Genomic DNA, 57,519 nt, shown 5'->3' on the forward strand with positions numbered 1-57,519 from the left:
TCCTGAAACAGCTGGTCGGGGCTGCCATCCGCGCCGGGGCATTCAGCGAACACCTGCGGGTGGCGGTCAGCGCTGAACAGCAGCGCCACCCAGCTATCGAACGGCACGTACTGGTCGAGCAGGCGCACCAGTTGCGCCCAGAAATTCGGCTTGTCGAGGGCGTCGATCAACTGCCCGACGGCGCGGTGCCAGGTGATGTCGTCAAACGAAAGAGTCATGCCTCTACCCCTATCGGGTTACCCCGGCCGCGTAATTCCCTGGCCGGTCGAATGCGAAGCATACTGGCCCACAGACAGCCGCCGGGCAATCTTTCGGCGCCCGGCGCTCATAACAAGGACTACCCATGAAAGTCGAACTCGCCCAGCTGGCGGGCCGTGACAATGGCACGGCTTACAACCTCGAACGCGCCCTCGCGGCGATTGCGGCCTGCGCCGCCGACACGCAATTGATCGTGTTCCCCGAGACCCACCTGATGGGCTTCCCGACCGCCGACACCGTGGCGCAGATCGCCGAGCCGCTGGACGGCCCGACCGTCAGCGCCGTGCAGGCCGCCGCCCGCGAGCGCAACCTCGCCGTGGTAATCGGCATGGCCGAGAACGACAACGGCCGCTTCTACAACACCACGCTGCTGATTACCCCCGAAGGCATCGCCCTGAAATACCGCAAGACCCACCTCTGGGCCTCGGATCGCGGTGTGTTCGAGGCCGGTGACCGTTACGCCACCTGCCTGTGGAACGGCGTATGGGTCGGTCTGCTGATCTGCTACGACATCGAGTTCCCGGAATCGGCCCGTGCCCTGGCGCAACTGGGCGCCGAATTGTTGATCGTGACCAACGGCAACATGGATCCGTACGGGCCGACTCACCGCACCGCCATCATGGCCCGGGCCCAGGAAAACCAGGCATTTGCGCTGATGGTCAATCGGGTGGAAGCCGGGGATGACGGGTTGATGTTTGCCGGCGGCAGCGCGCTGGTGGATCCGCTGGGCACGGTGCTGTTCGAGGCCGGGCGAGAGGAAGGGCGGTTCAGTGTCGAGCTGGATTTCGGTCAGCTGGAGCTGGCGCGCAAGGATTATCGGTATCTGGATGATCAGCGGTTGAGGTTGCCGGGGGAGGTGGTGGAGCGGGATGGCGGTGTTCGGGAGCTTTTGATTCCTGCCCGTTGAACTGCTGCCCTCACCCTAACCCTCTCCCGGATGGAGAGGGGACTGACCGAGTTGTTCATTCGAAGTACATCGACCTGAGGGATCGAGTCGAACTCAGGATCTGAAAAGCATGGAGATCTGCTCCCTTTCCCCCTCTCCCCCTTGGGGAGAGGGCTGGGGTGAGGGGTGGATTTTGACGTTGACGCACCTTTAAGCCTTACCAAAAAACAACAACGCAACACCCGAAACATTCGCCGAACTCGGCCTCTGCCATAAATCCAATAAAATCCGGAGTAAGTCGCCCATGGCTCGTTTGCAACGCACCCTTTCGCTAGGGTCGGTGGTGCTGTTCGGCATCGCCTACATGACGCCGATCATTGTCCTCGGCACGTTCGGCATCCTCGCCCAATCCACCGCCGGCATGGTGCCGGCCGCTTATCTGGCGGCGCTGGTGGCGATGTTTTTCACCGCCATGAGTTACGGGCGCATGGCCGCCGCGTTCCCGGTGGCCGGCTCGGCCTACAGCTACGTGCGCAAGGCCATCAGCCCGAAGCTCGGTTTCATCGCCGGTTGGGCGGTGCTGCTCGATTATCTGTTTCTGCCGATGGCGATCTGGCTGATCGGCGCCGCGTATCTGGCTTCGGCCTTCCCGTCGATCCCGCAGTGGATCTGGGTGCTGGCGTTCATCGGCATCACCAGCGCGATCAACATCATCGGCCTGAAACTGGCCAACGGCATCAACGCCTTGCTGATGCTGGTGCAATTCCTGGTGCTGATCGCCTTCGTCGCGCTGTGCGTGCACTACGTCGGTGGCGATGCCAGCACGCCGTTGTGGTCGATCAAACCGTTCTTCAACGGCGACATGCAGATGCCGCTGATCATGAGTGGCGCGGCCATCGCCTGTTACTCATTCCTCGGTTTCGACGCGGTCAGCACGCTCTCCGAAGAAACCCGCGATCCACGTCGCACCATCCCCCGGGCAATCATGTTGATCACCCTGATCGGCGGGCTGATTTTTGTCGGCGTTTCGTACTTCGTGCAGATCGCCCATCCGTCGTTCCAGTTCGACAGCGTCGACTCGGCGGCCTACGAAATTGCACGCAACATCGGCGGTGATCTGTTCGTGTCGATTTTCCTGATCGGCCTGATCGTCGGTCAGTTCGCCTCGGGTCTGTCGGCGCAGGCCAGTGGTTCGCGTTTGTTGTTCGCGATGGGCCGTGACGGTGTGCTGCCGAAATCGTTTTTCGGCACCTTGCACGAGCGCTTCGGTACGCCGGTCAACAGCATTCTGCTGTGTGCGGTAGTGGCTTTGCTGGCGTTGAAACTCGACGTGACCACCTCGACTTCGTTCATCAACTTCGGCGCGTTTCTGGCGTTCAGCCTGGTCAATCTGTCGGTGATTTTTCACTACTGGATCGGTGGTGAGAAAAAAGGTCTGCGCGAGTTGGTCCTGTTCCTGATCTTCCCGTTCATCGGCCTGGCGGCTGACTTGTGGCTGATGGTCAGCCTCGATCACCTGGCGGTGTATCTGGGCCTGAGCTGGCTGGCGATTGGCGTGGTGTACCTGGCGGTGCTCACGGGTGGTTTCCGCCGGCAGCCGCCGGAGATGGATTTCCAGGAAACCGCCTGACCTTACATCAGGCTGCCGGGCGGTTCTGGCGCAACGGCAACTGCACACGAAACGTCGTGCCGGCGCCCAACGTGCTGCGCACGGAAATATCGCCGCCGTGTTTCTTCACGATGCCATACGAGAGGGACAGGCCCAGGCCTGTCCCTTGGCCCACCGGTTTGGTGGTGAAGAACGGGTCGAAGATTTTCTGCAGGGTCTCGGGTGCGATGCCCGAGCCGGTGTCGGCCACTTCGATGATCGCCGTTTCACCCTGCACGCCGGTGCGCAGGGTGATGGTGCCGCGCTCCGGGCCCATGGCCTGCGCCGCGTTGACCACCAGGTTCATGATCACCTGATTGATTTGCGAGGGCAGGCATTCGATCTCCGGCAGGTCCTGATATTCCTTGACCACATCGGCCTTGTACTTGAGCTCGCCGGCGACGATGTTCAGGGTCGATTCGATGCCCTGTTGCAGATTGGCCCACTGCCATTCCTGATGGCTGTCGACCCGCGAGAAATCCTTGAGATCGCGGACGATCTGCCCGACCCGGCCGATGCCTTCCTTGGACTCGCGGATCAGCGTCGGGATGTCTTCCAGCAGATAGTCCAGTTCCAGGTGCTCGCGCAATTGCTGCAACTGCGCGGCGGCTTCGGCGGGCAAGTTCTGCCCGGCGGTGTGATAGGCGCCGAGCATGGCCAGCAGCTGCTGGAAGTAGCCGTCGAGCGTGCCGAGGTTGGAGGAAATGAAACCGATCGGGTTGTTGATTTCATGGGCGACGCCGGCGGCCAGTTGACCCAGCGAGGCGAGTTTTTCCGACTGCACCAGTTGGCCTTCCAGTTGTTTGCGTTCGTCGATTTCCCGCTGCAAGGCTTCGCTGGCCTGCCGGAACTGGGTGGTGCGCTGATCCACCAGGTGTTCCAGATGATGCATTTGCAGCGACGCGCGTTCGGTCATCTGCCATTTGGTCAGCAGGGTGTTGGCCATTTGCTGGACTTCGATGTTGTCGAAGGGTTTTTTCAGGATCAGCAGCCGGTCGTGGGCGTGCAGGCGATCCAGCAGTTCGTCCCAGGAATAGTCGGAATAGGCGGTACAGACCACCACCTGCAATTGCGGATCCTGCAGCCAGAGCTCTTCGATGGTCCGCGCCCCGTCCCAACCGTCGGGCATGCGCATGTCGACAAAGGCCAGCGCATACGGGCATTGCTCCTGGAGGGCCAGGTTGAGTTTGGCCAGGCCTTCTTCGCCACCGTAGGCCGAATCCAGTTCGAAGGGCGCTCGCCGGGGTTTGGCCTGCACGCCGAACAGGGCGGCTTCCATCTCGTCCAGTTTTGCCGAGTGCGCCGGAGCCGGGGCGAGAATCTTGCGAAAGTCCTCGTGGATCGACGGCATGTCATCGATCAGCAGAATGCGGCGGTTCGACAGCTCGCTCATGCGTTCTCCGTAACGGTGATCAGCGGAATCTGCAGGGTGAACAAGGCGCCCAGTCCCGGCCCGTCGCTGTGGGCGGTGAGGTGGCCGTTCATCTCGATGGCCGCCAGCGCGCAGCTGTGCAGACCGAAGCCGTGGCCTTCCTTGCGGGTGGTGAAACCGTGGGCAAAGATCCGCGTCATGTTTTCCGGTGCGATGCCTTCGCCATCGTCCCTGACGCTGATCTCGAGGAAATGGTCATCGACGATTTTCACCCCCAGCGTCATGGTGCGCGGGCGGTTGCTCAGGTCGGACATCGCGTATTTGGCGTTGCTGATCAGGTTGATGAGTATCAGCAGCAAGCGGTGTTTGTCCCCCATCACCTGGGGTACTTCGGCGTATTCCTTGACCACCGTGACGTGGTGCCGGGTGAGGGCGCCGGCGTTCATGCGCAAGGCGTCTTCGAGCAGCTCGTTGATGTACAGCGGCTCGGTCAGGCTGTTGGCCCCGGCATAGGATTGCTGGGTGGCGACGATGTCCTTGATGTGATCGACGCTTTTGTTCATCTGGTTCAGTTCGTCGACCATCTCCTGCTGTTCCTGAGCGATGGCGCCGACCAGTTGGTTGAGGTAGCCGGGCAGCAGCTTGCCCTTGTCATCCGCGCTGAGGAAATGGCCGAGGTCGTCCGGGTGCTCGTTGATCAGTTGCATGGCCTTGCCCAGTCCCAGGGCCTTGCTGCTGCGCAGTTTGCGAGAGATCAGGTCGGAGGAGATGTTCACGCTGTTGAGCACATTGCCGACGTTGTGCAGCACGTTGGTCGCGATCTCGGCCATGCCGGCCTGGCGCGCGGCGTCGAGCAGTTCGCTCTGGGCGTTCCTGAGCTCCCGGGTGCGTTCCTCGACCCGTTGCTCCAGCACGTCGTTGGCGGTTTGCAGAGCGGCGTTGACCCGGTTGATTTCGGCAAAGCTGCGGATCAGGCGGATGGCGAGCCACAACAGTGACAGCATCAGCAGAACGGAAAACAGCAGCAGGTAGAAGTGGTATTTGCGGTCGATTTTTTCGACCCGCTGCTGATCCCGGTTGAGCATGTTGGTGATGTTGTCCAGGCGCTCGGCCACGGGAATCGCCTCTATCTCTTCGAGCAACCGGTTGACGATTGGCTGCTCGCGCAGAATCAGGCTGATGTGATTGCTCAGGATCCGGATCGGGGCCTGGAAGTCCTGGGGCAGGCGTTGCGCATTCACCGCCAGTTTGTTCAAGCCCAGTACGATGTCGGCGGCCTTGTCGTCGGAGGTGACCTGGGAAAACTCCAGGGCGCTGAGCAGCAGGTCATAGGTGTCGGTGGCGATGTTCTGCAACTGAATCTTGTCGAGGTCGGGCAGATCGGCCAGTTGCGCCTGAATGTCATCCTCGGCGGTCGGCAGGAAGGCCAGGGAATTACGCAACAGAGCGTTGTGCGATTTGAACTGCTCCACCAGCCGGGTCTTTTCCTGCATCGCTTTCAGAAAGCTTTCGTGGGCTTCGTCCCATTGCGTCGAATCATTGCGCCCATGGCCGGACTCCATGGTGTCGAAGCGCTCCCACAGGCGGTTCATCTCGTTCATCGGCGAAATCAACGGATCGTAATTATGGGAAAGCGCCACCCGGGCCTTGAGGATTTCGTTTTCCCAGAGTGAGTCCTGTTGCTTGATCTGGCGAATCAGATCCCGGGATTCGGTATAGGCCGTCGTCTGTTCTGAACTGGACTTGAGGTACAGAAACACCAGGATCGAGGCCAGCAGTAAGGTGACGAGACCGAGCAACAGCAGACTGACACGACGTGAAACCTTCATCATGGCTTGCCCTCCCATCGGCCGGTCAGGGTCTTGAGAAACAGGATGATCAGGGTCTTGTCTTCTTCGCTGGGCATGCGGCCCAACTGATACTGGAACATCACGTCAACGGCCCGTTCGAGGGTGGGCGCCGAGCCGTCATGGAAGTACGGTGCAGTCAGCGCGACATTGCGCAGGCTCGGCACCTTGAACACGGCGCGATCGGCTTCGTCACCGGTGATGTTGAAGCGGCCCTGGTCGGCCACCGTCGGGTTGCCGCGGTCGGCGATGTAGTCACCGAACACGCCGAATTTCTGAAACATGTTGCCGCCGATGTTCACCCCTTGGTGGCAGGCAATGCAGCCGTAGTCCTTGAAACGCTGGTAGCCGTACTTTTCTTCGAGGGTCAGGATGTCGGTGTTGCCGAGCAGGTACTGGTCGAAGCGCGAATCGGGCGTGAGCAACGTGCGCTCGAAAGCGGACAGGGCACTCTGGATATTGGCCCGGGTCACGGCGTCGGGGTAGGCGGCGCTGAAGGCCTGGCGATAGCCAGCATCGTCGACGATCCGTTGCACCACGGTGTTCCAGTCGCTGCCCATTTCGTGGGGACTAGTGATGACGACGTTGCTCTGTTCTTCCAGGGTTTCGACGCGACCGTCCCAGAACTGGCGGAAATTGAGGCTGGCGTTGAACACGGTCGGTGTGTTGACAGCCACCGGTTGTCCATCGAAACCATTGGAGAAGGTGCGGGTGTCGGCGCCGCCTTTATCCAGTTGATGGCAACTGGCGCAAGACAGTGTGTTATTGATCGACAATCTCGGTTCATGGAACAGCTGACGTCCCAGCTCGACGCGTTTTGGGTCCAGTTGCGGTATGGCCGGCAAAGGTTTCAGTGGCTCGTCCAGCGGTGCGGCGATGGCGTTTGCGCATAGAGCGAACAGTAGAAACAACGCCGGGCGATTCATGAACCACCCCACGGACCAGGTTGAGCGGACGCCAGCAATCGAGCGAAGGCGTCCACCGGCAAGGCTTTGCTGAAGTAGTATCCCTGGCCTTCCTCACAGTGGTGGTCCTTGAGGAACGCCAACTGTTGCGCGGTCTCCACCCCTTCGGCGATGACGTTCAGGTTCAGGCTCTTGCCCAGGCTGATGATCGCGCCGACCAGCGCCGCATCGCTGCTGTCATGGCTCAGACCGCGAATGAACGATTGATCGATCTTCAGCACATCGATGGGAAACCGCCGCAGATAGCTCAGGCTGGAATAGCCGGTGCCGAAGTCGTCGATGGCCAGCCGGACGCCCAGCGCCTTCAGCCGGTTCAGCGCGCTCATCGTCGCGTCGACATTCTGCATCAGCACGCCTTCGGTGATCTCCAGTTCCAGCAGACGGGGATCCAGCCCGGTCTGTGCCAGCACCTGTTCGATGCCCTCGACGAAGTGACGCTGGCGAAAATCGATGGCCGACGTGTTGACCGACATGCGGATCGGCGGCAATCCCGCCTGTTGCCATTCCCGGGTCTGACGACAGGCCTCGGCCAGCACCCATTTGCTCAGCGGCACGATCAGGCCGCTGTCTTCGGCCACCGGAATGAACTCCGAGGGATACACCCAGCCATGTCCCGGTTTCTGCCAGCGCACCAGTGCCTCGGCACCGACCACCCGGCCGCTGGCCAGCTCGATTTTCGGCTGGTAGTGCAGGACGAATTCCTGTCGTTGCAGAGCCTGGCGAATGCCCGACTCGATGCTTTGCTGTTCCCGGGCGCGCTGGTTCATGGCTTCGATGAAGAAGCCGATCTCGTTCGGCCCGCTCTCCTTGGCGTTGCGCATCGCCGTTTCAGCTTTTTTGATCAGATCGATGGCCTCGAGTCCGTCATCGGGATAGAGGCTGATGCCCAGCCCGGCGGTGACACTGACGTCATGCCCGACAATCGTCTGCGGAGTACGGACGGCCAGCAGCAGTTTTTCAGCGATGCTGCGGGTCTGCTGCGGGTGGTTGATGTCGCTGAGCATTACCACGAACTCGTCGGAGCCATAGCGAAAGACCGAGTCCGATTCGCGCACGCAGGCCAGCAATTGCTGGCCGACCCGTTTGAGCATCTCGTCGCCCGCCGGATGGCCCAGGGCATTGTTGATGCGCTTGAAACGATCCAGCCCGAGAAACATCACCACCAGTTGTTTGTCATGGCGCCGGCAAGCGGCCAGCGATTGAGTCAGGCGGTCACCGAGCAAAGTGCTGTTGGGCAGGCCCGTGAGGCTGTCGTACTGCAACAGACGCGAGACCTTGAGCAATTCATGCACACGGGCCTCGATGGTCTGTTCAAGGTTGAGCATCTTCAGGGCCGCGTCCTGGGCCAACTGCCATTTCCAGGTCAAGGCATTGGCCATCTGGCGGATTTCCAGGGTGTCGAACGGCTTTTTCAGGATCAGCAACTGATCGCCGAACTCCAGGCGTTCTGCCATGGCCTCCCAGCTGTAGTCGGAATAGGCGGTGCACAGCGCAATTTGCAGATTGGGGTCGACCGCCCAGAGTCTTTCGATGGTTTCCAGGCCGTCCCAACCGGGCGGCATGCGCATGTCGGTGAAGGCGAGGGCGTAGGGCCGGCCTTCGTCCAGGGCGTTTTGCACCAGTTTCAGCGCTTCCTGCCCCTGGTAGGCGGAATCGAGCTGGAACGTCAGATGCGGTGATTGGCGGCTGCCGAACAGCGTTTGTTCAAGCGTGTTCAGATCCGCTTCACCGTGGGTGTCCGGGGTGAGGATCTTGCGAAAGTCGGCATGGATCGCCGGGGTATCATCGACGATCAGAATGCGCCGGTTGGTCTGGGGGAACGGTATTTTCATCCTTCATCCTCCCTGGGCAGCGGGGCGGCCACACGCGCATCCTTCAGCAGTCGGGCGGCCTGCTCCGGGCTGACGGCCTCGCGTGGGCAAAGGCCTTGCACGTTTTTCAACGTCGGGCCGGATGCCAGCGCCGTGTCCTGATCCGACGGCAGGGTCCCTTCGGCGCTGATGTCGATCGCCAAATCCCGCGCGAAATTGACGATCGCTCGCAGGGTGTTGGCGCCGCTTTCATCCTGGGCTGCATTGTCGATCAGGGATTGGGCGAGTTTGAGGTGGTTGACCCGGTAAGTTTTCAGGTAATCGAACGATGAGTATTCGGTGCCGAAATCGTCGATGGCGATCTTTACCCCCAATTCGCTCAGGCGTGGCAGCACATCGTTGTGGGTCCATTTGGTCTGGGCCAGGGTCGCTTCGGTGACATCGAAACGCAGGTCCCACGGCGCAAGCTCCCAGCGGGCCGTGGTGCGCAGCACGTCGTAGATAAGTTCGGGACCGCTCTTGAGTTGAGCCAGGGAAATCCTGATCGCCATCACCGGCGGCGCCACCCCTTCGTTCTGCCATTGGCGCATCTGCCAGCAGGCGTGATCCAGAATCCAGCGTCCGAGGGGAATGATTGCACCGGTCTTTTCCGCCGCCGGTACGAAGGCCGACGCCGGCAGCAGGCCAAGCCTGGGATGTTGCCAGCTGACCTGCGCGGCCATGCCAAGAATCCTGCCGCTGTGCATGTCCGTTTCCGGCATGTAATTGAGCTTCAATCCTCCCTTCGTGAGGGCTGTTACCAACTCCTCGGCAAGGGCCAGGCGCTCGGCGACTTCCCGAGTGATTTCCTCCGAGTAGAACTGATACTGATTGCGCCCCGTTTCCTTGGCTCGATACAGCGCCATGTCGGCCTGTGCCAGCAGACTGTCGGCGTCCAGGCTGGTCGGCCGGTAAAGACAGATACCGATGCTGACGGAGATGTGCAGGGCATTGCCTGTGAGGTGATAAGGCGCCAGTAGCGCATCACGGATCTTGGCGGCCATGGCGGCGCAATGGGTGGGTTCACTGACGTCCAGTTGCAGGATCGCAAACTCGTCTCCACCCAGACGTGCGACCACGTCGTTTTCCCGCACATTCGATTTGATGCGTTTCGCCACTTCCTGCAAAAGCAGATCGCCGACCGGATGGCCGAGGGTGTCGTTGATCCGCTTGAAATGGTCCAGATCCAGATAAAACACGGCGAAGGGTGCCGCCCCCCGGCGTGCGGCGGCAAAGGCCTGGTGCAGGCGCTCGATCAGAGTGGCGCGATTGGCCAGCCCGGTGAGGCCGTCGGTGCGGGCCAGCAGGTTCATCTTTTCCTCGGCCACCCGGCGTTCGGTAATATCGAGAATGATCCCTTCTACTTCCAGCAATCGGCCGTCGTGATCGCGTACCGGGATGTAGCGGTTTTCCACCCAGCGCCAGCCACCCTCGCCGGTTCGCAGGCGAAACTCGATGGAGGCGCCCTCTGCATGGCGATCGAGCACCCGGCCCATGGCGGTATCCACACCCGCCTGGTCGTCGGGATGGATCAGTGTCTGGGCCCAGGTGTCCGAACCCACCAGATCGGCCGCGACATGTCCGTAGCGGGTGATGTTGTGGGAGATATACATCAGCGGAAACGAGGGCTCGCCGCGCAACCGATAGAGGATGGTCGGACTGTTCTGCACGATGATGTTGGCGTCGGACAGTTCGCGGGTTCGTTCCTCGACGGCCTGCTCCAGCAGGTTCATTTTCAATGCTGCGTTTTCGGTCATCTGCCACTTGACCGTCAGGGCACTGGCCATCTGCCGGATCTCGATCGCGTCGAAGGGTTTTTTCAGGATCAGCAGGCGATCGGTCAGGGCCAGCCGTTGGTCGATGTCTTCCCAGGAGTAATCGGAATAAGCGGTACACAGGGCCACTTGCAGCTTGGGGTCGACTTGCCACAGCCGTTCGATGGTTTCCAGGCCATCCCAGCCCGGCGGCATGCGCATGTCGATGAAGGCCATGGCGTAGGGGCGTTCGACAGCCAGGGCGGCTTCGACCTTGTCCAGCGCTTCGCGGCCCTGATAGGCCGAGTCCAGTTCGAAAGGGTCCCTGGGGGCGGCGGGAGCGGAGGTCGGGTCGCCGAACAGCAGGTTTTCCGTTTCGTCCAGACTATCGTCTGCAACCGTGGCCGGCTTGAGGATTTTCGCGAAATCGTCATGGATCGACGCGGTATCGTCGACGATCAGCACACGACGGTTGATGGGGCCGGGTTGCGCACTCATGACGCAATACCCGTCTGTTCACGCACATTCGTCATCGGGAGCATCCCTTTCCCCTCATCAAATGCCTGCGCGCAGGCTGATGGTGTCGCCCAGCGACTTGAGCATAGTTGCAGGGGCGCAACTTCGCCTGTCGCGGTGTAACAGAGGATTTACACGGCCCCGGCGAAAATCATCTAGCCTTTGATTCAGGCGCGGGCAAGCGGGGAGGTCTGTCGGCGCGCCAGCCACGTCTACCGTTTCCCGTGAGGCATCGCCATGGAAGAGCAATCCGCACCGACTTCGCCGCCCCGGCCCAGGGTATTGCTGGTCGATGACGAAGAATCGATCCTCAACAGCCTGCGCCGTCTGCTGCGCGGCCAGCCATATGAGGTGTTGCTGGCGACCAGCGGCGCCCAGGCCCTGGAAATACTCGACCAGCAACCGGTGAATCTGGTGATGAGCGATGCGCGCATGCCCAACATGGATGGGGCCACGCTGCTGGCTCGTGTTCATGAACTGTACCCGGCGACTGCGCGGATCATGCTCACCGGCTACGCCGATCCTTCGGCGATCATCAAGGCCATCAACGAGGGCCAGATCGAGCGCTACATCAGCAAACCCTGGAACGACGAGGAAATGCTCCTGACCTTGCGCCAGGCCCTGGAGCATCAGCATCTGGCGCGCGAGCGCGAGCGTCTGGAACAACTGACTCGGGTGCAGAACGAACAATTGAAGTTGCTCAACAGCACCCTGGAAAAACATGTCAGCGCCCGCACCGCCGAGCTGCAGCAGACTGCCGATATGCTCGATCTGGCGTATGAAGAGCTCAAACGCAGCTTCCTCACGGGCACCGAAATGTTCTCGTTGCTGGCCAACCTGCGCCTTCCGCCGGCCAAACAGACCAACCGGCAGATCATCGAGCTGGTACGCGGCTACTGCAAGATGCACCGTCTGGATGAAGCCGCCAGCCGCGACCTGACCATGGCCGCCGCGCTCTACAACATCGGCAAGCTGAGCTGGACCGACAGCATGATGACCACGCCGTCGGACCTGCTGCACAGCACCGAGCGCGACCGCTACCGGGCGTATCCGAAACAGAGCGAATCGCTGTTGATGACCCTGGACCCGATGAAGGATGCCGCGCGGCTGATCCTGCATCACCAGGAGCACTGGGACGGCAGCGGGTTTCCCGACCGGCTCAAGGGCGAGGCCATTCCATTGGGCTCGCGGCTGTTGAAACTGGCGGTGGATTTCGTCGAGTTGCAGCGCGGGCTGATTCTCGAGCGGCAGATGAACAGCGACGAAGCATTGCTGTACCTGCGCCAGTACGCCGGCAAACTTTACGATCCCGAACTGATCGAGGATTTCATCAAGGTCTGCGCAATGGTCAGCGACATCACCCTGACCGATCCGAACGTCAAGGTCATGGGCACCCGGGAGCTGGCAGCGGGGATGATCCTGGCGCGCAACCTCAATGCCGACAATGGCATGTTGCTGCTTAATGCCGGCAAGGTGCTGAGCGCTTTGCTGGTGGACAAACTGATCAGTTTCGAAGCCATGGAGGGCGCTAAATACAAGGTGTTCGTGAAAGTGCCGGAGGAACTTGAGGCGACCCTCACGGCTCAGGGTTGATGACGCTGGCGGGGGCGGCATGGGATCCTTGCGGTTTTTCCCAAGGCCGATGGCTGACCCATGACCTCCGTTTCCGCAGTTTCCCCCCGCATCATTCGAATCGCCGCGGCGCTGTTGCTTAACCCCGACGGCCAGACCCTGCTGGTGCGCAAGCGCGGCACCACGGCGTTCATGCAACCGGGCGGCAAGATCGAAGCCCATGAACGGCCGGTGCATGCGCTGGCCCGTGAGCTGGAAGAAGAACTGGGACTGGTGATCGATCCGGCGCAGGCGAGCTTTCTCGGCCAGTTCTCGGCACCCGCTGCCAACGAGCCGGGATTCGTCGTACAGGCCGAGATCTTTCAGCTGACCATCGACACCGAAGTATCCCCGGCTGCCGAGATCGAAGAGGTGATCTGGATCGATCCTGCCACCGACGGCGATGTGGTTCTCGCCCCATTGACACGTGACCTGATCCTGCCGTTTTATCGAGCCTCGCTGACTGCGATCGCCTGATCATTCGTGCAAAGGACTTTGTCATGATCCCGCTTCAAGACCTGCTGATTTTTGCCGCCGCCGCACTGCTGATGGTACTGACGCCGGGGCCGAACATGATCTACCTGATCTCGCGTTCGATCTGTCAGGGGCGCCGCGCCGGGGTGACCTCGCTGCTCGGCGTGGTGGCGGGGTTCTTCGTGCATCTGTTCGCGGCAGCCGCCGGTTTGACCGCGGTGTTTCTTGCGGTACCGATGGCCTATGAAGTGTTGAAGTGGGCCGGTGCGCTGTACCTGTTGTGGCTGGCCTGGCAAGCGGTGAAGCCCGGCGCCCGTTCGCCGTTCGAAGCGCAACAGTTACCGGCGGATTCTTCGCGCAAACTGGTCACCATGGGCTTTCTTACCAGCGCGTTGAACCCGAAAATCGCGGTGTTCTACCTCTCGGTATTTCCGCAGTTCATTTCGCCAGAGCACGGCTCGGTGTTCACCCAAAGCATCATCCTCGGCCTGACCCAGATCAGCGTCAGCTTCTGCGTCAACCTGTTGATCGCGCTGTTCGCGGCGGGCATCGCCTCGTGGTTCGTCAACAACCCGACCTGGCTGGCGGCGCAGCGTTATTTCATGGGCTTCGTGCTGGGCGGTCTGGCGGTGCGGCTGATGCTTGAACAGCGCAAGGCTGCCTGAGCATGTGGATCGAACGGCTGGACGCCAGTCATGCGCTGGCCTATCGCGAATTGATGCTGGAAGCCTATGACCGGCATCCGCAGGCATTCACCTCCAGCGTGCGCGAGCGCGCAGTGATGCCGTTGAGCTGGTGGGAATCACGCCTGACCAGCAAGCTCGACGCGGTGTTCGGCGCGTTCGAAGACGGCCGGCTGGCGGGCATCGTCGGCCTGGCGTTCGAGCCTCGGGAAAAGGCCCGGCACAAGGCAACGGTCTTCGGCATGTATGTGTCGGCTGAATTTCGCCAGCGCGGGCTGGGGCTGAAATTGATGGAGGCGGTGCTGGGTGAAGCGCAGCAGCATCCGGCGCTGAAAGTCATTCAATTGACCGTCACCGCCGGCAATGACGCGGCGTTCAAGTTGTATCAGCGCTGCGGCTTTATCCAGTTCGGCCTTGAGCCGATGGCGGTGCGGGTCGGCGAGGACTACTTCGACAAGATCCATATGTGGTGCGCGCCTTTCGTACCAACCGCCAGCCTCAACGAACCGCGCTGACCCCATCCAGCGTCGAGAACGAAGTGTCCTTGGCCGTCAGCAGGAAATCGCGCATGTACGGCGCGTCCAGCATGTCGGCGCGGATCGCCGCGTACAGCGTCGCGAACAGACCTTTCTCGCCCAGCCGCTTGCCCTTCACGTAACCGCGCGAGCTGTATTCATGCAGCGCCCAGTGCGGCATGCCGCACACGCCACGACCGCTGGCCACCAGTTGCATCATCATCACCGTCAGCTCTGAGGTGCGTACCTGCGCCGGTTCGATGTCGGCCGGTTCGAGGAAGCGGGTGAAGATGTCCAGTCGATCGCGTTCGACCGGGTAGGTGATCAGGGTTTCGGTCAGCAGGTCTTCGGGGACGATGTACGGTTTGCTTGCCAGTGCGTGCTGGTTGGCGACCGCCAACATCGCCTCGTAGGTGAACAGCGGCACGTAGGTGATGCCGGCGATTTCCAGCGGGTCGGATGTCACCACCAGATCCAGATCGCCCCGGGCCAGCGCCGGCAGCGGGGCAAACGAGAAACCCGAAGCGAGGTCGAGTTCGACTTCCGGCCACGCGTCGCGGAACTGGTCGATGGTCGGCATGAGCCACTGGAAGCAGCTGTGGCATTCGATCGCCATGTGCAGACGCCCGGCGGTGCCTCCGGCCAGACGCCCGATATCACGCTCGGCGGCGCGCAGCAGCGGCAGGGTCGCGTCGGCCAGTTGCAGCAGGCGCAGGCCGGCGCTGGTGAAGCGCACCGGTTTGGTCTTGCGCACGAACAACGGCATGCCCATGCGCTCCTCCAGCTCTTTGAACTGGTGGGACAGCGCCGACTGGGTCAGGTGCAGGCGGTCGGCTGCATCGACCAGGCTGTCGGCTTCGCGCAGGGCATGCAGGGTTTTCAGGTGACGGATTTCAAGCACCGCAGGCTCCATGAGGAAAATTTGTGATCAACACGAAAAGGTTGAGTTTGTCTCATGTTGCCCTGGCTGTCGACAATGGCGCCATCTTTTACGCAATGGAGAACACTCGACATGGCCGTGGCACACACCCTGGGTTTCCCGCGCATCGGCGCCGACCGCGAACTGAAAAAAGCCCTCGAAGCCTGTTGGAAAGGCGATCTCGATCAGGCCGCTCTGAATCAGGTCGGCCGCGAACTGCGCGCCAAGCACTGGCAACTGCAGAAGGACGCCGGCATCGACCTGCTGCCGGTCGGCGACTTCGCCTGGTACGACCAGGTGCTGACCCACTCGCTGACCTTCGGTGTGATCCCCGAGCGTTTCGACGGTGTGCGTGACGAGCGCGGCCTGCCGACCCTCGACACGCTGTTTGCCATGGCCCGTGGCGCCACCTCGTCCTGCTGCGGCGGCGAGCACGGCAAGACTCAATACGCCCAAGAGCTGACCAAGTGGTTCGACACCAACTACCACTACCTGGTCCCGGAATTCAGCGCAGACCAGCAATTCAAGCTGAGCTGGGAACAGCTGTTCGATGAAGTCGAAGAAGCCAAAGCGCTCGGTCACAACGTCAAACCGGTGATCATCGGTCCGCTGACTTATCTGTGGCTGGGCAAGGCGAAAGGCAACGACTTCGACAAGCTTGATCTGCTTGAGCGCCTGCTGCCGGTGTACAACGAAATCCTTGGTCGCCTCGCCGAACAGGGCGTGGAGTGGGTGCAGATCGACGAACCGATCCTCACCCTCGACCTGCCGCAAGCCTGGAAAAGCGCCTTCGAGCGCGCCTATCACATCCTTCAGTACTCGCCGCTGAAGAAACTGGTGGCGACCTATTTCAGTGGTCTGCAAGACAACCTCGGTCTGGCCGTCGGCCTGCCGGTGCAAGGCCTGCACATCGACGCGGTGCGTGCGCCGGAACAGCTCGGTCAGGTGCTGGATCGCCTGCCGACCTACAAGATTCTTTCGGTCGGTCTGGTCAACGGTCGCAACGTCTGGCGCTGCGAACTGGAGCAGGCGCTGGCACAACTGCAACCGGCCCAGGAGCGTTTTGGCGACAACCTGTGGGTCAGCAGTTCCTGCTCGCTGCTGCACAGCCCGGTGGATGTCGAGCGTGAAGACAAGCTCGATCCGGAGCTGAAAAGCTGGCTGGCGTTTGCCGTGCAGAAGTGCAGCGAAATCTCGGTTTTGCGTGATGCGCTGAACGACCCGCAAGCGCCGAAAGTGCAAAACGCGCTGGCCGAAAGCCGCGCGATTCAAGAGAGCCGCGCCCGCTCGCCGCGCATTCACAAGGCCGCCGTGCAGGCCCGGATCGAGGCGATCAATGCCAGCGACAGCCAGCGTCATTCGCCGTTCGCCAAACGCATCGCCACGCAACAGGCGCGTCTGAAATTGCCGACGTTCCCGACCACCACCATTGGTTCGTTCCCGCAGACCGGTTCGATTCGCCTGGCCCGTCAGGCGTTCAAGCAGGGCAAGCTGTCGGCCAACGATTACCACGACGCCATGCGCAGCGAAATCCGCCACGCGGTGCAAGTCCAGGAACGTCTGGGCCTCGATGTGCTGGTGCACGGTGAAGCCGAGCGCAACGACATGGTCGAGTACTTCGCCGAACAGCTCGACGGTTACCTGTTCACCCGCTTTGGTTGGGTTCAGAGCTACGGTTCCCGTTGCGTCAAACCGGCAGTGATTTATGGCGATCTGTCCCGTCCTAACGCTATGACCGTGGACTGGATCACCTACGCCCAGAGCCTGACCGACAAGGTCATGAAAGGCATGCTGACTGGTCCGGTGACCATGCTGATGTGGTCGTTCCCCCGTGAAGACGTGTCGCGCAAAATCCAGGCGCAACAACTGGCACTGGCCCTGCGTGACGAAGTGGTGGACCTGGAAAACGCCGGGATCAAGATCGTGCAGATCGACGAGGCGGCGTTCCGCGAAGGCCTGCCGCTGCGCCGTGAACAATGGCAGGAATACCTCGACTGGGCGGTGGAAGCGTTCCGCCTGACAGCGTCCGGCGTGAAGGATGAAACCCAGATTCACACCCACATGTGCTACAGCGAATTCAATGACGTGATCAAGGCGATCGCCGACATGGACGCCGACGTCATCACCATCGAAACCTCGCGTTCGGACATGGAGTTGCTCGAGGCCTTCGAAGCGTTCGACTACCCGAACGACATCGGCCCGGGCGTCTACGACATCCACTCGCCGCGCGTGCCGGACACCGCCGAGATGGTCAAGTTGATGAGCAAAGCCGTGAAGCGCATCCCGGCCCAGCGTCTGTGGGTCAACCCCGATTGCGGCCTGAAAACCCGCGCCTGGCCGGAGACCGAAGCGGCGCTGGTCAACATGGTCGCGGCGGCGCGGCAACTGCGCAGTCAGTTGGCGTAACCCTGAAGAGGGGCGGGAAACTCTCGCCCCTTTGACGTTTCAGAGACCTTCGAAATAAGGCAGCACCGCCGACCGTTTGCCGATGTCGGTGTACGGCAGATCGGGGTTGTCGGCGTGGGTCATGAAACGATGCTCCGGCAGTTTCAAATGGGCTTTCTCGAACTCGCCGAATACCGGTATCGCTTTCGAGTAGTGAAAGTGGGCATACCACAGCAAGGATGGCGGATTCCGGGTCAGGTCCCGGACTTCGTATTCCTGCAGATAATCGCTTCGGCCGTCGGGGCGTTTACCGAGTGGTTTGAGCAACGCAGGTTTGCGAATGTCCACCGCCTCCTGATCGAGCAAGTCGACCAGCATGCCGTCGGTGGGTTTGCGGCTGCTCAAGGCTTGTCGGGTGCGTAACTGCCGGCCGATGGTTTTCAGCTCGGCCGCCTTGTCCCGCAATAACCGGATAACCGGATCCCGACTCGCCAGGCCTTCGATGTCGTGTGCACGACGCAGCAGATCATCCGCCTCGATGACCATCATGTGCTCCAGATCGACCGGCAACATGTTCTGTTCGGCGTAGCGACGCACTTTTGCCAGATAGGCGCTTTGAGCACCCAGTCGCTTGTGCGCATCGGTCACCAGCCGGGCGGGATCCCTCGGTACCGGCTGCGGTGGCGAGGGATCGCGCAGGCGAAATTTTCCACTGTCTGCCTGTTCCCAGACTTCACCGTCCTTGCCTTCTTCACTGAGCACGAACTGTCGCTTGCGGGTTCTCGGCTCCCACCGTTCGACGCCAACCAGCATCTGATTGTCCTCGGTCACGAATACCTTCGTTGTCGACTTTCCAACGGGCTTGCTGACGGCTGGTTGAGCGAGAGTGGCACGTGCCTTTTCGGCGAAGGCTTCGATACCGGCCAGTAGCGGCTCGACCTCTTCCTGGTGAAAATAGTCGGGATGGCGGGTGGTCCACGCTTTCATTTTTTGCTGGAAGGTCGCGTAGGCCTCCAGGCACTCGACCAGCATCTGATTGCGTTGTTGGCGTGTGACGACTGTGTGTGCAAGGTTGTATTGAACATACAGCGCGCGGTCTACAGCGAGGCGCAGAGAATAGGCCTGCTGTTGCAGATAGATCCAGGACAACTCATCGCCCCGGGAGTAGTTCTTGACGGTTTCCATTCTGTTGCCGGTTTTCAGAAACTGCAGGTTGCTGTCACTCAGGCGCCGGTTGAAGTGGTCGACATCTGCCTTCAGGCGGATTTCAGCCCTTTGCGAAGGATTGGTGATGCGTCCATACCATTGATTGAGTTCGCCCATCAGGGTCTCGGTGTGTTCCAGCTCCCGGACAAATTCGGCACGCAACTTGCGCGCGGCCTTCAGATGGTTCAGGCGCTGGCTGATGGCATCCTTCGGCAATTCATTGAGCTCACGCGTCAGCGCGTCAATCCGGTCTTGCAATCGAGTGGCCCGGTCACTCGAATAATAGATGCGGTTGCGGAAACGGTCCGCGACAATCCGCGCGCTGTCACTGAGGAACCGGATCGTCTCGCGATGTTTGTTGCCGTGGGTCAGTGGCTGGAGTTCGGTCAGTGTCTGGAAGCGTCGACGGGCCAGGGCGATGTCGCTGATGCAGCAAAGGTCTGCCAGTTCTCGCAGCCGTGCATTGCTTGTGTCATTGATAAAGCTGGCAATCGCGGCATCGTGCCGGGGGATCTGTACCCGGATCTGCGCCATCAAATCGTCGGCGGTATCGGTCAGCTGGACATGACGCCGCAGGGCGCGATCGGTCCACCAGTGTGGCAGGCGGACGCGAATCGCCTCCGGCCACAACGGTTGCAGGGTATCGGCCAGATGTCCGAGCACACCGCCACCGCCGAGTCCGCCGCCTTCGAACGTGGCGCCGTAGACGCCGAACCAGGTATCCCATTCGCCCGTTTCATCCAGCGCGACGGGTTGCTTGTAGGTCTTGCCCGGCGTACCGCTCAGGCGCCAGTTTCGCGAATCCTTGCTCCATTCCACCTGAAACACACGACCCTGACGGACGATGAAATCGCCATCGGCATGCCGATACACGTTGCGATAAATCCCGTGAGTTGCCGGTTGCAGCCCGGCCAGGGAAAGAGGGCGTGTGTACTCGTAACCCGAGAAACGGGCGACGACATGCGCCGTCTGGCGTCGCGAAGCTTTTTGCAGCGTGGCTGCGCTGGCGGCCAAGGCGGTCAACTGGCGCGTACGGGTCAATGTGCGGGCGGCCTGGGGCAGCGAACTGCTCGCCGCGTGTCCGGGAATCAGATCAAGGGCAGCGTCGATAAACGACAGCAGCACCGAGCCGAGCTCCGCAACCCCATCCCCGACCTGCCCGCGCAGAAAGGCAGCTACCGCCTGATTGGCAGCCGTCCAGGCATCGTAAAGTGCAATGGCCGTGCCCACGAACGGCAAAAAGCCCATGGCCATTTTGATGTAATGGAACGCGCGCGGACCCTTTAGCGCGTAGCGTTCCGCATACAGCGCAGCGTTGGAGCGAGAGCTGCCACGATGGGCCTCGATCAGGCGGCCCATGTGCGCATCCAGCAGGTGCGCGGCCAGCGACGTGGTGGCTGGCCAGCGCTCGCCGATCCCGATCATGCCGGTGAAGTCATGCTCGACGGCGCGGTGCAGACGGTGCTCGTGGGCACGCACATCGCCCTGCAGCGCCCGACGCGCGAGGTACTGAATCATCGCGTCTTGCCGGCACAGATTGAACAGTGCCCGGCGTGCCTGTTCGAGGCTGGTGTAACGGCGCAGGAAGCGTTCGTCCGGGCTGTCCGGCAGGTACAACAGGGTCACGCCGCTGACCTGTTCTTCAATGAACATCACCCCGGACAAGGTACTCGGGCCTTCGCCTTCGTTGTCTTTGCCGCCTGCGCTCAGGTACGCCGGCAGCATGACAACGCACTTGCCCTGCACACGCCAGGCCTGGGTTGAATCGGCGTCGATGGCGATGTCGAAAACCGACAGGTCGTCATCGCCCAGTTCGTTCTGCAGACGGGCACGCCGACCTTGCAGCCGGAGCATCAGCCGCCAGGGTTCGAGCAGGCATTCGCGCCGATGATCCTTGATGAACGCGCCTTCGTCAGGCGCGCCTCTGAACGTGTCGACGATCAGTTTTTCGTAGGCTTTGGGCAAATCCAGTTCAGGCAGGATCTTGCGCAGGTAGGGCAGATTGATGCCGTTGAGCAGGGTGATGCGTTCCTGCGCAGTCGTGGCATTCACTTCCAGACGCATGAAGATCAGCCGTTGCGACAAGGTATCGTCTTGAACCTTGCGCTGAGGGTCGATGTTGAGTTGCGCCAGCTCCTCGAGTGTCATCCTGCTGCGAGCGGCGCTCGGCACCATCACCGTGGTTCTCTGGGTTGCGCCGGGGCCTGCGGAATATCGGGTTTGCTGTGTGACCGAGTCGGGCAGGGTCAGCGAAATCGTGAAGTCGCCCTTGAGCGCGAAGTCCATTCGCAGACGTGCGTTGATGCGCTGGCGGGTGAAGTCATCGCGGGGGATAAGGTTGAGGGTCATCAGCTCATGACTGCGGTACATGGCGACGATGAAGGCTTCGATCAATGCCTTGAGGTTGCTGCGTTCAGCAGGGGGCAGGCGGTTCAGCCAGTCCGGCAATCGGGTGCTGAGCGTGGCGCTGTGTGCCTGCTCCTGCAACTGCGCAATCACCAGTGCCCGGACGGCGTTGACCGGGAACTGCCAGTCGGCGAGCGAGCGCTGGCGCAGGATCTCCAGTCGTTCGGCCTGAGCCGTCCCGTTGTGGCTCTGGCGGATGCTCGCGGCCCGTTGCCTGAAGTCGTCGGTCAACCGCTCCAGTGAATAACGCAACGGATCGCCGGTGATCGGTCTGAGTTGCAGGCTGACTGCGCTGTCGCTGTCGGCCATCCTGAAAACTTCCCGCGCCAGCGCCCGGCGGCTGGCGAAACGTTGCAGGCCTGCGCCGTAACCGGGCCAGTAAAGCAGCACGCTGTGCGTTGAATCGTTATCCAGCAGCGTTTGGGGATGGGTCATCACGAACGGGCCGTTGAGCGCCTGAGTGGTGTCACCATTCGTCTCGTTCATTTGCAGGGTCAGGCTGGCGGCCACCCGACCTGCGTCCGGTTCAGCGGGTGTATCGAGCAAAGCCTTCAGCAGGACGATGTCTTCATCGTCGAGTTGTCCGAGCGCCCGTTGCAGTTCGGCCTCGGCGTGCAGACCGGACTTGTGCGCCAGATGCAGCGCCGTGAAGTGTCGATCGAATGCCGTCGTGTCTTGCCCCATAAGACCGTGCGCGGCGGTATTCGCCGCTTGCTCGGCGTCTTCCAGCGCACTGTGCAGATCCTTGATCGAATCCACCGAGTTGCCCGTTTCGGCGAGCCAGGCTTCAAGTGCTTCGCGCTGGCGACTTATCGCTGCCTGCCGCCATGACCACGGAAGATCGGCACTCAGGCTGTCGAACAGTCGAGGGGGCGTTTCGTCCTCCCAAAGCGCTGGAGCATGATCGGTATCGAGGCCGGGGGCCGTGGAGAACACAGCGATCCCCAACTGCCGGTCAACCTGATCGGCGACGCTGAGGGCCAGTGCACCGTGTTCGGCCAGTGTCCTCCGGGTGTTTGAACCACTGCGCAGCGCCGCTGCCTGGGCCATTTGTTGTTGCCATAGCCATTCATCGAAGGCACTCGTCAGAGAATGGCCAGCCCCGCCGAACTCCACCTGTACGTTTTCGCTGGTCAGCCCTGTCGGCATCAGCGGCTGACTGGCTACCCAGGCACACAGGTCATCACGTCGTGCAAAGGCGTGCAGTGCATCTGGCCGGCTCGGCAGGTACAACAATTGCGCGCCGGTGTCTGCATGGCTGATGACCCACGCCGCCGGAAGTCGCGCCCGTACGCCGTTGTCGAACAGCAAGTTCGGCAGTTCGATCTTCAACGTTTCGCCAGTGCCTTGCTGCCTGTCCGACGGGCCCAGCAGCGACCATAACGGTTGCAATTGCTGCGCCGTGAGCTGACGCCGGGCAAATGCCATTTGCGCAACCGCCTCGATATGCTCGCCATACAACTGCCTGGCGCGTTCGTGTCTCGACACGGGCGTGCCGGGTGCCCGGGCATTCCAGTAGGCGTTCCAGCGCTCTTTGAGCGCCCTGATCGGATCGAGGCCTTTGAGGCGTTCGAGCAGTTGCGACGGGGTGAGGGGGTAAAGGGCGTGAGATGGACTTACTCCTGTCACCCGACATCGGCGGTCCAGCCATTCCTCGATCCATGGCTGTTGAAACACGAAGGCGCAGGCCTCGGTCAGGCCGACGAATCGCTGAGCGTGCCCGCTGACGGGATGAAACAGCAGGCCCGCGCGCTGCTCGTCCAGATCGAGCTGGCGATGGAGCAATCGGTTGAGGGTGTCACGGACCGAAGGTACACCGGCACACAGCTTACGCAGGCCCTCGCTGCTGTTGCGCCGGCTCATTGTCGCGACGTGCAGCAAACTTTCATCGACGGATTTCGGCAGTGTGGAAAGCCCGAGCACGTCGGACAAGGGATTCGCCGCAGGCGGTGGTAGATCGAAAAGCAAAGGTTCAGTCATGGCAGCAAAGCTCGATGGTGAGAGCGGCGGCTCCGCTCGATTCGCCAGCCATTCAAGGAAAGTTGCCAGGGGGAGGGGTGCTACATAGTTATTGTGATTCGACCGCTCGGCACTCTTCATCAAACTGTCATCGAACTGTGGCAGCGCGCTTGAACAAACTTCATCAGACTCGCGCTCTACTGGGGTTCTGCGTTTCGGTGTTTTTCATGTTCAAGGGATTTTTTGCAATCGCGGCGTTGTTGGCCGCGGTTTTTTTCGTTCCGGCGTCCTATGCGGCGTCGCGTTGCGACGTCAATGTACCGACCGAACGGGTCGATCTGGAGCAGGTGAGCCTGGCGTACCAGAGCATCGGCCGTGCGTCGGATCCGGCGCTGTTGCTGGTGATGGGGCTGGGCGGGCAGTTGATCCACTGGCCCGATGAAGTGGTGGTTGCGCTGTGTCAGCAGGGCTTTCGGGTGATTCGTTATGACAACCGTGATGTCGGCCTGTCGACCTGGCGCCAGACGCCGGTGGAAGCCAACCTGACCTTTGAGGTGCTGCGCTACAAGCTCGGCCTGCCGGTGGCGGCGCCTTACAGCCTGACCGACATGGCCGACGATGCACTGGGCCTGATGGACGCGTTGCACGTCGAGCAATTCCACGTGCTTGGCGCGAGCATGGGCGGGATGATCGCCCAGCACATGGCGGCGATGGCGCCGCAACGGGTCGAGAGCCTGACGCTGATCATGACCAGCTCCGGCGCCGAAGGGTTGCCGGCGCCGAGTGCGGCGTTGGTGCAATTGTTGTCACGGCGCGGCGCTCCCAATCGCCAGATCGCGCTGGAGCAACAGGCGGATTTGTTGGCGGCGCTGGGCAGTCCGACGGTCACCGATGATCGTCAGATGCTGCTGCATCAGGCGGCGCTGTCCTATGACCGAGCGTTCAATCCCGAAGGCGTGAAGCGCCAGATCATGGCGATCCTCGCCGAACCGAGCCGGGTGGCGTTGCTCAATCAACTACGTGTCCCGACGCTGGTGGTGCATGGCACGGCGGATCCGTTGTTGCCGGTGATGCACGGCGTGCACCTGGCGGCGCATATTCGCGGCAGTCAGCTGCGGCTGATTCCGGGGCTGGCGCACCGTTTTCAGGAAGCGTTCAAGGAGCCGTTGCTGGCGGCGGTGTTGCCGTATCTGCGCGAGCATCGCGAAGACACGTCGCACTGGGCGCAGATCGAACCGGTGGCGGAACACAACCTGCTCTGACTCAGGCGTGAATCCGCACCCACACCGACACCAGCACCGTCGCCGCCATCAGCCACGCCACCGCCGCGACCGCCAGCGAAGCTTCGAGGCGCATGCGGTCGACCATCACGTACAGCGTTGCCAGATAGACGAAGTACGGAATGATCGACCACATGCCGAAGACGATGGTGGTCTTCAGGTCGTCGATCGAACGGCCCTTGCCGACGATGTAATGGGCGATCAGGGCGAAGGTCGGGAACAGCGGCACCAGGCCTGCGATGTAGTAGTTTTTGGTCTTGGCCAGCATGGCGAGGATCACCACCACGGCCGCACCGAGCATTGCCTTGAAAATCAGATCCACGTCGTTCTCGCTTAATGGCTCAGGCCGTACTTTTTCACTTTGTCGAACAGCGTGGTCTTGGCCATGCCCAGTTCCAGACTGGCCTGGGTCAGGTTGCCGCCGCTGCGTTGCAGGGCGTCACTGAGCAGGTTGCGTTCGAACGCTTCCACCGCTTCGGCGAAGGCCAGGCCCTGGCCTGCGCTACCCGCGCCGGTCTTCTTGAATGCCGGCAAACCGAGGGCAAAACGCTCGGCGACGTTGCGCAGTTCGCGCACGTTGCCCGGCCAGTCGTGGCTCATCAGGCTCGACAGGGTCTGGTTGTCCAGCTCCGGCAGCGCGCGGTCGAAACGCAGGGCCGATTGCTGGGTGAAGTGTTCGAACAGTTGCAGGATGTCTTCGCGGCGCTCGCGCAGGGGCGGCAGTTCCAGCGTCACCACGTTGAGGCGGTAGTACAAGTCGCTGCGGAATTCCCCGGCCTTGCTCGATTCGTCGAGGTCGGATTTGGTCGCCGCGATCACCCGGCAATCCACCGCCACGCTCTGGTTCGAGCCGAGGCGTTCGAGGGTGCGCTCCTGTAACACCCGCAGCAGTTTGATCTGCAACGGCAGCGGCATGCTTTCCACTTCATCGAGGAACAGCGTGCCGCCGTCGGCGTGCTCGATCTTGCCGATCCGCCGCTTGCCGGCGCCGGTGAAGGCGTTGGCTTCGTGGCCGAAGATTTCGCTTTCGAACAGGTTTTCCGGCAGGCCGCCGCAGTTCAGCGCGACGAACTGTTTGGTGTGACGCCGGCTGAAATCGTGCAGACAGCGGGCGACCAGTTCCTTGCCGGTGCCGGTTTCGCCTTCGATCAGCACGTTGGCCGAGGTGTCGGCGACGTTGGCGATCAGCTCGCGCAGGTTCTGCATGGCCGGCGAGCGCCCGATGATCCGACCTTCAAGGGAATCGCGTTCGGCCAGTTGCCGGCGCAGGGAGGAGACTTCGCGATTCAGGCTGCGTTGCTCCAGCGCGCGCCGGGCGACGTCCACCAGCCGTTCCGGGGAGAACGGCTTTTCCATGAAATCGTAGGCGCCTTTCTGCATCGCGCCGACGGCCATGGAGATGTCGCCGTGGCCGGTGATCAGCACTACCGGCAGGCTGCGGTCGCGTTGCTTGAGCCGGGTCAGCAGTTCCAGACCGTCGATGCCGGGCAGGCGAATGTCGCTGATGACGATCCCGGCGAAGTTGTCGCCGACCTGCTCCAGCGCCTCTTCGGCACTGCCCACGCCGATGCACGGGATGTCTTCGAGGGTCAGCGCCTGCTGGCAACCGAGCAGCACATGGGGATCGTCTTCGACGATCAGCACACTAAGGTCGTTGTTCATATTGGCTCGGCAGGAATAGGGCTTACCAACGGTAAACTGAGGACGAAGGTGGTACCACCGCTGGCCGGGTGTTCGACACCCAGATGCCCGCCGGTGGCGGCGGCGAGGCTGGCCGACAGGGTCAGACCGAGGCCCAGGCCCTGTTCGCCGGGCTTGGTGGTGAAGAACGGTTCGAACAGGTGCTTGCGCGCTTCGGCGTCGATGCCGTGACCGTTGTCGCGCACCCGCAGGCGATATTTGCCGTTGAATTCTTCGCCTTCCAGCCACAGTTCCGGCAGCGGTTGCGCCTGCATGGCGTCGAGGGCGTTGCCGATCAGGTTGACCAGAATCTGTTCCAGCCGCGTCTGGTCGATCTGCACCTGCACATCGTCGAACTGGCGATGCAGTTGCAGGGAAGCGCTTTCGACACGGGCGCCGAGCACTTGCAGCGCGGCATCCACCGCTTTGCCGAGGCTGGCGCGGCCCTTGTCGTCGCCGCGCCGGGCGAAGGAGCGCAGGCTGGCAGTGATCCGGCCCATGCGGTCGATCAGGTCGTTGATGGTCTTGAGGTTGGTGCTGGCGACATCGAGCTGGCCGCGCTCAAGGAAGCGAATGGTGTTGCCCGACAGCGTGCGCATCGCCGCCAGCGGCTGGTTCAGTTCGTGGGCGATGCTGGTGGACATCTGGCCGATGGCCGCGAGTTTGCCGGCCTGCACCAGTTCGTCCTGGGCGCGGCGCAAAGTCTCTTCGGCCTGACGTCGTTCGCGGATCTGGCTCTTGAGCCGGTCGTTGCTGGCGCGCAGGTCGGCGGTGCGTTCGGTAATCCGACGCTCCAGCTGATTGTTGGCTTCCTGCAGGGCTTCGCGGGCGGCGAGGCGGGTGGCGATGACCTTGCGCCGTTCGTTCCAGGCGATCAGCAGGAACGCCACGAGGGCAAAGGCGACCGCTACCAGAATCCCCTGATTGATCGCTTCGCGCCGCAGGTCTTGCAACGGCGTGAGCAGGGTGAAATTCCACGGGGTATCGCTCAGCGGTCGGGTTTGCGCCAGATAGCTGATGTTTTCCTCATCGCCATCCTGCTGGCTCGGCACTTCGCTGTTGGCCGGGAAGGTGAGTTTTTCCACGCCTTCGGACAGGGTTTCCCGGGCCAGCGGTTGCAGCTCGTTCAGCGGGAACCAGTAGTACTGCAGGCTGCGGGCGAGTTTTTCCTTGGTCTCGTCGCTCAGCGGTATCACCGATTTCAGGCGCCGGGCCGGATCGCTGGACAGAATGATGATGCCGTTTTCATCGCTGACGAAGGCTTCGAGGCGCGCCCGTTGCCAGCGTTCTTCCATGGCTTCCAGGCGTACCTTGACCACTGCGACGCCGATGATCTTGCCGTGTTCTTCGAGGCCGTGGGCCAGGTAATAACCGGGTTCGCCATTGGTGCTGCCGATCCCGTAGAAACGTCCGGGCTGGCCGCGAATGGCATTCTGGAAGTAGGCGCGGAACGACAGGTCTTCACCGAGATAACTGTCGACGTCGCGCCAGTTGCTGGTGGCCATGACGCGGCCGGTGGTGTCCATGACGTAGATGGCCCGACTGCGGCTGCGCCGGTTCAGGCCTTCGAGGTAATCGTTGACCGTTTGCCGGTGTTCCGGGGTCGGGTCGTCCAGCAACTGCGAAACGCTCGATTCGAGTTCCAGCAGGCTGGGCAGGTAGGTGTATTTGCTGATCTCGCTTTCGACCGCGCGGGCGTGCAGTTCCAGCTGGCGCTGGCCGTTTTCGCCGAGGCTGCGGATGCCGAAATGTTCACTGGTCCAGAAGCCGATGTAACCCAGTCCGATCATCAGGGCGATGACCAGCGGCGGCAGGAACAGGTGGCGGATCAGACGGGGTTTCACGGCAAGTGATGGCGGCGTGGCGCGATAGAGAGTGGGGTCGCATTTCATCACAGATGCCTTGGGTCAACCACCTGCATTCCCCGACAGTGGATGTCGGGGAATGCAGCAGTTTTTAGTGCTGCAGGATTTTCTCGAGGAAATGCTGCGCGCGTTCGGAGCGTTGGCTGATGTCGCCAAAGAACTCTTCTTTCTTGCAGTCTTCGATGATCTTGCCGGCGTCCATGAAGATCACGCGGTCGGCCACTTTACGGGCGAAGCCCATTTCGTGGGTCACGCACATCATGGTCATGCCTTCGTGGGCCAGTTGCACCATCACGTCGAGCACTTCGTTGACCATTTCCGGGTCCAGCGCCGAGGTCGGTTCGTCGAACAGCATGACGATCGGGTCCATCGCCAGCGCACGGGCGATCGCCACACGCTGTTGCTGACCGCCGGACAACTGGCCAGGGTGCTTGTGGGCGTGAGCCGACAGGCCGACGCGCTCGAGCAGTTGCAGGCCTTTCTTGGTCGCTTCTTCCTTGCTGCGGCCCAGCACCTTGATCTGCGCGATGGTCAGGTTTTCGGTGATGGTCAGGTGCGGGAACAGTTCGAAATGCTGGAACACCATGCCGACGCGCGAGCGCAGTTTCGGCAGGTTGGTCTTCGGATCGGCAATCGACGTGCCGTCGACCACGATGTCGCCTTTCTGGAACGGCTCCAGTGCGTTGACGCACTTGATCAGGGTCGACTTGCCCGAACCGGACGGACCGCAGACCACGATCACTTCACCCTTTTTGACCTCGGTGCTGCAATCGGTCAGCACCTGGAAGTCCCCATACCACTTGTTGATGTTCTTGATAGAGATCATACGGCGAACCTTTTTTGCAGACGCTTGACCAGCACCGAGGCGGCAAAGCTGATGGTGAAGTACACGAGACCTGCGAAGATCAGGAACTCATTCGAGCGGCCAATGATGTCGCCACTGGCGCGCGAGGCGTTGAGGAAGTCCACCAGGCCCACGGTGTAGACCAGCGAGGTGTCCTGGAACAGGATGATGCTCTGCTGCAGCAGCAGCGGGGTCATCTTGCGGAACGCCTGAGGCAGGATGATCAGGCGCATCATCTGGCCGTAGGTCATGCCCAGTGCCTGCGCTGCGCCCATCTGGCCTTTGGGGATCGACTGCACGCCGGCCCGGACGATTTCGCAGAAGTACGCCGCTTCGAACATCATGAACGCCACGATGCACGAGGTGAACGCGCCGATCGGGGTGTCTTCGCCGGTGATCCAGCGCAGCACGAACGGCACGGCCAGGTAGAACCAGGTGATCACCAGCAGCAGCGGGATCGAACGGAAATAGTTGACGTACGCGCCGGCGATGCTCGACAGCAGTTTGCTGTGGGACAGGCGCATCAGCGCGAGGATGGTGCCGAGGATGATCCCGCCGACCACGCCCAGCGCCATCAGCTTGAGGGTCATCAGCATGCCGTTCCACAGGCCGGGAATGGCCGGAACGATGCCACTGAAATCGAATTCCATTATTTACCCCCCACGGAGATCAGGCCGGGCACGGCGACTTTCTTCTCGACCATGCGCATCAGCAGCATCAGGCTCATGTTGAGGGTGAAGTAGATCAGGGTCGCCAGGGTGAAGGCTTCAAACAGGTTGGCCGAGAATTCGGCGGTCTGTTTGGTTTGCGCCAGCAGCTCCATCAGACCGATCAGGGACGCCACGGAGGAGTTCTTGAACACGTTCAAAAATTCCGAGGTGAGCGGCGGAATGATGATCCGGTAGGCCTGAGGCAGCAGCACGTTCCAGTAGATCTGCGGCAGCTTGAAACCCATGGCACGGGCGGCGGATTCCTGGCCGCGTGGCAGCGCCTGGATACCGGTGCGAACCTGTTCGCAGACACGGGCGGCGGTGAACAGGCCCAGGCAGACGACAACGCTCAGGTAGGCCGAGGTGGTCGGGTTCAGGTCCTGCTTGTACCACTCCTGCAGATCCGGCGGCAGCAGATCGGGCACCAGGAAGTACCAGATGAACAGCTGAACTAGCAGCGGCACGTTACGGAACAGTTCGACGTAGCAGGTCGCGATGCCCGACACGATGCGGTTCGGCACGGTGCGCATGATGCCCAGCAGCGAGCCGAGTATCAGGGCGATGATCCAGGCCACGATGGCGATGGCGATGGTCCAGCCCAGACCGGAGATGAACCAGTCGAGATAGGTCTCGCTGCCCACGCCGGTGGACTTGAAGAACACGCCCCAGTCCCAGTTGTAATTCATTAGGGTCTCCCCTCGATTCGATCGATGTACAAGTGCCCGCCTGGGGAAGCTCCGTTCCCGCCCTGATTGTGAAAATCAGGCACACGCGATCGGCTCGACAGCCACCGGTTCGAGTGTTTCCAGAAAATGCCAGCAGGGAGTGACCATCCCCTGAAAAGGCAGGCGCCTCCTCAGGGGATAAGGTTAGTCAGAAATCAGGATTTCTTGTCGTCAGCCGCTTTGTCGGTCGGATTGGCGATCAGGGCCTTGAGCTCGTCGCTCATCGGGAAGTTCAGGTTCAGGCCTTTTGGTGGAATCGGCTGCATGAACCACTTGTCGTAGATCTTGTTGATCGCGCCCGAGGCGTAGGTTGCCTTGATGGCGTCGTCGACAGCCTTTTTGAACGGCTCGTCGCCTTTGCGCATCATGCAGCCATAGATTTCGTACGACTGTGGAGTACCGGTCACGGCCCAGTCGGAGGCTTTCTTGGCCTTGGCGGCTTCGCCGGCCAGCAGGGCGTCATCCATCATGAACGCAACGGCACGACCCGATTCCAGCATCTGGAAGGATTCACCGTGGTCCTTGGCGGAGATCACGTTCATGCCCATCTGCTTGTCGGCGTTCATCGCCTTGAGGATGCGCTCGGAAGTGGTGCCGGCGGTGGTCACGACGTTCTTGCCTTTCAGATCGTCGAAGTCCTTGTACTTGGAGTCAGCCTTGGACAGCAGACGGGTACCGATCTCGAAGATGCCGACGGAGAAGTCGACCTGTTGCTGACGCTCGACGTTGTTGGTGGTGGAGCCGCACTCGACGTCCACGGTGCCGTTCTGCACCAGCGGGATACGGGTCTGCGAGGTCACGAGGTTGTATTTGACCTGCAGGTTTGGCAGGTCGAGGTCTTTCTTGATCGCTTCGACGATGGCCAGCTGGATATCGTGGGAGTAGCCGACCGGCTTGCCGGAAGCGTCAGCGATGTAGGAGAAGGGAATGGAAGCGTCACGGTGGCCCAGGGTGATGACGCCGGACTCTTTGATCTTCTTAAGGGTGCCGGTGAGTTCGGCAGCGAAAACTGGTGTGCTGATCAGAGCGGCAGCAATGGCTGCGCCCAGGATATGGGGAACGATGCGCATCAAATTTTCCTCGACATTGTTTTTTTTATGGAGCCGGTTGAGCGGGCCCTTTGTACTTCGAATGCCTGACGGCTCCTGTTGTGTTGGCGCTACAGGCATTCGTCGAAGGAGTGTAGAGCATGAGTCGTGCCAGACCAGTCGGTACAGATTAATTCATTGATTTATAACGTTATTAAAGTTTAGTGATGGTTTTTTTTCGTCAATCTGATCCGGTTAACCGAATTGACCGCCAAGTCGCGTTCGGAAAACCGAATGCCGTCGGTTCAGCGCCAGACCGGTAACCAGCCCAGTGTGAACAGCAGATGCGAGACCGCGCAGATCCCCCCGAAAAACAGCACCAGAACGATCATCGCGTTACCGCCCCAGACCCGGTAGCGCGGGCTGCCAAAGCGTTTGCGCGAGGCCCTGGCCAGCAGCGCGGGTGTCACGACTGCCCAAAGCGTGGCGGCCAGTCCGGCAAAACCGATGGCGTGAATGAACCCTTCCGGCCAGAACAAGCCGCAAAGCATCGGTGGCAGGAAGGTCACGGCAGCGGTTCGCAGGCGACCCATCGGGTGATCGTCGAAACCGAGCACGTCAGCCAGGTAATCGAACAGACCCAGCGTCACACCGAGAAACGAACAGGCGACGGCGAAGTTGGAGAAAAAGGTCAACAGCAGATCGACATTGGCACTGTCCAGACGCGATCCCAGCGCGCTGATCAGCACGTCGATATTGCCGCCACGCTGGGCGATATCCTTGAAAGCCTCGCGCGGGATGTTGCCCATGCTGCACAGCATCCATACCAGATAGAGGCCCAGGGCGATCAGCGTGCCACCCAGCAGGCAGGCGCGGATTCGCTTCGGATCCTTGCCGTAATGTTTCATCAGGCTTGGCACGTTGCCGTGGAAACCGAACGAGGTCAGGCAGAAGGGCAGGGTCACCAGCAGGTAGGGCCAGTAAGCGCTGTCGCCGCTGTTCTGGTTGAGCAACATGGCCGGCTGGACATGACCGAACAGGCCGCCGAAGGTCAGGAAAAAGGCAAGGATCTTTGCGCCGAACACCAGCGTGGTCATCCGGCTTACCGCTGAAGTACTGAGCCAGACGATGAACGCCACCAGCACAGTGAACCCCGGCCCGCCGATGCGCGGTGACAGCGCGATGCCCATGGACTGCAGTGTGTGGTGGATGACTGAACCGCTGGCGGAAATATAGGCGTAGGTCAGGGTGTAGAGGACAAAGACGATGCTCAGACCGTTGATTCGACTCCAGGTGCGCCCGAGCAGATCACGGGTGATGGTCGAGAAGCTCGCACCTTCGTGGTAGTTGAGGTTGGCTTCGAGGATCATCAGGCCTGAATGCAAGGTGCAGAACCAGGCAAACACCAATACCGCGACGGAACCGTAAAACCATAGTCCGGACATGACCACCGGCAGGGAAAACATTCCGGCACCGACAATGGTTCCGCCGATGATCATGGCGCCGCCAAGCACCGAGGGCGAGCGATCGAGTGCGCAGGGGGAAGTGGATGAAGCAAGTGACGTGGCACGCATGGCTGGGCCTGCATTGATATTGTTATGGAGGATTCGATCCAGCTCGCTCCTTGCCGGAGCGAGCCGTGCTCATCGGATGTTCAGCAGGGGGGACAACCGGCTCACTGCCTGCAACAGAAATCCGTCCTGCCCCGGCAATGCATCGAATGACAGGCCCACCGGCAACGAACCTTTCGCGGCCACCGGTACGGTCATGCTCGGTGCTGCCAGATTGCTGGCCGGGTCGGTGTTGCGCACGAACCGCTCGAAGTGGCTTTCATCTGCGCAATCAGCCAGCAACGGCGCGCTGCAACTGACTGTCGGGTAGGCCATCAGATCCAGCTGGTGGCGGTTGAACAGTTGCCGGTACTCCTGCTCCAGCCGGACTTTGCCCATCAATGCCTGCACATAGTCGGTATAGGAAATTGCCGGGCTTTCCAGTTGTGCCGTGAGGATTTTCTTGATCCCGGGATCTTCGATCCGTTCCAGGATGCTGAGGAATTCGCCACCGCGTCCTTCCTTCATCAGGAATCGGGGAAAGTCGATGAAGAATTCGTAGATCGGCAACGGAAACTGGATGCACTCGTTGATCTCGCCGATCACCGCGTCGTCAACCGGTACGATTTCCACACCATTGCTGGCGAGCGCGTTGATGGCGGCACGGCAGTCGCGGCTGACGTTGTTTTCCAGATCGGCCCAGAGGAAACGCTCGGGAATACCGATGCGCAGCGGACTGTCTTCGGACAGTGGCGGTAAATGCTGGTCGGTCAGGTGGCCGTGGACGAACCGGCAGTCTTCCACCGTGCGCGTCAGCAGGCCCGGCGTGTCTTTGGTCTGCGAGACCGGGACGATGCCGTCGACCGGATAAGCGCCAGTGGTCGGGCGCAAACCGACGATCCCGCAAAACGCTGCCGGGATGCGTACCGAACCGCCGGTATCGGTGCCTACCGCGCACGGCACCAGCCCGGCGGCGACCGCGGCAGCGCAACCGCCACTGCTGCCCCCGGCGCTGTAGCGCTCGTTCGCCGGGTTGATGACCGCGCCGTGGGTGTGATTGGCCGAGGTCACGCCGAATGACAGCTCGTGCATGTTGTTCTTGCCCACCACGCGCGCGCCCAGGTGTTTGAAACGCGCAACGATGCCGGCGTCCGCCTGTGGCATGTAGTCCGCCAGGCCGGGTGTGCCGGCAGTGGTCGGCATGCCCCGGACATTGATGTTGTCCTTGAACGATACCGGCAAGCCGTACAGCGGCGCCTGTCGGTCCGCGTCAGGGGCATAGGCCAGCATTGCCGGGTCGAAAGTGATGAAACTGTTCAGATGCTGCGCGTTGCCATGGCGCTCGCGCAGGGCCTGTTGCCAGGTGTCGAGACAGAACTCGCCACGGCGAAACCGGTTGACGAGCTGTTCGATTGAAAACTGTCTGTACATGGAAAGTCTCGGCGAAAAGGGAAGGGCGTAATCAGCAGTAGCGGTACTGCGAAACCAGACCGTCGAGCGGGTTGCCGTCGATCAGATCGCCTCCCAGGCTGCTGATGACCGCGCACGCCGTGTTCAGGGCCGTCTGGATCGAGCCTTCGGCCCAGCCGCCAGTGAAGGACGCGCCGCAACCGGCCAGGTAAAGACCGGTGTCCTGTCGGGGATCGAGGGCGGTGCGGAACTGATAGAACAGGCGCTCGGAATAGATGTCGTCACCGGGGAAATTCAGCTTGAAGGCACCGAGCGCGTGCTTGTCGGTCAGCCAGTCGTATTCGAGTACGTAGCGCTGGTAGTCGCCGTCGAGCGGGATCAGATGGCGGGCGAATTGCGGCGCGCTCATTGCCAGTTCATCCACCAGCCGCAGGCAGCGCTGCACTTTGTCGGTCATCGAGACCATCTTGTGCGAGTCGTCTTCCCAGGTGTAACTGATCAGCACCACGCCCCAGGAATCCGGGTCATGCGGAGCGTAATCCAGGCAGTACACGCCCTTGACCAGGGTGTCGGTCTGGATGTTCTGCGCCAGGCCGTGTTTGAGCCAGAACTTGTCTTTGGTCAGGATGAACAGTTTGGACGAGCCGACCATGTGGGTTTCGTTGATCGCCCGGGCTACGTCCCGGTTCACGAACGCCTGGTTCTGGGTGAGCTTGAGGTTGACCTGCAAGGCGCGGGTCGTGGTGGTGGTGATCACCCGGTCGCAAGCGTAGGTTTCGCCGTTGCTGCCGGCCAGCAGGATCTGTCCGTCGGGGCCCTTGTTGATTGATTCGATGCGGGTCCGGCAGATCATGTCGCGCAGTTGCATGCCGTTGAACGTGGTGTCGGCGATCAGATGCGCCAGCGAAGAAATACCGTTGGGCACCAGCCGCTGATTGACCTCCAGCGCGTTGACCACCAGACGCAGGATCTCGGTGAACGAGGCGCGATAAACCGACTGGAAACCACCGGAGCCGATCCCCAGCGAGCCGAACAGGTGGAAGTCTTCCGGTTTGCGCCAGACCTTGCCGCCCGGCGGGTTCTTGCCGGTGAAGATGCGCACCATGGCCGAGTAGAACGAGCTGTCGCCGAAGCAGTCCAGATAGCGTTGCCACTCCGGCTGCACTTCACAGTAGTTGTGCTGCTTGAGCAGTTCGGTCAGCAACAGCGGCGGGGCGAGGCGGGTGCCGTCGTCCAGCACTGCACCCTCTCTGAGAAAGGCATTCCAGCCTTGATGCACGGTTGTGAACAACGCCGGCGGCGGCTGCATCGCGGCCCAGTGATGGGCCTCGCCCCGGTAGTGCAGCTCGGTATCGACCACCCCCGGGTCGGGGAAGGCTTCGGTGGTCTGGATGCCGAACTTGTCGAGGTAATGGAAAAGCCCGACTTCGCTGGGTGGAAAGCGCATGGCGCCCATTTCGGCGATGAACTGCGGTTGTTCTTCATCGAAGCACTGGGTCAGCAGGCGCCCGCCGATGTGGCTTTCTTCCGCCTCGAACAGGGTCACGCGACGGGCACCCGCCCGCAGCAGTTCATAGGCCGCCACCAGCCCGGTGAGACCGGCACCGACAATGCCGATGTGCTTTTGCGCCGATTGCTCTGGCAGGTGCCCGATGGCCTGGTCGGCGTTGCGCAGGAACTGACCGTAATCGTAGAGCAGGTCGACGTAAGGGAAAGACAGGCACGCGGTATCCTGGATGACAGGATTGTTCATGGAGTTCACAGGGGGGAATTCTCGGTCGGTCAGATGATGAGCTGCAGGCTTTCGAGGGCGCGGTCGGGGTTGAGCAGAAGGATCTTCTTGCCCTGGATTTTCCACTCGCCGTCGAGGTTGATCAGGCGATGTTCGACGGTCGCCGGGTAATGCCATTCAAGGTCGCCACGGGCTTCGCAATACAGCAGGTTGCTGCTGGCGACGGCGCTGTACGATGGTTCTTCAACCGTGATCCGTGGTCGCTGGGCAACGTGCAGGCAGCGGCTTTTCGGCTGCTGGGAGTAGTTGCGGGCATTGGCCAGGCGGTTGATGCGCAGGGTGGTCAGGAAGCGGTCTTCATACACCAGCGAGGATTCGTGCAGCGGGCTGCGCTGTTCGCGGCTCATCGGAATCCAGTAGGTGTAATCGTCGCTCAGCAATTGCTGCCAGGCGACAAAGTCCTGTTGGTCGAGCAGGTGCATTTCGGTCTCGAGCAAGCGCTCGATGGCTCGTTCAGTTTGATCGTGGTGCATGGTCGTCCCGCATCAGGTTTTGCCAGTTGTCGTAGAAGTTGCGCATCGCCAGTTCACTGGTGCCGGACACCACGCGGGTGCGGTCGTAGGACTCGCCCGGCTCGAACAGGCGGGAGACGTTGACCCACTCATTGGCGTCGCTGTGCAGACCCTCCATTGCACGCTCGTACATCTCCACATCGTCATGGGCGACCATCGAGCAGGGCGAGTTGATCAGGTTGTTGTACTGCACGGTCCGCTCCAGCAACTGCACCGGAGCACCTTGCAGTTCGAAGATCCACGACTCGACGATGGTTTCCCGTGCGCTGACCGGGCGGATCACCCGCAGGGTCTGGATCGGGCCCTTGACCATCAGGTTGGGGAAATACACGGTGTTGTGACGGGTGTCGTCGAGAATCGCCCGGGCCTGGTCTTCGCCATAACTTTCCACCATCAGTTCCCAGTAGCCGGGAATGCCCGTGTAGGCCTTGTGGATCGAATTGCTGACCCCGGTGTGCCCGTGGCCGTTGGGCCAGACGCGGATGCCCATGCCGGCGAAGAATTCGTACGAGGCCATGAACGGCGAGAACAGCTCAACGGCCATCGGCGCCGGCTGGCTCTGGTCGCCGGTTTCCTTCCACAGGCGAATGGCTTCGCCGGCCGAGGACTCGTGGGCGATCATCGGGTGGCAGGTGTCGGTCTGGTTGTCGACCACCATTTTCCAGTTGCAGCGATGCTTGTGCAGCAGTGGCTGACCGACCACGCGCAACCGACCCTGCGGCGAGCGCATGACCATGTTGTCCAGCGTCGACAGTGACTCGCCGAAGAACTCGTCGAAACCGATGCCGGTTTCGCTCAGTCGCACGAACACGAAGCCGCGATAGTTGCGCACCGCCGCAACCGGCTGCATACCCTTGTGGGCCGAGCAACTGCTCAGGTCGCAGTCGTCGTATTCCTTTTTCACCGGAATGCTCAGTAGCTCGCCGTCGGTCTTGAACGTCCAGGCGTGGTAGGGGCAGCGCATGAAGCGGCCGACGTTGCCGCGAGCTTCGGCCAGCACTTTCACGCCCTTGTGCGGGCAGCGGTTGTGCAGCACCACGATGTCGCCGTTCTTCTGGCGCACCATGGCCAGTGGCCGGGAGGCGAGGGTGGTCGTGAAATAGTCGCCGGTTTCGGGGATCAGACTGTCGTGACCCAGGTAGCACCAGCTCGCAGCAAAGACCCGATGTTGTTCCTGTTCGAAAAGTTGCTGATCAAGGAACAGAGACTTGTGCACTTCCCTGCCATTGAAATAGTTGTCCAACGGGGAGTCCTCTTCAGATCGCCAGTTTCAGGCGTGGGCTTTTCGCCCGGGAAACGCAGGGATAGATCCGTGCGCTGCAGGCCGCTTCTTGTGCGCTCATGATGAAGTCACGGTGCTCGACGTCGCCTTCCAGCACGTCCAGCGCGCAGACACCGCACTCGCCGCGACGGCAGTCAGAGATCGGGTCGAGACCCGCGGCTTCCAGGGCTTCCAGTAAGGTCTGGTCGGGGCCGACCTCAAGGCACACACCGGAATCTGCCGCCTCGACCGTAAAACCCCGGGCGTCTTCATCCCTGGCGACGTTGAACACCTCCAGATGAATGCGATCGCGCGGCAGTCCGGCGGATTCGGCGTGGCTCAGGATGTCGTTGAGCATCGCCGTCGGGCCGCAGACGTAAAGCCGGTCTTCGGCGCACAGGTCCGCGAGTACCTGGTGAATGGCCGGGCGCTGGCCGGACAGGTGCAGGTTCATGCGGTCTTGCAGCAGTGAGCGCAGATCCTCGGCGTAGGCCGCATCGTCGGCGCTGCGGGCGAAGTAGTGCAGGTGCGCCGAACGATCCAGCGCTCTCAGGTGGCGCAGGATGCCGGTCAGCGGGGTGATGCCGATGCCACCGGCAATCGCGATGTCACGCCCGTTCGGCGTGTCGAGCGGGTAGTTGAAGGTGTTGAACGGACCTTCGAGCTGCACCTGATCACCGGCCGCCAGCGAGCGCAGGTACTGGCTGCTGGGGGAGTCGTCACTGAGGCGGATGGCGAAGGTGAAATGACCTTCGGCGCTGTCGCCCAGCTCAACGGTGGAGTAATGACGCCATTCGCCCGAGGGCGCTATCAGCCATTTGAAGTGCGCACCGGCATGGGCCGATTGCGTGGCGGCGGGGACGCCGCGCACGGTGATTTCCTTGATCGATGTCGAAAGCATCCGGCAATGAGTAACGGTGCAGTTCATGCCGGGTTGTCCTGGGACAGCGGCGTTTCGTGCAGGTACAGCCAGCGGGTGCTGTGCTGATGCATGCGCAGGATCGCGACGGAAATGCGGGAAGTCTCGCGCTGGTTCTGACGATGGGTTTCCTTGTAGCGCAGAGCCACGGTCGGGCCTTCGTGCCAGATCGTGTGCAGGTCGCTGATGTCGATCTCCAGGCCCGGACGGGCACCGACCGCACCTTTGAACAGTTGCTCGACCTGGGCCCGCCCGACCACGGCGGCCGAGGTGGTGACCATGCTGAAGTCTTCGCTGAAGACATCCATCAGCGGGGCGACGGCGGATTCACCGGCGCCGTCGGCATTGGTGAAGACGCGATGAATCAGCTCATGCACGTGGTGGATGCTGTGGCGCGCTTGTTCAACCGGGTTGTTGTTCATGGCATTCCTTTGGAGGGTTCAGTTGGCTCATTTGAAACAGCGGGAACAGTCCGACCAGCGCAGCAATCGCGAACGTGGCGTGATAGGCCGGGGTCGAGTCGAGTTGTTTGAGCAGCAGGTTGTAGATCATCAGAAACAAGGCCGCGCCGACGCTGAACGACATCTGCCGATTGATGTTCCAGATCACACTGGCCTTGTGGGTTTCGCTGCCCTTGAAGTCCATCAGCGAGGTGGTTTGCGCGGTGTTGGCGCCGATCCCGCCGCCGATACCCATCAGGCTGTAGGCGATCACGATCACCCCGATATCAGTCGGCGCATCCACCAGCATCAGGGTGGCGATGCCGGCGCTGTGGACCAGCATGCCGAGGGTGAACAGGCGTCGGGCGCCGATTTTGTTGTAGACCCGGCCGCACGTGAGCATCGCGATGAATGCGCCGGTGGCGTAGAGGATCATGAACATGCCGGTGAGGCGGGCGCTGAAGTGCAGGGTGTTCTGCAGAAAGAAGATGCTCATCAGATTGACCCCGGTGAACACACCGGGAATCGCGTAGTAGATGAAGATCGAGGTGCTGAGCCTTTTGCTTTTGAGCAGGCTCAGGTCAATGATTGCATCGCTGGCCCGGCGGTAGTGCAGCAGGTACAGCGCAACAAACATCAGGCCCGCCGCGACACAGGCGATGGCTTCGATCACGGGGTAGTCGCCGCCGTACAGCGACATGCCCATCAGCAGGCTGCCCAGCGCCGCGCTCACCAGCAGCAGGCCGAGAATGTCCGGGCGTGCCAGGCTGGTCGGTCGGGTTTCGCGGATCCAGAACCACGACAGACCGGCGGCGATCAGCGAAAACGGAATGTTGCTGTAAAACACCCAGCGCCACGAACTGCTGTCGACGATGATGCCGCCGACGGTCGGCGAAATCGCCGGGGCGATCAGGGCCACGGCCATCACCAGTGTGGAGATTTTTGCCCGCTGTTCGCCCTGGAACAGGTTGAAGGTCAATGCCTGCCCCACCGGAATCAGCAGGCCGCCGCCGATGCCCTGGACGAACCGCCAGAACACCAGTTCGTGAAAGCTGTCGGCCAGGCCGCACAGCCAGACGGCTGCGGTAAAGACCAGCATCGAAGCGGTGAGAATCTCGCGACTGCCGAAGCGCCCGGCCAGCCAGGTACTGACGGGAATGATCAGGGTCAGTCCGAGGATATAGGCGTTGGCCACCCAGGCCACCGAAGAACTGCTTACTTGCAATGTCGCCGATATGCTCGGTAATGCCACGGCCGACATGAATATGTTTATGCAGTCAATAAAAAAGCCGATCAGAAAGATCAGCGCGATCTTGTAGCGATAGTTCATTGTTGTTTCCTCTTTGTCGCAAAGCATAGGGGCGATGGACTTGGAGTGTCGATACGACTATGCTTAAAACAATGTTTGAAAGGATTGAACAGTGAACTCTACCGCCATGCATTCTCATCTAAACCGGGTTCAGACTTTCCTCGCTGTAGTCGATTTTGGCTCCTACACCAAGGCTGCGAATTACCTGAGTATCAGCAAAGCCATGGCCAGCCTGCATGTCAAGGCGCTGGAAGAAGTTCTTTCGGCGACGTTGCTGATCCGCAATACCCGAAATATATCGCTGACTGAAATTGGCCAAGACTTTTATGAAGAGTTCAAGGGGATTGTCGCGGACATCGATAATGCATTTGATAACGTACTGAAGGGTAATAACCGGGTTTCTGGAAAGTTACGAATTAGTTCAACCAGTGAATACGGCGAGAAGTTCATTCTTCCGTTGATTCCATTGTTCAGTGAGCGTTATCCGGAAATTCGCCTGTGCTACAACTTCAACTCGTCACTGAATGATCTGGTGGCGGAAAAACTGGATCTGGTGGTGCGTCTGGGCAATCTGGCGGACTCGGCTTTCAAGAGTCGCAAGCTGGCGGATTATCAAATCGTGCTGGTGGCGACTCCGGCGTTCGTCGGGCGTCACCCGGTGGCAAAGCCGCAAGACCTGAACGGTGTGCCATGGATTGCCAACAGCAATTTGCAGGCACCCACGCAATGGGTACTTCGCGATGATCCGGGGAGTACGGTGGAGGTCAATGGCACCAGCCATTTCGAATCCAACTCCTCCACAGCGATTCGCTCAATGACCTTGTCGTCACTTGGCGTATCGGTGCTGCCGGGCTGGGTGGTCGAGGACGACATTGCCAGCGGACGCCTGATCCGGCTGTTGCCGGCGTACTCATTGCCTTCTCAATCGATCAACGTGGTGTTCCCTAATACCGCGCACCTGCCCCACAAGTCGCGGGTCTTCATTGATTTTCTCCTGCAGCATCTGGCGCAGTAACGTAAAAAGCCCCCTGAATCCGGAGATTCAGGGGGCTTTCGTTTAAACAGCGTGTAGATCAGGCCGCTTCGATCTTGCTGCGGTTCTGCTCGATCTTGTTCAGGTACGCCGCCAGTCGCTCTTGCTCAGCCGGTGTGGTGAACAGGCCCAGTTTGCTGCGACGCCACAGAATGTCGTGCGCGGTGGTGGCCCATTCTTCGGTGCACAGGTAATCGACTTCACGGGTGTAGAGCCCGCCGCCGATGTGTTCGCCCATGTCGGCCAGGGTGTCGACGCCTTCGAGCATGCGCCAGGTGCGGCTGCCGTAGGTGGTGGCCCAGCGGCGGGCGATTTCGGTCGGTACCCAGTCGAACTTGTCGCGGATCAGCGCGCTCAAGGCTTGCGGCGTGGTCATGTCCTCGCCGCCGGGCAGGGTGGCGGTGGCCGTCCAGCTCGGGCGCATCTGGGTGAAGTACGGCATCAGTTGCGCCATCGCCGACTCGGCGAGCTTGCGGTAGGTGGTCAACTTGCCGCCGAACACCGACAGCAGCGGCGCTTCTTCGGTGCTGCCGGACAGCGCGAGGGTGTAGTCGCGGGTCACGGCCGACGGGTTGTCGGATTCGTCGTTGCACAGCGGACGTACGCCCGAGTAGGTGTGCAGGATGTCGTCACGGCTGATCTGCTTCTTGAAGTGGGCGTTGACCACTTTGAGCAGGTAATCGGTTTCGCCGTCGGTGATCGCCACTTTGGCCGGATCGCCGGTGTACTCGCGGTCGGTGGTGCCGATCAGGGTCAGGTTGTTCAGGTACGGAATGGTGAAAACGATGCGCTGATCTTCGTTTTGCAGGATGTGCGCGTGATCGCCTTCGTACAGCTTCGGCACGATGATGTGGCTGCCCTGGATCAGACGGATGCCGTACGGCGACTCCATCTTCAGGTCGTCACGGATGAACTTGGCGACCCACGGGCCGGCGGCGTTCACCAGCGCTTTGGCGGTGATCGAAAACAGGCTGCCGTCGGCGCGTTCCAGGTTCAGGTGCCACAGGCCCTTGGCGCGGCGGGCGCTGACGCAACGGGTCTGGGTGTGAATGTGCGCGCCTTTCTCGCGGGCGGCCATGGCGTTCAGTACCACGAGGCGGGCGTCGTCGACCCAGCAGTCGGAGTATTCGAAGCCTTTGCTGATTTCGCTTTTCAGTGCGCTGTCGGCGCCGAACTTCAGGCTTTTCGAGCCTGCCAGTTTTTCGCGCTTGCCGAGGTGGTCATAGAGGAACAGGCCCGCGCGGATCATCCACGCCGGACGCAGGTGCGGGCGGTGCGGCAGCACGAAGCGCATCGGCTTGACGATGTGCGGGGCCTTGGCCAGCAGCACTTCGCGTTCGGCCAGGGCTTCACGTACCAGACGGAATTCGTAATGTTCGAGGTAGCGCAGGCCACCGTGGATCAGCTTGCTGCTGGCCGACGAGGTGTGGCTGGCCAGATCGTCCTTTTCGCAAAGGAACACCGAAAGACCGCGACCGGCGGCATCCGCTGCGATCCCCACGCCATTGATCCCGCCGCCGATGACGGCGATGTCGTAGATCTCGGAGATAGGGGGCGTACGCAAGGTAGATGTGGACATCGGCTGGCCTCGGGCTCTTTTGATTTTCTGTCTTGGAAATCGAACATGAATGTTCATTTGCGAAAATGGTAGCCCATAAAGACGCGCGCAGCCAGTCGACTTCGATTGAAAAAACTCATCGAAGGGCCGAGAAAGGAAAATATTCGAACATGAAATGCGCGTTAGAGCACTGATCGTTACACGCAGAGTGACTGATCGTGCCCACGCTCTGCGTGGAAATGCATACATTGACGCTCTGCGTCAGCGCTCGGGAAGGGACGCGGAGCGTCCCGGGCTGCATTCCCACGCAGAGCGTGGGAACGAGAACTAAAAGGGAGGGTTAAACGACTTCCAGGCGAATCTTGTGCTGGCTCAGCAGTTGCGCCAGGGCTGGCACCGGCTGCTGATCGGTGACCAGGCAATCGATCAGGCTGATCGGGCCGAGGCGGATCATCGCGTTACGGCCGAACTTGCTGGAGTCCGCCGCCAGGATCACCTGCCGGGCATTGGCGATGATCGCCTGGGACACCCGCACTTCCTGGTAATCGAAGTCGAGCAGGCTGCCATCTTCGTCGATGCCGCTGATGCCCACCAGCGCAAAGTCGACCTTGAACTGGTTGATGAAGTCCACGCTCGCCTGACCCACCACGCCGCCGTCGCGACGCACGTTGCCGCCGGTCAGCAGCACATCGAAATCATCCTTGGCACTGAGCATCGAAGCGACGTGCAGGTTGTTGGTGATGATTTTCAGATGACTATGATTGAGCAGGGCGCGGGCAATCGATTCGGTCGTCGTACCGATGTTGATGAACAGCGAGGCGTGATCGGGAATCTGCGCGGCGATGGCTTCACCGATGCGTTGCTTTTCATCGCGCATCTGATCGGCGCGCATCGCGTAGGCGGTGTTTTCGACGCTGGAATCATAAGCGGCGCCGCCGTGGTAGCGACGCAGCAGATTGGCTTCCGCCAGCTGATTGATATCGCGGCGGATGGTTTGCGGGGTAACAACGAACAGCGTGGCCATTTCCTCGATGCTCACATAGCCGCGTTCGCGGACCAGCTCGAGGATTTGCTGCTGACGGGGAGGCAGATTCATGGGGCTTCCTTTGGGCTGCCGTGCAAAATTTGCCCATGATGCCGCAGGAATCCGCTCCCTACCAGTTACAACAGGTTACGAGTACTCAGCTTGGCTTATTCAGCGTCTTCACGTTCCCAGTCGCGGGTACGGCTGACGGCTTTTTTCCAGCCTTTATAGAGCTTCTCTTTTGCCGCTTCGTCCAGGCTCGGTTCGAACTCGCGCTCGATCACTGCCTTGCCGCGCAGTTCTTCCAGGCTGCCCCAGAAACCGCACGCCAGGCCGGCCAGGTAAGCTGCGCCCAGCGCTGTGGTTTCGCGCATTTTCGGACGCTCGACCTGGGTGCCGAGAATGTCGGCCTGGAACTGCATGAGGAAGTTGTTCGCTACAGCACCACCGTCCACGCGCAGCGCCTTGAGACGTTCGCCAGAGTCCTGTTGCATGGCGTCGAGGACGTCGCGGGTCTGGTAGGCAATCGATTCCAGTGCGGCGCGGATGATGTGATCCACACGCACGCCACGGGTCAGGCCGAACAGGGCGCCTCGGGCATACGGGTCCCAATAAGGCGCGCCGAGACCGGTGAAGGCTGGCACCAGATAGACGCCGTTGCTGTCCTTCACTTTATTGGCGAAGTATTCGGTGTCGTGGGCGTCGTTGATGATCTTCAGTTCATCGCGCAGCCACTGCACGGTCGAACCGCCGTTGAACACGGCGCCTTCCAGTGCGTAAGCCACTTCGCCGCGCGGGCCGCAGGCGATGGTGGTGAGCATGCCGTGCTGGGACTTCACCGCTTTGTCGCCGGTGTTCATCAGCAGGAAGCAACCGGTGCCGTAGGTGTTTTTTGCCTGGCCCGGCTCGACGCACATCTGGCCGAACAGAGCGGCCTGCTGGTCGCCGGCGATACCGCCGATGGCGATGCCGCTCTTGGTGCGACCGTAGATTTCCGAGGAGGCTTTGACTTCCGGCAGCATCTCGCGCGGGATGTCGAGGATCTCCAGCATCTTCGCGTCCCACTCAAGCGTGTGGATGTTGAAGAGCATGGTGCGCGAGGCGTTGGTGTAGTCGGTGACGTGCACCTTGCCGCCGGTAAATTTCCAGATCAGCCAGCTGTCGACGGTGCCGAACAGCAGTTCGCCATTGCGCGCACGCTCGCGGCTGCCTTCGACGTTGTCGAGGATCCACTTCAGTTTGGTGCCGGAGAAGTACGGGTCGGTGACCAGGCCTGTGGTGTCGCGGATGTAGTCTTCATGACCGTCGCGCTTGAGCTGCTGGCAGATCTCGGTGCTGCGGCGGCATTGCCAGACGATCGCGTTGTACACCGGGCGGCCGGTGGTCTTGTCCCAGACCACGGTGGTTTCACGCTGGTTGGTGATGCCGATGGCGGCGACCTGATCGTGGTGCAGACCGGCCTGGGCCAGCGCTTCGACCATCACCGCGCTCTGGGTGGCGAAGATTTCCATCGGGTCGTGTTCGACCCAACCGGCTTGCGGGTAATGCTGAGCGAATTCGCGTTGTGCGGTGCAGACCACGTTCGCGTCGCGGTCGAAAATGATCGCGCGGGAGCTGGTCGTACCCTGATCGAGGGCAATGATGTAGTTCTTATTCTGAATGTCGGTCATGTCGATTGCCTTGGACGAAATAAGGGAGAGTGGGCCGTGGCGCGGGCTCTAAAGGGCAGGAGCCCGCGCCGACTGTTTCAAGAAGTTCTTGGTTTGCCGTCAATGGCCGGTTCTGCATCCTTTGTAGCAGGTGTGGCGCCGGTCAGGTGACGGGCAATCAGCCCGCGATACCCGGCAGCGCCGAGGCAGGCACCGACAATCGGTGCAAAAATCGGAATCAGGAAGTACGGAATTTCACGTGCGCCGGTGAAGGAAATTTCACCCCAGCCGGCGAAGAAAGTCATCAGTTTCGGACCGAAGTCGCGAGCCGGGTTCATCGCGAAACCGGTCAGCGGGCCCATCGAGCTGCCGATCACGGCAATCAGCAGACCGATCAGCAGCGGCGCCAGCGGGCCTTTCGGCAGGCCGTTGTTGTCGTCGGTCAGGGACATGATCACGCCCATCAGGATCGCGGTGATGATCACCTCGACCAGGAACGCCTGGGCAGTCGACAGCGCAGGGTTCGGGAAGGTGGAGAACACCGACGCCAGTTCGAGGCTGGCTTCAGTGCCACGAACCATATGGTGAGTTTGTTCGAAATCGAAGAACAGGTTGCTGTACAGCGTGTAGACCAACAGCGCGCCGCAGAAGGCGCCGGCGACCTGGGCCAGAATGTAGAACGGCAGTTTGCGCTTTTCGAAGTCGGCAAAAATGCTCAGGGCAATACTGACGGCAGGGTTGAGGTGCGCGCCGGAAACGCCGGCGGTGAGGTAGATCGCCATGCTCACGCCGACGCCCCAGATGATGCTGATTTCCCACAGACCGAAGCTGGCGCCCGCGACCTTGAGCGCGGCGACACAACCCGTACCGAAAAAGATCAGGAGTGCAGTACCCAGAAACTCGGCCAGGCACTGGCTCGAGAGCGAAGGTTGCTGTAACGCAGTTGTCATTGAAAACCTCGGTTTTTGTTGTTGTCTGGCGCGTTGCCGACAGGGCAAGGCGCGATTTTCGCCGAGGCAGGATCCCCATCCTGTTCCCGGTTTACTGCTGGGTGCTGCGATGACGATAATTCTTACATTATTCAGATTCGAAAAAATATAGACAAGAAACAAACCTGTCAAAGGTCGAAAGTGAACCGTCAGTCACAAATAAACTATCAGTCACGTGAATGATCCTGCGGGTCATCCGTTCTGCACGAAAGTTATCGGCCTGCAAACCCCGGGAAACGTGGCGCGTGGTAGAGCCTTTTACACAGCGATGGCCTAAAATCCGCCGCAGGTTTTTTTGCCACTGCCGAGCCCGGAGCTGCCATGACCCCTGCGTTGGACTTGTTGAAAAAAGTTCGTGCCGAACATCGCGTGCACAGTTACGAACATGACCCCAAGGCCGCGTCGTATGGCCTGGAGGCCGCGGAAAAACTGGGGCTCGAACCGGCGCAGGTGTTCAAGACGCTGCTCGCGGCCAGTGAGAAGGGTGAGTTGCTGGTGGCCGTGGTGCCGGTCGTCGGAAGTCTCGATCTCAAGGGGCTTGCCCATGCCGCTGGGGTGAAAAAAGTCGAAATGGCCGACCCGGCCGCCGCGCAGCGTTCCACCGGTTACCTGCTGGGCGGCATCAGTCCGCTGGGGCAGAAAAAACGCCTGCGTACCTTCATCGACAACTCGGCCCAGCCTTTTGCGACCATTTATGTCAGCGCCGGTCGGCGCGGGCTGGAAGTGGAACTGGCGCCGGCGGTATTGGCGGAACACACCCAGGCGAAATTTGCCGACATCGGTCGCCCTTGACGTCTGTATGAAGAAAATTGGCCGGCACTGTCACTGGCGCTCATCCGGCCGGCGCTGCATGCTCGTTCGACTGACACAGGGAGAAGGTTATGCAGCTCGAGTTTCATCAGGTCGACGCGTTCAGTGATCGGCCGTTCAGTGGCAATCCGGCAATGGTCTATCGGCTCGACGCGTGGCTCGCGGACGAACTGATGCAGAAGATCGCCGCCGAGCACAATCTGGCGGAAACCGCGTTTCTGGTGCGCGAAGGACAGGCGTGGCATATACGCTGGTTCACGCCGACCACCGAGGTGCCGCTGTGTGGTCACGCGACCCTGGCCAGCGCCTATGTGCTGTTCGAGATCTATAAGGAAAGCGCCGAGCGTCTGGACTTCACCTGCAAGTCCGGGCCGTTGAGCGTCAGCCGCGAAGGTGGCCGGTTGTGGCTGGATTTCCCGGCCATCGAAGCGGTGGAGAAAGGCGTCACCGTGGAGATCGAACGGGCGCTGAATGTTCAGGCAGTGGATGTCCTGAGCTCCAACGAGCTGTTTGTGGTGCTGGAGTCCGAGCAGGCTGTGCTCGATTGCACGCCGGACATGGTCGCCTTGGCCAAACTGCCTTGGCTCGGCGCCATCGTCACCGCCCGGGGCAATCAGCATGACTTCGTCTCGCGCTATTTCGCCCCGGCGATCGGCATCAATGAAGACCCGGTGACCGGCTCGACCCATTGCAGCCTGATTCCCTACTGGTCGAAACGTCTGGGCAAATCCAGCCTCACTGCATGCCAGCGCTCGGCGCGAGGCGGTGAGCTGTTCTGTCGGCTGGAAGGCGAGCGGGTGAAGATTGGCGGGAATGCGACGCTGGTAGCCAGCGGCACATTGATGCTGGGCTGAAACCAAAAAAATAAGGTTCTTCACGGAATCCCGGGAAACACAGAAACAAGAACGCCGATTTGATTGATGATGTTCGTGCGAGCAAACACATCTAACAAACCGGCGTTCTTATGCGCGATATTAATACTTTCCTTCCTTTTTGGGAGGGCTTTTCTGTCGTCAACATCAAGCCTGATGGTGACGCCCTCCAGATCGATCTAGCCCCCCACGCCATCCGATTCCCTTCCTGTGGCAGCTGCCAAAAAACCTGTTCAACCACTCATGAGTATTGCGAGCGAGTCGTTCGTGATTTGCCCATTCTTGGCCGTGCGGTACGCCTCAACGTTTTGCTCAGGCGAGTTGGCTGCCGCGATTGTGGCAAACGCATGGAGGCCGTCAGTTGGCTGGATCGCTATGCGCGTATGACGCGCCGCCTGGCCGATGCGGTTATTCAGGCTTGCGAGCGCCTTCCCACCCTGCACGTGGCCCAAATGTTTGGTCTGCATTGGGACACGGTTAGATTGCTGGAGCGTCGCGCCTTGCAGGCGGTATTGAGCGAACTGCCGAAGGCGCAACCACGACGTTTGGTGATGGATGAATTCGCGCTGTTCAAAGGACATCGCTACGCCAGCGTTGTGCTCGATGCCGACACACGACGGGTTCTGTGGATCGGTGAAGGCCGCAGTCGGGCCGCGGTCAGACCGTTCTTCGAAGAGCTTGGGCCAGAAGGTTGCGCCAAAATCGAAGCGGTGGCGATGGACATGAACACCGCTTTTGACCTGGAAGTTGGTCAGCACTGCCCGAAAGCACGAGTGGTCTACGACCTGTTTCACGTAGTGGCCAAATACGGCCGAGAGGTCATTGACCGGGTCCGCGTCGACGAAGCCAACCGGCTACGTCACGACAAGCCGTCTCGCAAGGTCATCAAACAAGCGCGATGGCTGTTGCTGCGCAATCCGCAGAATCTGAAAACACCTGAACAAGAGGTTCACTTGCAGGATTTATTGGCAGCCAACCAATCACTGATGACGGTCTATTTGATGAAGGCTGAACTCAAAATACTCTGGGCACCGAGTACCGCCTGGGCCTGGAGATCGGCCTGGAAGCAGTGGCTGCGCCATGCTCATGAAAGCGAAATTCCGGCCCTGATCCAGTTTGCCAAACGGCTAAAAGGTTACTGGCGGGGCATCGTGAGTCGGGTTCGCTGGCCGATGCACACCGGTCAGTTGGAAGGAATAAACAATCGAATAAAGGTCATCAAGCGGATGGCGTACGGTTACCGGGATAGCGAATTCTTTTTCATGAAGATCAAGAGCGTCTTTCCCGGTAATCCGTGAAGAACCATGAAAAAGCCCCGACGATTCGGGGCTTTTTCATGGGTGACGGATTACTTGGAGGCTTCGATCACGCCGCTCTGGCGACTCTTGAGGTTTTTGTCGGCCTTGTATTGCTGAGCCACGGCCGGGACGTTGGCGCTCTTGCCGGTTTCCACCCAGCTGCGGATGCGGCTGGCGTCGGCGAAGTGGGTGTATTTGCCGAACGCGTCGAGAATCACCAGGGCGACCGGGCGGTTGGCCATGCGGGTCACCAGTACCAGGCAGTGGCCGGCCGGGTTGGTGAAGCCGGTCTTGGTGATGCGGATATCCCAGTCGGCCTTGTTGACCAGGTGGTCGGTGTTACGGAAACCCAGGGTGTAATTGGGTTTGCGGAACGAGACGGTCTTTTCCTTGGTGGTGGTCAGCTCGATGAGCAGCGGCTGTTTGTGCGCAGCCACCAGCAACTTGCTCAGGTCGCGGGCGGTGGAAACGTTACGCTCTGACAGGCCGGTGGGTTCCACAAAGTGCGTGCTGGTCATGCCCAGCGCCTTGGCCTTGGCGTTCATCGCGGCGATGAACGCCGCGTAACCGCCCGGGTAGTGGTGAGCCAGGCTGGCGGCGGCGCGGTTTTCCGAGGACATCAGGGCAATCAGCAGCATCTCTCGGCGGGGCAGTTCGCTTCGCAATTTGACGCGGGAAAACACGCCTTTCATTTCGGGTGTGCGGCTGATGTCGACGTCAATCCATTCGTCCATGTTCTGGTGCGCTTCAACCACTACCAAACCGGTCATCAACTTGCTCACGGAAGCGATGGGTACCACCACGTCCGGGTTGCTGGAATAAATGACTTTGTTGGTCTGCAGATCCATCAGCAGGGCGCTGCCGGAGGCAATCTTCAATTGCGAAGCGTCTCGAGGGGCAGCGGTAGTTTCGGCGGCGTTGACCGTTGGCGTGAGGAGCGTGCCTGAAAATGCAAAAACCAGGCTCAGGATGGACAGACGAATATTCACGCGGGCGAACTCATGAAGGTTGGAAATGCCGTTCTTTGTAACGGGCTGTGTCGTAAAAACGACGCATTGTAGGAGTATGTGCCACGAAAGCCATAGGCGCCCGTAAACAAAGGGCTAAACGTGAAATAAATTTAACCCTGTACCACTTTTGTACCAATCTGGCTTTCGAGCTTTCCTACCTCGGACCAGTCAGTGGTGGAGCTCAACCAGCGCGCGTAAGTTGAGAGTAACACCTGAACACTGTGACCGAGTTGCCCGGCGATGAACGCCGGGTTCATGCCCGCCATTAAGCACATTGTGGCGTAGGTGTGGCGGCAGTTGTACTGGCTGCGTGGCTTAATTTTCAGAGCCTCCAGCGCCTTGCCAAAATGTCCGCCGGGCGTCGACGATCCAGTGATGTGTTCCGAGTTGCCCGAAGGTGGGAATACATACGGGGATGACTGGCGTCTGCGACGGGACTGGTTCAGCCGTGCATCCGCTATCCTCTTGGCCTGCTCCAGAGCGTGGATCGCTCGACTGTTCAGCATTACTGATCGCGCGTGCTTCGTCTTCGTTCGCTCTTCCACTTTCCCGTCAACAACGATCCGGCAAACATGTGCCACGCGATTATCCAAATCGATCTCTTCCCACCTCAGAGCCATGAGCTCTCCAGTCCTCATCCCGCAGTAAAACGCTAACTCGAAGTAGGCCGCGTAGATTTGCGCCGCTCTCGTGGTGAAGTTGGCGTACATCCATTCGATGATCTGATCAGCCTCATCAACACTAAACGGCTCAATCTGCTTCTTCGTACGCCCAGGCAATTTGATTGCTGATGCTGGGTTCCTTTCTATCACCTCATCCCGAACCGCCGCCTTGAACAGTGCATTCGCGCGAGAAATCGCCGTGCGCTTGATTGTCGCGCTTTCCCACTCTGTTTCAGCGATCACGCGCCGCAACAACATCGGCGTGACAGTTTCCATGGGTACTGTTGCCAGATATGGCATCCAGTAGTTGTTGATCGTTGCTTTATAGTTCCTACGTGTCCCGGGAACGATTTCGAGGGCATCAATCCACGTCTGCGCATATTCGCCAAAAGTCAGACCAGTCGCCAAACTTGAATAACTGGAGTTTGGAAACAACTCGGCATAACGCTTTTCGTCCAGAACCCCATGTTTTGCCAGGCTGATTACTTGATCGCGAAGATCTGATGCCGCCTTGATACCTTTTGGCGTCTGGGGATGGGCAAGGGTTTCACACCGTCGTTCACCGTTCCAAGTGAACCGGATACGGATAGACTGGCCAGCAAATTCAACTCCTCGGGGCAGGCCCACTGGCTTTCTTGCCATGCTTCATATCTCCTGATGCTATAAAAAACCCTGTTGTCTATTTTATTCCAGACGCCTTCGGGGATGATCCCGCGGGCTCTCTTGCCTTCGAGCGCGCGTTTAGTTGTTCCCAGGAGGGCGGCCATCCGCTCTTCGGGGACCTTGTCGAATGGGTACGTTTCGACTGTTTCTTCTGTTTCGGACATAGTTGTCTCCACGCCGCCGGCGGCGGCAGAAGGTTTTAATGTAGGGTCACGCTGTCCTGCCCTGGGGCGATGGCGCGAGCCTGTTGTTCGGTGCGGAAGGACATGTGCTGTTTGGTGCCGTTGCAGTCAGCGATCACCCACCAGAAGCCGCCGAAGCGGTGCGGGCCCTTGATGATCTTCGTGATGGTCATGGCGCACTTCCTTGCCCGGGTGGGCGGTGCCGCGCGGGGCGGCAGAAGGTGGTTATCGATGACGGGCAAATTCGCCGTGGAGTTTCGAGCGCGCCGAAATGATCGCCGCCACCGCATCAAGTAGCGTTTCGAAATAGGCGCTGAATTCTTTCTTGCCGTTCAGGTAGATGACGCTTCGCCATTTGCAGAGCGTATTGTCCCAGTGCGCACCTTTGACGCCGGCCTTGTTGTTGATGCTGATACGCCGGTTTTGATTGTTTTGCTGACGACTTGAATCGCGTAGATTTTCAATACGGTTGTCACGCTTGTTGCCGTTTCGGTGGTCTACGAATCCAGTTGGCATTGATCCGTGATGCATAATCCACACGGCAAGGTGCACTTGGCATCGGATGCCTTTAACCGTGGTTTGGAGATATCCCATGCCATCGTTTTCCTCTCCTACGATGGTTCCTTGGCGGTGTCTTCTGTTCGAGACTTTGCGTTTCAGTGTGCCGTCCGGACGGTATTCAAACAGATGGTATAGATCGCTCTGGCATATTTCAGACATGGCAATGGCACTCCAGGTCAGCAGCTTCCTGCCGAAGGATTGGATGTGTTTTTTGGGAAGGGGTTACTGCTGGATGAGTTCGGCGGGGACGCTGGCTAGGCGGCTCAGGGCTTGGCCTCGGGCTGCAACCGCGATTTATATTCGGCGATGAACTCGGGCGCGTACGAGCTGGTCCAGCCGCACTGGCACTGGAACTGCTCACCATTCCAACGCGTTCTCGCCCAGACCATGCAGGCGTCAGCTCCGCAGTATGGCGAGTAGCCAGGCCTCGTCAGCAGGTTCTGCTCGATGTGGTTCATCGCCACGGCCCCTTGTAGATGAGGTAGGCCATGTAGAGCGGGGCGAAGATCATGGCGTCACCTTCTGGCCGAGCAGCACATCGCTGACGACCTCCCAGAGTCGCGCCGGTGACCACTGGAACCGGTCGAATTCATCGTCAGGCTGTATCCCCACGACACAGCTTGAATGGGCCCCGCGCGAGTACTCCATCAGCTTCTGCATGATCGTGGCCACCTTGCCATCGCCGGCCGGCACGGTGCGGTGGAAGTGGTAGGCGTGCTGTTTGTAGGTAAGGCCTGCGATGACCGTTTCGTCGCTGACTTCGACCATGTGAGCCCGACCGTCAGGCGTCCATGGTCTTCCGCCGCAGACAGTGCGCGCGCCTTCATGCAGATAGAGCATGTAAGCACCGGCAGGCGACGGGTCGCAGCGAAACTCAATATTGCGCTGCTGGCCGACCAAGACCCGAGACTGGAAGTCGAAGCGGTGATCGTGGATCGCCGAGTGTTCGAAGCAGGACCGGCGCGGTAACTCGGGATGCCAAACGTGCAGGCGTTGGTCGCCCTGAAGCTGGACCTGCACGAAGCCGAGCCCGTGCAGGGTGATTTTGTCCGTCATTACGTCATCGATAATCATCCGATCACCGCCTTTATGGTCAGGGCCAATGGAAGCCAGAAGAAGAGGGTGCAGCCGAGTACGCACTTCGTGATCATGGCTCGTCGCACTCCATTGGAGGCGTGTGCACGATGCCGATCAGGGAGAAGTCGGGGTTTGGTGTGCGCTCGGCGATCATTTTCACGACGTCACGAAATTGATCGGGACTGTCGACCTCGCCGAGCGCTCGGGCCGCGATATCCCTGATCACCTCGACGGAGGCGACTTGCATGTCGCACTCATCCTCTGCGAAGGCGTCAGCGCGATCGCGAATTCGCATCAGCGCGACTCTCTGCTCATCAATCCGCTGATCCGCTGCGTTCAGGCGCTGCTGCAGGGCGGCATTCTCGGCGGTGAGTCTTGCAACTTCGCCGACATCGGAAGGCGCTGTGAACTCGACCAACGTGGTGCTTCCTTCTTCCGGGTACTCTGCTGTTGCCAGGTGCAGTCCGTACACCTCTTTCCCTTCATCATCAGTGACGGTGCCAACCCAGAGCAGGCCGTCCGAATACTCGCCGAACTGCCCATCCGCGCCATCGCCGCAGTGGAAGTTGATTGCGCCGATTGTTTCTTTGTCCAGCAGCATGCGCTCTGGTACGGATTTGAATTCTCCCATGATGCAATCTCCTATCAGTTGTCGGTGCCTGTGTAGGTGCGCCAAGGCACCTTCACGCCGTTTACGAGGAATCCCCAGTCACCGCGCCACTTGCTGGTGATGAAGAGGGTGAAGACGCCGCCGGGGGATACCTGGTCGATGCGGTGGTATTCTCCGTGGTTGAGGCGGGCGGTGCTGCCGGCGCCGCGCCGGTAATCAATGTCGGATTCGCCACCCGCTGCCCAGAAAATTTTGCGCTGCTCGATGTACCAGCCTCGCAAGATGATCGTCCGGGCGTGCCATGGATGGTCGTGGTGATCCCGGTCTTCGTCCTCGCGCAGGATGTGGTGGATCCGGAACGACCAAGGGCACCACCAGAACCTCGCCTTGTGCGTCTCCCGGCTGTACGGGTTGAACAGCCACCAGCGGCCCATGTACATCTCGGTGCCGTCGGCGGACATGATGTGCTGGTACGGGGTGAGCTTGGCGCGGGCGATGAGCCAGTCGGCGATTGCCGGGCGGGCCAGGGTCTTGGCGACCAGGCGCCAGAAGAAATTGATCATGCTGCCTCCTTCGGCGCGTAGGTCAGCGTGCCGTCGAGGATTGCTTCCTTGATGGCTTCAAACTCCCAGGCGTAATACTGCGATTCGACGTAGACACGCATTTCGCCGTAGTCGTGTTGCTTGCGTCGGATGAACGCCTCAGCGGCGTCTCGGGTGAAGTGGCTGTTCACGATCTCCCAGCGCTTGTTCCAGCCGGTGACGGTGTGGTCATCGCACTCGGCGAGATATTCCCACTGGTCGTCCTCGTCCAGATCCATGAAGCCGCACTCCCGATCAGCCATCAGAGCTTGGTCGATCTCTGCGCGCTCCTCATCGTCGAGATCGTCCCAGTATTCTTTCGGGCTGAACCAGTGCTGATCCTCCAGGCAGACAACTCGACCTTCCGCGTAGTCAATCTCGTAGCCGTAATCGATTCGCTTGGTCTGCACGGTGAAAATGGCGGCCGCAGTGTGGTGCCACTTAACGCCGGCGCCGTTGCAGTGATAACGGAGGCGCTCGACGAAGTCGGTCCAAGTCGAAGCGTCAAGCGCGGCGCCGGTCGCCAATGTCGGCAGCGGCTCGGCCGTTTTGTTTTCTGTGGGCATGTGGCGTCCTATGCCGGGGCATGCCCGGGCGGTGGAGGGTGGTGTGGTTCAGCCGTAAGGGATGGGTGTGATCTGCTTGAGGATGCGCCTGCCGATCCAGCGCACGCAGGGAACGGCCTTGCTGTTGCCGATCGCCTTGTAGCGGGGGCCGTCCGGGCATTCGATGGCAGGCTTGCCGCGCCACGGGATCAGCGTGTAGTCGTCGGGCATGCCTTGGAGGCGTTCGCACTCACGCGGAATGAGGCGACGGACCTTCGATCCGCCAATAAGTTGGCCGGTCCATGCCTGTTCAGCCTTGATATTTCCGTGATTGGCACCGAGTGTGCCGGCGATTTCAGAAACCAAAACTGCGACCTGGCCGCCGGCATTCGCATGGCTTCCGGAGTGGTTCATTGCGCGCAATGTTGGCGCGAGTTCACCCGCGTCGGCGCCGTGATCCTTGCAGGAGAAGGCAAGGACTGCGTTTTCCATTCCGTTGTTCCGGCCAAGGGTGTGCGCTTGATCAATTCGGACGTCCGGATCCTGTGTGCCATGCACTACCAACAGCCCAGATTCTGCGTCTTGCTGAGTTGCGCTGCCGGCCGCTTTTCCGTTGGCATTGAGCGTGCCAGCAACAATGAAAGCCTCGGAGTCGGCGCGATGGCTGCTCTGTGCTTGGGCGCGAAGGGCGGGCGCGGTGATCGGGATATCGTCGAGCGAGTAGCCTCCGGACTTTCGTGCGCCGCCGGCTAACGTAGGCGCCACGAAAAACGTTTCGCTTTCAATGTCCAGCCTGGTGTCCTTCGCCGTCAGGGTTGCTGAGCGTTCGACTGAACCGCTTAAACCGTGTCCGCCAAAAGCCGGAACCCCGGTTGTCACGCTGACTGCCGGGCCTTCATCGCCTTCGCAGTTGGGGCATCCCCATTCGCCGCATCCTTCGTCGAAGGTGCATCCGCATCCACACTGGAACGCAGGGCCGAAAGGAGCTGATCCGGTAACGTCTTGCCCCTCGCCTCGGCGCGGCGCAGTATCCCGGCGCACGCCTTCTCGCTCAAAAAGTACCTCGGTGGGATCGAAGTCGTCTCGAGCACTTGCGACAACGAACACACGGCGGCGTCGTTGGGCCAGGCCGAAATATTGGGCGTCCAGGATCCGCCACGCGATTGTTCTTTTGGGTCCATACACACAACCAGCGTCCGGCCATTTCTTCCCTGAAGGGTGCAGTTCGCAGTCTTCCCCAGCAAGCGCGCCAAGAAAGCATCCGAAGGCGTTCCCTTTGTCACTGAGGACACCGGGGACGTTTTCCCAGACGACAACGCAGGCGGGCTTTCGCTGGCCGGCGCGAACATAGTCAACTGCATCTGCAAGCTCCACGTATTTGATGGTGAGCGCGCCGCGCGGGTCGGTGAGGCCTTCGCGCATTCCGGCCACACTGAAGGCCTGGCACGGGGTGCCCCCGACGAGGACGTCAGGCGCGGCGATCTTGCCGGCCAGCACCTGGGCGCCGAGTTTGGTCATGTCGCCGAGGTTCGGTGTGTTCGGGTAGTGGTGGGCCAGCACCGCGCTGGGGAAGGCTTCGATCTCGGCGAACCAGGTGGCGCGCATCCCGAGCGGCTTCCATGCAAGCGTTGCCGCCTCGATGCCGGAGCAGACCGAGCCGTAAGTGATTTCCATAGGGGATCCTCGCCGGCTGGCGTGATTCGTATAAGTGGGTGGTGGTCAGGAGGTTGCTCGCTTGAGCTGTTCTGTAAGTTGGGTTGGCAGGCCTCGTAGAGTCAGCGTGCCGCCGGCTTCGTCGAACTCGATCTTCGATCCG

Annotated in this window: 49 protein-coding genes (2 of these 49 running past the window's edge); 12 read left to right on the plus strand and 37 right to left on the minus strand. The window is 60.6% G+C overall.

Annotated features, from left to right (window positions below; translation table 11 throughout):
- Positions 1-218, minus strand: partial view of a helix-turn-helix transcriptional regulator gene (locus tag AC1RT4_RS00520; RefSeq protein WP_011335770.1) — the beginning only. Its footprint begins 583 nt before the window's first position; 218 of the gene's 801 nt are visible here — the first part of the coding sequence; it begins with the start codon at positions 216-218; its stop codon lies off the left edge, out of view.
- Positions 219-343: 125 nt separating this feature from the next.
- Between AC1RT4_RS00520 and AC1RT4_RS00525 the strand changes: the two genes are divergently transcribed.
- Positions 344-1,165 (plus strand): carbon-nitrogen hydrolase family protein, encoded by an 822-nt coding sequence (locus tag AC1RT4_RS00525; protein WP_493082834.1) that lies wholly within the window; start codon positions 344-346, stop codon positions 1,163-1,165.
- Between the two features lie 283 nt (positions 1,166-1,448).
- A complete protein-coding gene (locus AC1RT4_RS00530) occupies positions 1,449-2,774 on the plus strand; it encodes an APC family permease (RefSeq protein ID WP_493082836.1) in 1,326 nt (441 codons plus the stop codon).
- A gap of 7 nt (positions 2,775-2,781) precedes the next feature.
- On the opposite strand, the gene AC1RT4_RS00535 is transcribed toward AC1RT4_RS00530, so the two are convergent.
- The 5 genes from AC1RT4_RS00535 to AC1RT4_RS00555 are packed head-to-tail and all read right to left on the minus strand — an operon-like array spanning position 2,782 to position 11,078.
- Entirely contained in the window at positions 2,782-4,185 is a 1,404-nt protein-coding gene (locus tag AC1RT4_RS00535) for an ATP-binding protein (protein ID WP_493082838.1), read from the minus strand.
- Entirely contained in the window at positions 4,182-5,996 is a 1,815-nt protein-coding gene (locus AC1RT4_RS00540; protein ID WP_493082840.1) for a DAHL domain-containing protein, read from the minus strand. The genes AC1RT4_RS00535 and AC1RT4_RS00540 overlap by 4 nt, the downstream gene beginning before the upstream one ends.
- Positions 5,993-6,937 (minus strand): cytochrome-c peroxidase, encoded by a 945-nt coding sequence (locus AC1RT4_RS00545; RefSeq protein WP_493082842.1) that lies wholly within the window; start codon positions 6,935-6,937, stop codon positions 5,993-5,995. The genes AC1RT4_RS00540 and AC1RT4_RS00545 overlap by 4 nt, the downstream gene beginning before the upstream one ends.
- Positions 6,934-8,808 carry a putative bifunctional diguanylate cyclase/phosphodiesterase gene (locus AC1RT4_RS00550; protein WP_493082844.1) on the minus strand — a complete coding sequence of 625 codons (1,875 nt, stop codon included), beginning with the start codon at positions 8,806-8,808 and terminating at the stop codon, positions 6,934-6,936. The genes AC1RT4_RS00545 and AC1RT4_RS00550 overlap by 4 nt, the downstream gene beginning before the upstream one ends.
- The gene (locus tag AC1RT4_RS00555) at positions 8,805-11,078 is read right to left on the minus strand and encodes a GGDEF/EAL domain-containing response regulator (RefSeq protein ID WP_493082846.1); all 2,274 of its coding nucleotides are present in this window, start codon (positions 11,076-11,078) and stop codon (positions 8,805-8,807) included. Before AC1RT4_RS00555 ends, AC1RT4_RS00550 begins: the two co-directional genes overlap by 4 nt.
- 255 nt (positions 11,079-11,333) lie before the next feature.
- Here AC1RT4_RS00555 and nosR point away from each other — a divergent pair, with 255 nt between their 5' ends.
- The 4 genes from nosR to AC1RT4_RS00575 are packed head-to-tail and all read left to right on the plus strand — an operon-like array spanning position 11,334 to position 14,379.
- Positions 11,334-12,689 carry a response regulator c-di-GMP phosphodiesterase, NosR family gene (nosR, locus tag AC1RT4_RS00560; protein WP_493082848.1) on the plus strand — a complete coding sequence of 452 codons (1,356 nt, stop codon included), beginning with the start codon at positions 11,334-11,336 and terminating at the stop codon, positions 12,687-12,689.
- Between the two features lie 60 nt (positions 12,690-12,749).
- Positions 12,750-13,184, plus strand: a complete 435-nt coding sequence (locus AC1RT4_RS00565) for an NUDIX hydrolase (RefSeq protein ID WP_493082850.1) — start codon at positions 12,750-12,752, stop codon at positions 13,182-13,184.
- Positions 13,185-13,207: 23 nt separating this feature from the next.
- Positions 13,208-13,846: a LysE family translocator gene (locus AC1RT4_RS00570; RefSeq protein ID WP_179693875.1), complete on the plus strand. Its 639-nt coding sequence runs from the start codon at positions 13,208-13,210 to the stop codon at positions 13,844-13,846.
- 2 nt (positions 13,847-13,848) lie between these two features.
- Positions 13,849-14,379 carry a GNAT family N-acetyltransferase gene (locus AC1RT4_RS00575; protein WP_207983837.1) on the plus strand — a complete coding sequence of 177 codons (531 nt, stop codon included), beginning with the start codon at positions 13,849-13,851 and terminating at the stop codon, positions 14,377-14,379.
- On the opposite strand, the gene metR is transcribed toward AC1RT4_RS00575, so the two are convergent.
- Positions 14,363-15,280: a transcriptional regulator MetR gene (gene metR, locus AC1RT4_RS00580; RefSeq protein WP_007953158.1), complete on the minus strand. Its 918-nt coding sequence runs from the start codon at positions 15,278-15,280 to the stop codon at positions 14,363-14,365. The two genes, AC1RT4_RS00575 and metR, sit on opposite strands and share 17 nt — an antisense overlap.
- A gap of 111 nt (positions 15,281-15,391) precedes the next feature.
- Between metR and metE the strand changes: the two genes are divergently transcribed.
- Positions 15,392-17,704, plus strand: coding sequence for a 5-methyltetrahydropteroyltriglutamate--homocysteine S-methyltransferase (metE, locus tag AC1RT4_RS00585; RefSeq protein ID WP_493082853.1), 2,313 nt, complete (start codon positions 15,392-15,394; stop codon positions 17,702-17,704).
- Positions 17,705-17,743: 39 nt separating this feature from the next.
- Here the strand turns inward: metE and AC1RT4_RS00590 are convergent, their stop codons facing one another.
- Complete coding sequence (locus tag AC1RT4_RS00590; RefSeq protein ID WP_493082855.1) at positions 17,744-23,275, minus strand: dermonecrotic toxin domain-containing protein; 5,532 nt, start codon at positions 23,273-23,275, stop codon at positions 17,744-17,746.
- 206 nt (positions 23,276-23,481) lie between these two features.
- Between AC1RT4_RS00590 and AC1RT4_RS00595 the strand changes: the two genes are divergently transcribed.
- The gene (locus AC1RT4_RS00595) at positions 23,482-24,516 is read left to right on the plus strand and encodes an alpha/beta fold hydrolase (protein WP_179693883.1); all 1,035 of its coding nucleotides are present in this window, start codon (positions 23,482-23,484) and stop codon (positions 24,514-24,516) included.
- A 1-nt stretch (position 24,517) separates the two neighbouring features.
- Here the strand turns inward: AC1RT4_RS00595 and AC1RT4_RS00600 are convergent, their stop codons facing one another.
- From AC1RT4_RS00600 to AC1RT4_RS00670, 15 genes are all read right to left on the minus strand, one after another.
- The gene (locus AC1RT4_RS00600) at positions 24,518-24,847 is read right to left on the minus strand and encodes a GlpM family protein (protein WP_493084396.1); all 330 of its coding nucleotides are present in this window, start codon (positions 24,845-24,847) and stop codon (positions 24,518-24,520) included.
- Positions 24,848-24,867: 20 nt separating this feature from the next.
- Complete coding sequence (gene aauR / locus AC1RT4_RS00605) at positions 24,868-26,196, minus strand: two-component response regulator AauR (RefSeq protein ID WP_085606770.1); 1,329 nt, start codon at positions 26,194-26,196, stop codon at positions 24,868-24,870.
- Positions 26,193-28,106 (minus strand): two-component sensor histidine kinase AauS, encoded by a 1,914-nt coding sequence (gene aauS, locus AC1RT4_RS00610; protein WP_273899168.1) that lies wholly within the window; start codon positions 28,104-28,106, stop codon positions 26,193-26,195. The genes aauR and aauS overlap by 4 nt, the downstream gene beginning before the upstream one ends.
- Positions 28,107-28,170: 64 nt before the next feature.
- On the minus strand, positions 28,171-28,905 hold the full coding sequence (locus AC1RT4_RS00615; RefSeq protein ID WP_007953170.1) for an amino acid ABC transporter ATP-binding protein: 735 nt from the start codon (positions 28,903-28,905) through the stop codon (positions 28,171-28,173).
- Positions 28,902-29,573, minus strand: coding sequence for an amino acid ABC transporter permease (locus AC1RT4_RS00620; RefSeq protein WP_007953172.1), 672 nt, complete (start codon positions 29,571-29,573; stop codon positions 28,902-28,904). Before AC1RT4_RS00620 ends, AC1RT4_RS00615 begins: the two co-directional genes overlap by 4 nt.
- Complete coding sequence (locus tag AC1RT4_RS00625) at positions 29,573-30,319, minus strand: amino acid ABC transporter permease (RefSeq protein WP_085745278.1); 747 nt, start codon at positions 30,317-30,319, stop codon at positions 29,573-29,575. The genes AC1RT4_RS00620 and AC1RT4_RS00625 overlap by 1 nt, the downstream gene beginning before the upstream one ends.
- Before the next feature lie 194 nt (positions 30,320-30,513).
- Positions 30,514-31,428, minus strand: a complete 915-nt coding sequence (locus AC1RT4_RS00630) for a glutamate/aspartate ABC transporter substrate-binding protein (protein ID WP_007953175.1) — start codon at positions 31,426-31,428, stop codon at positions 30,514-30,516.
- Positions 31,429-31,691: 263 nt separating this feature from the next.
- Entirely contained in the window at positions 31,692-32,960 is a 1,269-nt protein-coding gene (gene mtr, locus AC1RT4_RS00635) for a tryptophan permease (protein WP_493082860.1), read from the minus strand.
- 69 nt (positions 32,961-33,029) lie between these two features.
- Positions 33,030-34,367: an amidase family protein gene (locus AC1RT4_RS00640; protein WP_493082862.1), complete on the minus strand. Its 1,338-nt coding sequence runs from the start codon at positions 34,365-34,367 to the stop codon at positions 33,030-33,032.
- Between the two features lie 31 nt (positions 34,368-34,398).
- Positions 34,399-36,108, minus strand: a complete 1,710-nt coding sequence (locus AC1RT4_RS00645; RefSeq protein ID WP_493082864.1) for an NAD(P)/FAD-dependent oxidoreductase — start codon at positions 36,106-36,108, stop codon at positions 34,399-34,401.
- Between the two features lie 20 nt (positions 36,109-36,128).
- Complete coding sequence (locus AC1RT4_RS00650) at positions 36,129-36,611, minus strand: aromatic-ring-hydroxylating dioxygenase subunit beta (protein WP_493082866.1); 483 nt, start codon at positions 36,609-36,611, stop codon at positions 36,129-36,131.
- Positions 36,592-37,893 (minus strand): Rieske 2Fe-2S domain-containing protein, encoded by a 1,302-nt coding sequence (locus tag AC1RT4_RS00655; RefSeq protein ID WP_493082868.1) that lies wholly within the window; start codon positions 37,891-37,893, stop codon positions 36,592-36,594. Before AC1RT4_RS00655 ends, AC1RT4_RS00650 begins: the two co-directional genes overlap by 20 nt.
- Before the next feature lie 13 nt (positions 37,894-37,906).
- The gene (locus AC1RT4_RS00660) at positions 37,907-38,839 is read right to left on the minus strand and encodes a PDR/VanB family oxidoreductase (RefSeq protein WP_493082870.1); all 933 of its coding nucleotides are present in this window, start codon (positions 38,837-38,839) and stop codon (positions 37,907-37,909) included.
- Positions 38,836-39,252, minus strand: a complete 417-nt coding sequence (locus AC1RT4_RS00665) for a DUF4440 domain-containing protein (protein ID WP_493082872.1) — start codon at positions 39,250-39,252, stop codon at positions 38,836-38,838. The genes AC1RT4_RS00660 and AC1RT4_RS00665 overlap by 4 nt, the downstream gene beginning before the upstream one ends.
- Complete coding sequence (locus tag AC1RT4_RS00670) at positions 39,233-40,600, minus strand: MFS transporter (RefSeq protein ID WP_493082874.1); 1,368 nt, start codon at positions 40,598-40,600, stop codon at positions 39,233-39,235. The genes AC1RT4_RS00665 and AC1RT4_RS00670 overlap by 20 nt, the downstream gene beginning before the upstream one ends.
- A 106-nt stretch (positions 40,601-40,706) precedes the next feature.
- Between AC1RT4_RS00670 and AC1RT4_RS00675 the strand changes: the two genes are divergently transcribed.
- Complete coding sequence (locus AC1RT4_RS00675) at positions 40,707-41,594, plus strand: LysR family transcriptional regulator (protein ID WP_493084398.1); 888 nt, start codon at positions 40,707-40,709, stop codon at positions 41,592-41,594.
- Between the two features lie 58 nt (positions 41,595-41,652).
- On the opposite strand, the gene glpD is transcribed toward AC1RT4_RS00675, so the two are convergent.
- From glpD to AC1RT4_RS00695, 4 genes are all read right to left on the minus strand, one after another.
- Positions 41,653-43,191: a glycerol-3-phosphate dehydrogenase gene (gene glpD / locus AC1RT4_RS00680; RefSeq protein WP_493082876.1), complete on the minus strand. Its 1,539-nt coding sequence runs from the start codon at positions 43,189-43,191 to the stop codon at positions 41,653-41,655.
- A gap of 319 nt (positions 43,192-43,510) precedes the next feature.
- A complete protein-coding gene (locus AC1RT4_RS00685) occupies positions 43,511-44,266 on the minus strand; it encodes a DeoR/GlpR family transcriptional regulator (RefSeq protein WP_007953179.1) in 756 nt (251 codons plus the stop codon).
- Between the two features lie 95 nt (positions 44,267-44,361).
- On the minus strand, positions 44,362-45,864 hold the full coding sequence (glpK, locus tag AC1RT4_RS00690) for a glycerol kinase GlpK (RefSeq protein ID WP_007953181.1): 1,503 nt from the start codon (positions 45,862-45,864) through the stop codon (positions 44,362-44,364).
- Between the two features lie 77 nt (positions 45,865-45,941).
- Positions 45,942-46,793 (minus strand): MIP/aquaporin family protein, encoded by an 852-nt coding sequence (locus AC1RT4_RS00695; protein ID WP_007953183.1) that lies wholly within the window; start codon positions 46,791-46,793, stop codon positions 45,942-45,944.
- Positions 46,794-47,153: 360 nt separating this feature from the next.
- Here AC1RT4_RS00695 and ybaK point away from each other — a divergent pair, with 360 nt between their 5' ends.
- From ybaK to AC1RT4_RS00710, 3 genes are all read left to right on the plus strand, one after another.
- Complete coding sequence (ybaK, locus tag AC1RT4_RS00700; RefSeq protein ID WP_115079061.1) at positions 47,154-47,624, plus strand: Cys-tRNA(Pro) deacylase; 471 nt, start codon at positions 47,154-47,156, stop codon at positions 47,622-47,624.
- Positions 47,625-47,713: 89 nt separating this feature from the next.
- Positions 47,714-48,496 carry a PhzF family phenazine biosynthesis protein gene (locus AC1RT4_RS00705; RefSeq protein ID WP_221398030.1) on the plus strand — a complete coding sequence of 261 codons (783 nt, stop codon included), beginning with the start codon at positions 47,714-47,716 and terminating at the stop codon, positions 48,494-48,496.
- A gap of 110 nt (positions 48,497-48,606) precedes the next feature.
- Positions 48,607-49,812, plus strand: coding sequence for an ISL3 family transposase (locus AC1RT4_RS00710; RefSeq protein WP_493082880.1), 1,206 nt, complete (start codon positions 48,607-48,609; stop codon positions 49,810-49,812).
- Positions 49,813-49,862: 50 nt separating this feature from the next.
- On the opposite strand, the gene pbpG is transcribed toward AC1RT4_RS00710, so the two are convergent.
- The 10 genes from pbpG to yejK form a co-directional block, all read right to left on the minus strand.
- Complete coding sequence (pbpG, locus tag AC1RT4_RS00715; protein ID WP_007951562.1) at positions 49,863-50,801, minus strand: D-alanyl-D-alanine endopeptidase; 939 nt, start codon at positions 50,799-50,801, stop codon at positions 49,863-49,865.
- Positions 50,802-50,932: 131 nt separating this feature from the next.
- Positions 50,933-52,126: a tyrosine-type recombinase/integrase gene (locus AC1RT4_RS00720; RefSeq protein ID WP_493082882.1), complete on the minus strand. Its 1,194-nt coding sequence runs from the start codon at positions 52,124-52,126 to the stop codon at positions 50,933-50,935.
- Between the two features lie 220 nt (positions 52,127-52,346).
- Positions 52,347-52,502 carry a hypothetical protein gene (locus tag AC1RT4_RS00725; protein ID WP_162803818.1) on the minus strand — a complete coding sequence of 52 codons (156 nt, stop codon included), beginning with the start codon at positions 52,500-52,502 and terminating at the stop codon, positions 52,347-52,349.
- 52 nt (positions 52,503-52,554) lie between these two features.
- A complete protein-coding gene (locus tag AC1RT4_RS00730) occupies positions 52,555-53,049 on the minus strand; it encodes an HNH endonuclease (protein ID WP_493082885.1) in 495 nt (164 codons plus the stop codon).
- A 348-nt stretch (positions 53,050-53,397) separates the two neighbouring features.
- On the minus strand, positions 53,398-53,964 hold the full coding sequence (locus AC1RT4_RS00735; RefSeq protein WP_493082889.1) for a hypothetical protein: 567 nt from the start codon (positions 53,962-53,964) through the stop codon (positions 53,398-53,400).
- Between the two features lie 73 nt (positions 53,965-54,037).
- Positions 54,038-54,598 carry a hypothetical protein gene (locus AC1RT4_RS00740; RefSeq protein WP_493082892.1) on the minus strand — a complete coding sequence of 187 codons (561 nt, stop codon included), beginning with the start codon at positions 54,596-54,598 and terminating at the stop codon, positions 54,038-54,040.
- Between the two features lie 14 nt (positions 54,599-54,612).
- Positions 54,613-55,140, minus strand: coding sequence for a hypothetical protein (locus AC1RT4_RS00745; protein WP_493082894.1), 528 nt, complete (start codon positions 55,138-55,140; stop codon positions 54,613-54,615).
- On the minus strand, positions 55,137-55,724 hold the full coding sequence (locus AC1RT4_RS00750) for a hypothetical protein (protein ID WP_493082896.1): 588 nt from the start codon (positions 55,722-55,724) through the stop codon (positions 55,137-55,139). The genes AC1RT4_RS00745 and AC1RT4_RS00750 overlap by 4 nt, the downstream gene beginning before the upstream one ends.
- A 48-nt stretch (positions 55,725-55,772) precedes the next feature.
- Positions 55,773-57,377: a DNA cytosine methyltransferase gene (locus AC1RT4_RS00755; protein ID WP_493082898.1), complete on the minus strand. Its 1,605-nt coding sequence runs from the start codon at positions 57,375-57,377 to the stop codon at positions 55,773-55,775.
- Positions 57,378-57,422: 45 nt separating this feature from the next.
- On the minus strand, positions 57,423-57,519 hold the 3' end of the coding sequence (gene yejK / locus AC1RT4_RS00760; RefSeq protein ID WP_493084400.1) for a nucleoid-associated protein YejK. The gene runs 911 nt beyond the window's last position; the window shows 97 of its 1,008 coding nt (coding positions 912-1,008); its start codon lies off the right edge, out of view — the gene reads right to left on this strand; the stop codon is at positions 57,423-57,425.

It is taken from the genome of Pseudomonas sp. GW821-FHT11D10 (genome assembly GCF_058808435.1).

Excerpts from the sequence above, each read along its gene's own strand:
- AC1RT4_RS00740 (WP_493082892.1), bottom strand. The coding sequence starts at position 54,598 with ATGGGAGAATTCAAATCCGTACCAGAGCGCATGCTGCTGGACAAAGAA.
- glpD (WP_493082876.1), bottom strand. The coding sequence starts at position 43,191 with ATGTCCACATCTACCTTGCGTACGCCCCCTATCTCCGAGATCTACGAC.
- aauR (WP_085606770.1), bottom strand. The coding sequence starts at position 26,196 with ATGAACAACGACCTTAGTGTGCTGATCGTCGAAGACGATCCCCATGTG.
- AC1RT4_RS00670 (WP_493082874.1), bottom strand. The coding sequence starts at position 40,600 with ATGAACTATCGCTACAAGATCGCGCTGATCTTTCTGATCGGCTTTTTT.
- AC1RT4_RS00750 (WP_493082896.1), bottom strand. The coding sequence starts at position 55,724 with ATGCCCACAGAAAACAAAACGGCCGAGCCGCTGCCGACATTGGCGACC.
- AC1RT4_RS00695 (WP_007953183.1), bottom strand. The coding sequence starts at position 46,793 with ATGACAACTGCGTTACAGCAACCTTCGCTCTCGAGCCAGTGCCTGGCC.
- nosR (WP_493082848.1), top strand. The coding sequence starts at position 11,334 with ATGGAAGAGCAATCCGCACCGACTTCGCCGCCCCGGCCCAGGGTATTG.
- AC1RT4_RS00685 (WP_007953179.1), bottom strand. The coding sequence starts at position 44,266 with ATGAATCTGCCTCCCCGTCAGCAGCAAATCCTCGAGCTGGTCCGCGAA.
- aauS (WP_273899168.1), bottom strand. The coding sequence starts at position 28,106 with ATGAAATGCGACCCCACTCTCTATCGCGCCACGCCGCCATCACTTGCC.
- AC1RT4_RS00660 (WP_493082870.1), bottom strand. The coding sequence starts at position 38,839 with ATGAACTGCACCGTTACTCATTGCCGGATGCTTTCGACATCGATCAAG.
- glpK (WP_007953181.1), bottom strand. The coding sequence starts at position 45,864 with ATGACCGACATTCAGAATAAGAACTACATCATTGCCCTCGATCAGGGT.
- AC1RT4_RS00550 (WP_493082844.1), bottom strand. The coding sequence starts at position 8,808 with ATGAAAATACCGTTCCCCCAGACCAACCGGCGCATTCTGATCGTCGAT.
- AC1RT4_RS00570 (WP_179693875.1), top strand. The coding sequence starts at position 13,208 with ATGATCCCGCTTCAAGACCTGCTGATTTTTGCCGCCGCCGCACTGCTG.
- AC1RT4_RS00665 (WP_493082872.1), bottom strand. The coding sequence starts at position 39,252 with ATGAACAACAACCCGGTTGAACAAGCGCGCCACAGCATCCACCACGTG.
- AC1RT4_RS00710 (WP_493082880.1), top strand. The coding sequence starts at position 48,607 with ATGCGCGATATTAATACTTTCCTTCCTTTTTGGGAGGGCTTTTCTGTC.
- AC1RT4_RS00525 (WP_493082834.1), top strand. The coding sequence starts at position 344 with ATGAAAGTCGAACTCGCCCAGCTGGCGGGCCGTGACAATGGCACGGCT.
- metE (WP_493082853.1), top strand. The coding sequence starts at position 15,392 with ATGGCCGTGGCACACACCCTGGGTTTCCCGCGCATCGGCGCCGACCGC.
- AC1RT4_RS00615 (WP_007953170.1), bottom strand. The coding sequence starts at position 28,905 with ATGATCTCTATCAAGAACATCAACAAGTGGTATGGGGACTTCCAGGTG.
- AC1RT4_RS00675 (WP_493084398.1), top strand. The coding sequence starts at position 40,707 with ATGCATTCTCATCTAAACCGGGTTCAGACTTTCCTCGCTGTAGTCGAT.
- AC1RT4_RS00640 (WP_493082862.1), bottom strand. The coding sequence starts at position 34,367 with ATGTACAGACAGTTTTCAATCGAACAGCTCGTCAACCGGTTTCGCCGT.
- mtr (WP_493082860.1), bottom strand. The coding sequence starts at position 32,960 with ATGCGTGCCACGTCACTTGCTTCATCCACTTCCCCCTGCGCACTCGAT.
- AC1RT4_RS00755 (WP_493082898.1), bottom strand. The coding sequence starts at position 57,377 with ATGGAAATCACTTACGGCTCGGTCTGCTCCGGCATCGAGGCGGCAACG.
- AC1RT4_RS00590 (WP_493082855.1), bottom strand. The coding sequence starts at position 23,275 with ATGACTGAACCTTTGCTTTTCGATCTACCACCGCCTGCGGCGAATCCC.
- AC1RT4_RS00725 (WP_162803818.1), bottom strand. The coding sequence starts at position 52,502 with ATGACCATCACGAAGATCATCAAGGGCCCGCACCGCTTCGGCGGCTTC.
- ybaK (WP_115079061.1), top strand. The coding sequence starts at position 47,154 with ATGACCCCTGCGTTGGACTTGTTGAAAAAAGTTCGTGCCGAACATCGC.
- AC1RT4_RS00620 (WP_007953172.1), bottom strand. The coding sequence starts at position 29,573 with ATGGAATTCGATTTCAGTGGCATCGTTCCGGCCATTCCCGGCCTGTGG.
- AC1RT4_RS00535 (WP_493082838.1), bottom strand. The coding sequence starts at position 4,185 with ATGAGCGAGCTGTCGAACCGCCGCATTCTGCTGATCGATGACATGCCG.
- AC1RT4_RS00720 (WP_493082882.1), bottom strand. The coding sequence starts at position 52,126 with ATGGCAAGAAAGCCAGTGGGCCTGCCCCGAGGAGTTGAATTTGCTGGC.
- AC1RT4_RS00545 (WP_493082842.1), bottom strand. The coding sequence starts at position 6,937 with ATGAATCGCCCGGCGTTGTTTCTACTGTTCGCTCTATGCGCAAACGCC.
- AC1RT4_RS00530 (WP_493082836.1), top strand. The coding sequence starts at position 1,449 with ATGGCTCGTTTGCAACGCACCCTTTCGCTAGGGTCGGTGGTGCTGTTC.
- AC1RT4_RS00575 (WP_207983837.1), top strand. The coding sequence starts at position 13,849 with ATGTGGATCGAACGGCTGGACGCCAGTCATGCGCTGGCCTATCGCGAA.
- AC1RT4_RS00630 (WP_007953175.1), bottom strand. The coding sequence starts at position 31,428 with ATGCGCATCGTTCCCCATATCCTGGGCGCAGCCATTGCTGCCGCTCTG.
- AC1RT4_RS00555 (WP_493082846.1), bottom strand. The coding sequence starts at position 11,078 with ATGAGTGCGCAACCCGGCCCCATCAACCGTCGTGTGCTGATCGTCGAC.
- AC1RT4_RS00735 (WP_493082889.1), bottom strand. The coding sequence starts at position 53,964 with ATGATTATCGATGACGTAATGACGGACAAAATCACCCTGCACGGGCTC.
- AC1RT4_RS00745 (WP_493082894.1), bottom strand. The coding sequence starts at position 55,140 with ATGATCAATTTCTTCTGGCGCCTGGTCGCCAAGACCCTGGCCCGCCCG.
- AC1RT4_RS00565 (WP_493082850.1), top strand. The coding sequence starts at position 12,750 with ATGACCTCCGTTTCCGCAGTTTCCCCCCGCATCATTCGAATCGCCGCG.
- AC1RT4_RS00705 (WP_221398030.1), top strand. The coding sequence starts at position 47,714 with ATGCAGCTCGAGTTTCATCAGGTCGACGCGTTCAGTGATCGGCCGTTC.
- AC1RT4_RS00595 (WP_179693883.1), top strand. The coding sequence starts at position 23,482 with ATGTTCAAGGGATTTTTTGCAATCGCGGCGTTGTTGGCCGCGGTTTTT.
- AC1RT4_RS00730 (WP_493082885.1), bottom strand. The coding sequence starts at position 53,049 with ATGTCTGAAATATGCCAGAGCGATCTATACCATCTGTTTGAATACCGT.
- AC1RT4_RS00540 (WP_493082840.1), bottom strand. The coding sequence starts at position 5,996 with ATGATGAAGGTTTCACGTCGTGTCAGTCTGCTGTTGCTCGGTCTCGTC.
- AC1RT4_RS00650 (WP_493082866.1), bottom strand. The coding sequence starts at position 36,611 with ATGCACCACGATCAAACTGAACGAGCCATCGAGCGCTTGCTCGAGACC.
- AC1RT4_RS00625 (WP_085745278.1), bottom strand. The coding sequence starts at position 30,319 with ATGAATTACAACTGGGACTGGGGCGTGTTCTTCAAGTCCACCGGCGTG.